Here is a 57,671-nt window from a genome sequence, read left to right as displayed (position 1 = left end):
TTCTTCCTTAGCCTTTGCGCGACCTTCGACAGCTATAAGTCCCTTTCCACGGTACGTGGCCCCATGATCGCCGTCGGAATCTCCGGCGCCGTGCTGGCAAACACCCGTGCGCTGGCCTTAATCTGGCTCGCCGCAGCCTTCATAGCCGCCCTCATCATCTTCGGCTGGCGTCCATTCGTCGCCGTTGTACGGGATAAGTTTGGTCTCGCCATGACAGTACTGACCGGCCTCGGCTGCGCAGCCGGACTCGCCTGGCTTGTGCTCGGCGACAGCTTCAAGAGCCTCGGTGGGACGCCCAGCACAATTGCGCCAGACCAGGCTTTTGCGAGTATGCTCGACCGCACTTTCGACTACGTCAATGGCTACATTGGCATCGTAGGCTGGCTCGACACGCCGGCCCCCCAGGGCGTGCAGATATTCTGGCACCTCACCCTTGCAGCCGTCCTCCTAGGCGGTCTAAGCTGCCGCCCCGTCCACGGACGCTGGGCCATCCTGATGGTTCTCGCGGCAATCGTTTTCCTCCCCCCGATTCTGCAGTCCCAAGTCGTCGAGGAACTGGGCTACATCTGGCAGGGGCGGTACCTGCTGGCGCTGGTCGTCCTCCTCATCAGCATCTGCGGTGTGACCTTACGCTCACAATCGTTCGGCCGCTCGGCAACAGCCAAGTCCCTGGGACGTTGGATCATCGGAGCGGCCGTCGTGGCCCATATTTATATGTTTATTTACGCCTTGAGACGATTCACTGTCGGCCTAGTGCAACTGCACACGAATTGGACTGAAATGGTGGAACCGTTGTGGCAGCCGCCGCTCACGTGGCAGTGGCTATCAGCAATGTATCTTGTGGCCCTGTGCGCCGGCGCGGCGCTCACCTACAGACACCTTTTTCCGACGAACAACCGGATCGAACCAGACACTAGCGCCGCCTCAGGAAATTCGGCGGAAGTGGCGCCGGTGCTGGAGCAGATCGACACCCCCCTAGAGATAGCGGGCGCGGCTCTCACTGAAACCGTTCGGGTGTAGTCCCCGGAGCGGCTGACCAAAGCGGGCCGACGAAAGAGGGCGCACCGATCGGTGCGCCCTCTTTCGTCGGCGTATGCAATCTCCAGCGTCCGGCGCGTTGCCTGGCTAGCGCCCGAACTCCAGCAGCCTCAGGAGGTAAGCGCCGTAACCGCTCTTGACCAGGCCTTCTGCACGGACGCGCAGTTCGTCGTCGCTCAGGAACCCAAGGCGCCAGGCGATTTCTTCCGGCGCACCTATTTTGAGTCCCTGACGGTTCTCAGTGGTGCGAACAAAATTGGAGGCATCGTTCAGGTCATTGAACGTGCCGGTATCCAGCCACGCAGTCCCGCGGGGCAGGATCTCCACCTGAAGCTTGCCACGTTCCAAGTAGACGCGGTTGACGTCAGTGATTTCCAGCTCACCCCTGGGGGAAGGCTTGAGGTTCTTGGCGACATCCACGACCTCGTTGTCGTAGAAGTACAGTCCGGGAACAGCGTAGTGGCTCTTGGGATTTTCCGGCTTCTCTTCCAGCGAGATCGCCTTGCCGGATCCGTCAAACTCGACAACTCCATACGCTTTGGGGTCCGCAACCCAGTACCCGAAGACGGCGCCGCCGTCGATATTCTCGAAGCGCCGCAGCTGGGTACCCATCCCGGGGCCGTAGAAGATATTGTCGCCCAGGACCAGTGCCACCGGCTCATCCCCGATGTGCTCGGCACCCAGGATGAACGCCTGCGCAAGCCCGTCCGGCGATGGCTGCTGCACATAGCTGAGACTGACGCCAAACTGGGATCCGTCGCCCAGTAGCCTTTGAAATTGTTCGGCGTCCTGCGGAGTGGTAATTATTAGGATGTCTCGGATGCCAGCAAGAATCAGAGTAGACAGCGGGTAGTAGATCATCGGCTTGTCGTATACCGGGACGAGCTGCTTACTCACTCCCATGGTAATGGGGTGGAGTCGGGAGCCGGTACCGCCGGCAAGAATTATTCCGCGCATACCCCTATCATCCCGTTCGCTAAAGGCAGCGGCAAATCCGGTAACGTAGAGGACTATGCAGCGACTTCTCGTAACCGGCGGCGCCGGCTTCATCGGTTCCAACTTCGTCCACTACGTACTTGAGAACACAGACGAACACGTGACAGTGTTGGACAAACTCACCTATGCCGGGAACATGGAGTCACTCACGGGCCTGCCGGCGGATCGCTTCCGGTTCGTCCAGGGCGATATCTGCGACGCGGCACTCGTCGACGGGCTGGTGGCCGACGCCGATGTGGTGGTCCATTATGCTGCGGAATCCCATAACGACAACTCGCTGCAGGATCCCCGCCCGTTCCTGGACACGAACATCATCGGCACCTACACGCTGATCGAGGCGGCCCGCAAGCACAACAAGCGTTTCCATCACATTTCCACGGACGAGGTTTACGGCGACCTGGAACTGGACGATCCGGAGCGGTTCACCGAGGACACCCCGTACAACCCGTCCAGCCCGTACTCGTCCACGAAGGCGGGCTCGGATCTGCTGGTCCGTGCCTGGGTGCGGTCCTTCGGGCTGCAGGCGACCATCAGTAACTGCTCGAATAACTATGGTCCGTTCCAGCACGTGGAGAAGTTCATTCCACGCCAGATCACCAACGTCATCGACGGGATCCGGCCCAAGCTGTACGGCGCGGGCGAGAACGTCCGCGACTGGATCCACGCCAATGACCACTCCTCCGCTGTGCTGGCCATCATCGCCAGGGGCCGGATCGGGGAGACGTACCTGATCGGCGCCGACGGCGAGAAAAACAACAAAGACGTTGTGGAGCTGATCCTCAAGCACCTGGGCGAAGCGCCGGACGCCTACGACCATGTGGTGGACCGGCCCGGCCATGACCTGCGCTACGCGATTGACTCGTCCAAGCTGCGCACCGAGCTCGGCTGGGAGCCGCGCTTCTCCGACTTCGACGCCGGCATCGAGGACACCATTCGCTGGTACCGGGAGAACGAGGACTGGTGGCGGCCGCAGAAAGCCGCAACCGAGGCCAAGTACCAGGAACAGGGCCAGTAGACGATGACGATCGAGTTCTCGAAAAGGCTCACCGCCCACGACACCCCGATTCCCGGTGTTGTCCTGTACGACCTGCCGGTCCATGGCGATAACCGGGGCTGGTTCAAGGAGAACTGGCAGCGCGAAAAGATGGTGGCCCTCGGCCTGCCGGACTTCCGGCCGGTGCAGAACAATATCTCCTTCAACGAAAAGGCCGGGACTACCCGGGGGATCCACGCCGAGCCGTGGGACAAGTTCATCTCCGTGGCCAGCGGACGGATCTTCGGCGCGTGGGTGGACCTGCGCGAAGGCCCCACGTTCGGGACCGTGTTCACCGCCGAACTCGATGCCAGCCAGGCGATCTTCATTCCCCGGGGCGTGGGGAACGGCTTCCAGACCCTGGCGGACAACACCGCCTACACCTACCTCGTCAACGACCACTGGTCCGCCGACGCGCAGGACCAGTACACCTTCCTGAACCTCGCCGACGAGACCGCCGCGATCGCGTGGCCCGTTCCGCTGGATCAGGCCGAACTCTCGGAGAAGGACAGGGCCCACCCGCGGCTCGCGGACGTCACACCGATGCCGCCGAAGAAGATCCTGGTCCTCGGCGCGGACGGCCAGCTCGGGATAGCGCTACGGGAACTGTACGACGGCGACCCTTCGGTCGAGTTCGCCGGGCGGGCTGCATTTGACCTGGACAGCGAGGAATCGTTCACCGCACTGAACTGGAAAAACTACTCCACGATCATCAACGCGGCCGCCTACACCGCCGTCGACGCCGCGGAAACACCCGAGGGGCGGGTGGCCGCCTGGCGGATCAACGTCACTGCCGTCGCCCGCCTGGCCCGGACCGCCGTCGAACACGACCTGACGCTGGTGCAGATCTCCTCGGACTACGTTTTCGACGGCACCCGGGACGTCCATACCGAGGACGAGCCGCTCTCCCCGCTGGGCGTGTACGGCCAGACCAAGGCAGCCGGCGACGCCGTCGTCAGCGTGGTGCCGCGCCACTACATCGTGCGGACCAGCTGGGTGATCGGCGAGGGCAGCAACTTCGTCCGCACCATGGCCTCGCTGGCTGCCCGCGGTGTGGAGCCCAAGGTGGTCAACGACCAGATCGGCCGTCTGTCCTTCACCGAGGACATCGCCGCAGGGATCCGCCATCTGCTGGAAACCGGCGCCCGGTACGGCACCTACAACCTCAGCAGCGACGGCGACCCCCAGTCCTGGGCCGACATCGCGGCCGACGTCTACGAACTCAGCGCCGGATCCCGGGACGGTGTTACAGGCGTTAGCACCAGCGAATACTTCAAGGGGAAGGACGCCGCCCCGCGTCCCACGAACAGCACGCTGGCCCTTGATAAACTGAGTGCGGCCGGTTTTCTGTCTGCTCCCACACCGGAGAGACTCCGGGATTACCTCAACCATCGGACTAGGTCATGACTCAGCCATCTGATATCAGCTCGGCAAGAAAGCACGAGACCCTCGTTATCATGCCCGCCTGGAACGAGGCCGAGGTCATCGGCACCACTGTGCGGGAGGTTTTCGAGTATGGGCCGGAATGCGATGTGCTCGTCATCGACGACGGATCGCGCGACAATACCGCCGCGCTGGCAGGAGAAGCCGGCGCCCGCGTGCTGCGACTCCCCTTCAATATGGGCGTCGGCGGCGCCATGCGGACCGGGTTCAAGTACGCCAAATTGCACGGTTATACCCAGGTAATCCAAGTCGACGCTGACGGCCAGCACGACCCCCGCGACATCAAATCCGTGCTAGACGGTCTGCGCGAAGCCGACATCGCCATCGGCGCCCGCTTTGCGGACAAGGGCACGTATGCGGTCCGCGGCCCAAGGAAGTGGGCGATGAATGTCTTGGCCTGGAGCCTGTCCCGCATCGCTGGCACGCGTCTGACGGACGTCACATCCGGCTTCCGCGCCGCGAATGAAAAGGCCATCCGGCAGTATGTGGACCACTACCCCGCCGAATATCTCGGCGACACCATCGACTCCCTCGTGGTGGCGGTCAGATCCGGGTGCAAGGTCCGGCAGGTACCCGTCTCCATGCGCGAACGTCAGGGCGGACAGCCCAGCCACGACCCCATCAAGGCAGCGATGTATCTAGGCCGCTCGGGTCTTGCCCTGCTCTTCGCGTTGACTCGTAAGCGGTCAACCCCTTCTACCAACTAGGATTTCAAATGGCACTCATAATGGGCCTCATCGTCGTCGTGGCGATCCTCATCTACGTGTTTGAGATGCTGCGCAGGCAGAAGCTGCGGGAAAAATATGCGGTCCTGTGGATTATCGTGGGCATCGGCACGCTCATACTGTCGATCTTTCCCCAGCTTCTTGACAAAGCCAGCAGCCTTATTGGAATCCAGATCCCGGCGAACCTCTTGTTCATCATGACCCTGATTCTCCTGGTGGGCGTCTGCCTCCACTTGTCCCACGAGCAGTCCCAGGCAGAGGATGAGGTGCGCATCCTTGCCGAAGAAGTCGCCATCCTGCGCTCCGATCTCCAGGACCTCCGGTCTCTCCGGCCTCCGGAATCCCGGCGTCCCGCGCAGGACCCTGTTGCGAACGGCAGCCCCCTCTCGGACAAGTAGGGCCAAACAAAAAACGGTGGGTGGCACGCTACGGCGTGCCACCCACCGTCGTTTCAGGCGGCCTCGCAGCTGTCGCTAGCTCACGATGTGCTTCATGAGACGCGGCAGTGACTCCATGCGGCCCTTGGATACAGATCTCAAAACCATCGACGCTGCGTTGAGCCTCGATGTGGTATGGAACCGGGCGGCGCGGGCCGCCCGGTTCCAGCCAAGGCCGGCGAAACGCTCAGCCTGCAGCGCAAAGAAGCGACGCTCCTCGTCAAAGCGGCGGCCGTCGAGTGCCCGGACGGACGAATCGGAGGCGGAGTGCCGGCGGTACAGGAAAGCCAGAACCGGGTCGACAACCATGGACCCATGCTCCGCAGCGATGTCCAGCAACAGAGCGAGGTCCTGAACGACGTCCAGGCCTTCGGTGAAGCCGATGCGGGTGATAGTTGCGGAGCGCCATGTCAGCGAGGGGAAGTAGGCCCAGTCCGCGCGCACGAGGCTGGTGGCCATCTTCTCGCCCTTAAGCTCGATTCGTTCGCTCGTTTTGGGTGCGTAGACCTTCTTGACTGCATCCGCTAGAGGAGTGCAAGCAATGCCTTTCTCGTCAATGACTTGCACTCCCGGCTGCACGACGTCGGCATTGGGGTACGCCGCGAAGGCGCTGACAACAACCTCCAGATAGTTGGGCAGCATGACGTCGTCGGCACCCATGATCACGACGTACGGCGCCTCGACAAGGCCGAGTGCTTTGCGGTAGTTGCCGTTGGCTCCAAGGTTCTCCTCGTTCCGCTGGTACACGACCCGGGGATCCGCAATGGAAGCGAACCAACGCGCAGGTTCCGGGTCGGGATAGCCATCGTCGATGACCATGAGCCGCCAGTCCTGATACTGCTGGCTCATGACGCTTTGGGCCGCAAGTTTCATCTGGTCTACGTCGCCATAGTAGGGCAACATCACATCAACGGTCATGGACCTTTGGTTCCTTCCGGTGGGTTCAGCCACTGGTATCGAATGGGCTGCTTCACAGATATGCGCGTGGATTCATATGTACGTCCGACGGCGGTCATCCGATTATATGGGCAGACGTTGCCAATCCGGGCCGCAGCGGCACCTTGCTAGACTGGTGGTGTTTGGTCAGAGCCCGCCAAACACCCCCCAGGCAAGAAGAAAGAGACTTCCCACCGCATGGATGACCCCTCAACCGTTGTGCCCCGTATCTCTGTGTGCATGGCTGCGTACAACGGCTCCCTTCATATCGAAGAGCAGATTGACTCCATCCTTGCAGAGTTGGGCCGTCACGATGAGCTTGTGGTTGTCAACGATGCGTCCACCGATACCACTGCGAAAATCGTTAGGGCCATCGAAGACCCCCGTATTCGTCTGATCGAGGCGGCGACCAACGCCGGTTACGTCCGCACCTTCGAACGCGCACTGGGCGAGGCCCGCGGAGAATACGTCTTCCTCTCGGATCAGGACGATATTTGGATCCCTGGCCGCGTTGAACTCATGGTCGGTGCGCTCGAGGGACACCAGATGGTCGTCAGTAACTGCGAGCATATTGAAGGTCCGGCCGGGCGGTTCCACGAGATCCGTCTCCGCGCCAAGGATTCCCGGCACAGGGTGCGGAACATCATCGGAATACTCGTGGGCTACCGGCTGCACTGGGGTTGTGCCATGGCCTTCCGCCGGGAGCTCCTGGGGCAAATCCTGCCGTTTCCGACGCACATGACCGAGTCCCACGATCAATGGATCGCACTTGTTGGAAACATGAACCGGTCCATCGCCTACGTCGAGACCAACACGATCCTGCACCGTCTGCACGGGAAGAATCTCACGCCCGAGGGCATGCGTGGTCTGGCCAAGATCCTGAGAGCCCGGATAGCCTTCGCGAAGAACATCGCCGTCGCCGGGCATCGTGCCAGGAACGCGGCCGCACTGTGAGCGTCGAACCAGGCAGCAAGCCGGACGAACTATCCTCGGAGGCCACTGAATTGCACCCGACCCCTATGACCGAAGCCCCGATGTCCCCCAGCAAATTCGGAAACGTGGCAGCCATAGTCTCAGTCTTCAACCCGGCGGCGGCCGCCGTCGAGAACGTTCGTTGGCTTCTGCGTTACGTACAGAATGTCGTCGTAGTCAACGATGGGTCGTCCGCGGACGTCACGGCCGTACTGGGCGAGATGGAGGCCCTGGGTGCTGTGGCTATTTCCCTTGGTGTGAACTCCGGAATCGCTGCAGCCCTCAACACCGGTATTAAGACAGCGCGCACACGCTGGTCGCCCGAGTGGGTGGTCACCATGGACCAGGATTCACGATTCAGCGGGGATTACATCCGCCACGCGTTGGGTGCCGAAAAGAGTTCCAGCAATCCTGAAACCGTCGCTATGGTCTGCGCGCAGTTGCACAACGGCGTACCCCTGCCTGTGTTAACCGCAGGGCCGGAAGCCGAAGTCTTTGACCCCATGCAGTCGGGGACCCTGATCCGCGCCACGGTATTCGATCAGCTTGGATACCTCGACGAGTCGCTCTTCATCGACTGCGTTGATTCGGAGTTTAATGCGCGGGTCCGCAACGCCGGCCTCCGGGCTATTGCTGGCCCTGGCTGCAATCTGGAACACTCCCTCGGCGACGCCCGCCCGCTACGGATACTTGGCTGGCACGCCCGCCTCGGTCAGAAAAGACTCTTTGTCCACTATCATGCGCCATTCCGGGTCTATTACATCACCAGAAATTCCCTGGTCATGGCCCGCAAATACTTCAGGCGACAGCCGCGATGGGTGATCAGGCGCATGGGGATGGAGCTCCAGAGCCACGTCGTGCGCCTCGTTTACGGCCCCAACCGCCGCAAACACGTTCTTGCCACCGTCAGTGGCATCCACGATGCCTTGCGCGGCCGCCTGGGCAAGATTGACGAACAATTGGCCGCCCGGCTGCGCTGAGTATCCGTACCGCCGGCCCGCTCCCGCCCCTACCCGAAAGTTCTGTTGATGTCTGAGAATTCACGCAAGATCTATGTCGTCTACCCCCGTGGGCTGCGCACGGGAGGGCCCGAAGCCCTTCACCAGCTTGTGGACATGCTCCGTGAACTCGGCCAGGACGCCTACCTCGTCCCTCACCCCGCTACGGCAGCAACCCCCCGCGCGGAGCAGTTCGAGATCTACAACGCACCCGAGGCGCCGGCGCCCGTGGACGCCGAAGGCAACTTTGTGGTCGTTCCTGAGGTATATGTGGCCGATCTGCATGCCTACAAGCGCGCCACCCCGATCTGCTGGTGGCTCAGTATCGATTATTCACCCACCTTCATTGCAGGACGCACCGCACTGAGGTCGACCTCCGGTCCATGGTCTTCGCTCAAGGAGACATTGGTTCCGCGGTTGAGCGCAGTGAAGAACCGCGTTGATCCGCGCAGCATCAAGCGGAGCCGCATTGTTCACGCGGTACAGTCCTCATACGCTTGGGCGTTCCTCTTCTCCCACCTCAACGTCGTGCCCTCCCTTCTTTCCGACTACACGCCAAGCGCCGAGTTCCTCTCCGGAGGCGAGGACGGTTCCAGGAACCACCGCCTGGTGACTTTCAACCCGGTCAAGGGCGGGGACATCATCCGTGAGGTCATGAAAGTCTGCGACCCGTCCATTGAATGGCGCCCCATTCAAGGCATGACCCGGACCGAAGTCACGTCAACTCTGGGAGAGTGCGGAATCTACCTTGATCTGGGCTTCCACCCAGGAAAGGACCGGATGCCCCGTGAGGCCGCCCTCTCGGGGGCGCTCACCGTCGTCGGCCGGAGAGGCTCGGGAGCCTTCTATGCGGATGTGCCGGTTCCGTGGGAACACAAGATCACGCCCGGCCCCGCAGAAGTGTCCTACTCCGCGGCCCTCCTGCCGCAACTGATGGCGGACCTTCCCCGAGAAATCGCCAAGCAGGATTCATACCGGGCGGCTATCCTGGGCGAAAAGGACCGATTCAAACGCGAGGTGTCGGACATCTTTGTCGAACAGCGCTTCGGCAAGGATGCCTACGATTACCTGGATGCGTAGCGTGCGTGACCCCGCCTTCCCGGGACGGAGCGTCGTCTGTTGAGTCACTCCCGTGCCATGGCCAGGAGGATCGGCGCCTTCGCGGGTCTTCCCCTCCTTGCCTCGCTAGCGCCTTTCCTGCTGCTGCCCTACATCGCCCGGGTCGGTGGCGAGGGCACATGGAACGCCCTTGCAATCGGACAGGCCGTCGGTTCTCTAGCCGCGATTCTCGTGGCCCTGGGCTGGACGTTGTCAGGGCCGGCCCGCGTCGCCGGGACCAACAACCCCGAGCTCCGCCGGCGTCTCTATGCCATCAGCTTGCTAACACGACTCGTGGCGTTCGCGGCCTGCCTACCGGTCCTGGCAGGCATCGCTGCCCTCTACGGCGGCACCGGGCACTTCTGGGAGACGTTCCTGATGGCCGGGGCCCAAGCGGCCGCGGGTTTGTCGCCGGCATGGTATTGCATTGCCACCGGGGACGCAGGCCAGATCGCCCGCTACGATGTGGTGCCCAGGATCATTTCCACCATCGTCTGCATCCCCGTGCTTTTGGCCACCGGCCTGATCATCCTGTATCCGGCCGCAATCCTGGCCGGTGGACTGCTCGGGACGTTCTTTTTCACCCGCCGGCACAGCAAGCGACAGGACTATGCCCATCTTCATGCCCTCCCCGTCATCAAGGAAATCTGGGCTCTACGGGCCGCGTCCGGAACCACAATGGCCGCAGCAGCATACTCAGCCACTCCGGTCCTTGTCGTAGCGGCCGCGGCTTTCCCCTCTGGCCTTGCGGTGTTCGTCTCCGCCGAAAAGCTCTTCCGCATCGGTCTCATGGCCGTGGGCGCCTTGGGCAGCAGCCTTCAGGGCTGGGTGGCGGAGATCGACGGCGATCAGCTCAAGAGGCGGAAGTTTTCCCTGCTCAGCCACACAATCCTGGGGATCGCGGGTCTCGCGGGCTTCGCCCTGCTGGGGCCATTCGTCACGCAGTTGCTCTTCGGCCCGCCGCTGGCCGCCGACCTTGCAACTTGTCTCTGGTTTGGTGTGGCATTCCTCTTCGTCTCCATCAACACCTCCACTGGATCGCACTGGTTGGTGCCGGCGGGCCGTATCAGGGCTGTGTTCTGGAGTACGGTGGCCGGAGCGGCGATAGGCCTGCCAGCGATGCTCTTCCTCAGCACCTTAATGCAGGGGGCAGGCGGCGCGCTTGGCTTGGCCATTGGGGAGTTTGTTGTTTGCGCTGTTCAGGGGGTCGCACTGTTGTATTCGGCCGGCAGGAACCGGCGGAACCCAGCCGCTCCGGCCAGTGGCAGCATCTCTGAAGTCGACGTTTAGCCGCAGGCCGTGATCCGGAACAGCCGGGCGGTTCCCTGGGAATCGATCAGCTCGGCTGCGCCGCTGCCGGCCAGATCGTCCAGACCGGTAAAGACATCCCGCCGTTCGTCCCCAAAGTTGACCTCATGGTGGCCGAAATCCAAGACATAGCCGACGTTCAGCTCCCTGACGGCGTCGCACACGGCGGGATCGGTGGCCGCATCCCGCAGCCGGTCGTAGAGCAGCTGGGCGCTCAGCGGGATTGCCCCGAGGATGTGGAACTGCAGGGCCCTCCGGTCCGCAAGGGCGTAGGCCAGCGAACTGCCGTTCCACGGGTTCCCCACGATGACCGCTCCGGGCGGCACGTGCCTGTCCAGTCGTCCCAGCAGTGCAAGCTCATCGGAGCTGACGAGGGGCGACGAGGCTTCCACACGGTACATTCTGGCGGCGGCGGTTTGCGCGGCGTCGACGTTACCCTGCTGGGTGGTGACCAGAAGCAAAGCGAGGAGGCCGGCTCCCCCCCCATGAAGGACAAGACGCCGGCGGCCGAACGGCCAGTCCCCAGTGGCCCACAAGGCTCGCTTCTTGAACCACTTCCAAAGTTCAGCGCCACCTACAACGGCCACCGGCAGGATAGCAATAGGCAGCAGCGCAGCGAGTCGTGGCGGATCGTTGTACCAGATGCCAGTGAGGAAGTCCCTGATCCGTCCGGACCGGAACGACGCCGCAGCAACGAAAAGCAGCCCCGCCACAACGTAGACTCCCAGCAGCCACCACATGCCCGGTTTGCGCACGAGGTACACCAGCCCCGCCAGTGCCAGGATCATGACGGCCCACGAGACCGGACGGCCAATGGCCGAACTCGTGATCACCTCGAAAACGGCACGGAAAGGACCCTCGACCGCGGGCCAGAAAGCGGCTTCCTTGGGCGGCCGGACCGTCATCCAAAGCGCGACGGCGGCGAGCACTGAACCCAAGAGCACCACACCGTGGATGCCCACCGAGCCGAAGGAGACCCCGCGCCGGCGTACGCCCTCACGCAAGGATAACCACCACCGGAACAACGCTGCCGGGGCGAGGAACGCGAGGAGCGCCATGATGGAACTGGGGTGGGCCAGCGCGAGTCCGGGAAGCGTCAGGGCCAGCGAGATCACGGGCAGCGCCCGTCCCTCCCCCGGCGCCGCGCCGAGGCCCAACGACTGCAGGCCCATCGCCAACGCGGCCGGCAGGATGCTGATCCCGAGGAAATTCGGATACAGCACGCCAAAATCCACCATCAGGAGCGGGAATGCGCCGAACGCCGCCGAAAGCACAGCCGCAATCCAAGTGGCGACAAAAGTCGGCCCAAGGATGACGCGTGCGAGGAAGATGCACGCCAGCGGCCAAACGAGTGCAGCGATGCAGACGTTCACCAGGTTGACGGCAACGGGGATTGGCAGGTCCGTCAACTGGACCGTCAGAGACGCCAGATCGTGCCAGGCCGTCGGGTAGAACCCTCCGCCTGTCATGGCGCCAACGGTGAGCGCAGAGCCGGAGCCGGTGTCCAGAATGTAGCGGATAGCGTTGAGATGGAAAACGTTGTCGAAGGTTTGCGAGAACGCCTCCGGCTCGCCAAAGGCCCCGATAAGCCGTGCACCGACAGTCACAGCTGCCAAAACGACGGCGGCGGTCACCGAGAGGGTGCCACTCCAGTTGGCCGGCCAAAGCCTCACGTCTGCGGGATGTCGCCGGAAACCCAGGGGCCGAATCTTGAGCCATCCGCGGCAGATCAACAGGACGCCGGCCACACACAGAAACGTGCCCAGCACGACCGGCCCGATTGACCATGGAATTCCGGCGAAATCAGCCAGAACGGCCGACATTGCTATGACAGTGACGGAAAAACCCGGGGCCAGCGCCGCCAGTGCGAATCGGTCGAGACCTGCCGAAACTCCGATCAACAGGCCGGGGCCAAACAGGATTAAGACTGCCATGATGAATTCCGGAACCACAGACCACCAGGACATTCAAACCTTCCGGGAGCGGCCGGCAGCTCCACCTTCATCAGATCAAGGCATCGGTATGCCAATCGCCTCGCGCGTTCCGGCCTTGCATATTCTACGGGACAGCCGGAGTTTGTGGTGCGGCCGGTAGTACCGGGTGGCGGTTCTGATTGCGCAAACACGAGGCGAAGCGCGCGCAGAGTCAGACGAGCGGCACTCAGCCAAGTAGGCTATAACCGTGCCAAATTCCTGTAGCTCCCGTTCCCGGCCTTCACGAGCTTCGCGTCTCCGGGCTCTATCCGCGGCAAGTATAGTGGCCACTGTTCTGTCCGCGTGCGCAGGGCAAATACCAGCTGGAACTGTTCAAGGCGCCTTGATCGGCGTTGGTACAGCGTCCCAGCAGGGCGCGGTTGCCGCTTGGGCGAAGAACTGGAAGAACGATCACTCTGGTGTGTCAATCGCCTATTCCCCCGACGGCGCGGAGGTCGGCAAGACTGCCCTTATGAACGGGCTCTCCTACTTCGCCGCCGGAGATGCGGCGTTGGACGCCGGTACGGCGTCCAACGGGCAGTCGGTCTGCGGCCGCGATGGCCTCATCTCCGTACCGGTCGCCGTCGTGCCCGTCGGAGTTGCCTTCAACCTGGACGAGATCCAGACCCTGCAGCTTAGTGCGTCCCTCCTCTCAGGCATCCTGCAGGGACAGATCACGAAGTGGAACGATCCGCAGCTTGTCGCGGCCAATCCGGGAGTGTCCCTTCCCTCCATTGATGTGGTCCCCATCCTTGAGAAGTCTCCCTCGGACGTGACACACGCTGTGAACGAATATCTGGCCGCCGAGGCGCCGGATTCGTGGCCTGACGCCAGCGGAAGTGAATGGCCCAGCGGTACGGTCAAGGCCAGCGAGGACAAAGTCACCGATGCAGCCCAGAAGGTCGAGGAGACCGCCGGAGCAATCACGGTCCTTGATACAGCCATCATCGGTTCACGGTTTTCCGTGGCCCGCCTCCAATTCGGCGGCGTCTACCAGGATTTCGGAAATGAGTCCACGATGGCGGCGATTTCCGCCGGCGAGACCGTGGAGTCCGTCCCTCGCGTCGTGGAGCAACGGCTCGACGGCAGCAAGGGATATGCCCTCGCCGTACTGGAGAACCAGTACTTCTGCACCCGGTACCGCAACGATGCCACGGCTGGCCTCGTTCGTTCCTGGGGCGAGTCTGTCCTGAGCAGGCAGGGCCAGAGGGATGCCGTTGTCTACTCCAGCTCATTGCCCCCCAGCGAACAGACGACCGCCGCGGCCCTGAAGCACGTCCGGGCCATCACTTCGGACAAAGGGTAGAGGCAATGGCAGCGGTTCAAGTGCACAACCAGGACAAAACTCCTGCTCTGGACGGAGAAGACTCTGTGCCCGCAAGAACGCCTTCCGGTTCTTCGCCATGGACGTTGTTCGGCAAGTTGTTCCTGCTGATATTTGCAGCAGTATCGCTGTGGTCGCTCGCAACTCCGCTTATGGCGTTTCCCGACGAGCCTGCCCACACCATCAAGGCCGCCGCTGTTGTCCGCGGCCAGATCACCATTGAAGAAGGGACGTCCTTCGGACACGGCGTTCACGTACGGGTGCCCGCCTACATCGCCAATCTTCACGCACAGGACTGCTACAAATTCCGTCAGGACACCGCGGCCAACTGCGCCCCCGCAATCCCCTCAGACGCCAACGCGGAAGCCATAGGCGTCACTTCAGCTGGATCCTATAATCCGATGTACTACTGGATCGTTGGGCTGCCGAGTTTGTTGCTCACCGGACAGCCGGCGTTGTTCGCTATGCGCATCCTCAGCGCAGTGCTATCAGCAGCGTTTTACGCGGCTGGCTTCACTGCCCTTGCACAACTGCGGCAAGCCCGGATCCCTGTTCTCATGGCTAGCCTCGCGGTGACTCCCATGGTTCTCTTCCTCGCCGCGGGCATCAACCCAAATTCCCTCGAGGTCGCGGCCACCATGGCGGCATTCTGCGGCTTCGTGGTCACGCTCGACAATGCCCATCGGGTGAGACACGTCTTGCCCGCAGTAGTCACTGTCATTGCGTCGACAATAGTGCTCGCCAACACCCGTCAAGTGTCACTGATCTGGCTGCTCTGCGCCCTGGTCGCGGGTGTGCTTCTGTTCCGGGGCGCCGATATCAAGGCTGCCTTCCGCAACCGGCTAGTACTCACCGGGGTGGCCCTCACTGTGCCCGGCGTCCTCCTGGGGATCTACTGGATCTACTTGATGCTGCACGCACCGGCCAACTCCGGCGTGGCCCCGGAGGGTATCGCCAACCCCCAACCCGGCGTTTCGATCTATCGCGCTTTCCTGACCATGGTCGAGAAAGCCCCCGAGTTCGTCCAGCAGTACATCGGAGTCATGGGTTGGCTTGACACGCCCGTGCCGATGGCCGTCGTCATGTTCTGGAGCATGGTTTTCGTCGTTGCATTCCTTCTGCCAATGCTGATTCGACCCTTCCAGACCACGCTTGGCGCCTGGGCAGCGCTTACGATGCTCATTTTCGTGCCAGCCATCCTTCAGGCGTCCATCTGGAAGTCCATGGGATTCGTCTGGCAGGGCAGGTACAACCTGCCACTGGTGGTCGTTCTCCTAATCGCGGTTGGCATGACGGCCCGCAGACTGCGTTTCCCCCAATCGTCCGGCGCTCAAAGTGTTGCCCGAGTTGTCCTGTGGGCCGCAGTATTCTGCCATCTTCTGGCCTTCGCCTTTGTCCTCCGACGCTACGTGGTGGGGACGTTTGGCGGCGGAAACTGGCACGCCCTGATCAACGGCGCGCAGTGGCAACCACCCCTCGGATGGTTCCTGCTGACCCTTATGTACCTTGCCGTTATGGTGACAGCGGCCTCCGGGCTTTTTCGGTTCCTGTTTCCGGGGGCCGTACTGATCCAACTGCCTCGGTCACGGGGCCGCCACGACTCATAATTCTGAGCAACCGGACACTGACCCCTGCTGTTCTCCAGCAACGAAACGCATTGGCGTCGCCTGACTGTGACTTGTCAGTTCAGAACCAAACCCCAGGTTGATACGTTACGTTGCATTTTCACTTCGGGGAGAGTGCATCCAGGCGCCCAGGATGCGTAGTCGTTGGAAGATCACCGGTCCGGTTGGGGCGCCGGCATGTGGGCTGCACACGTAGCCGTTTGAGTGGCAGCGGGGCCCAGACCTCCTGTATCGTCCCAGCCGTCGCTATGGATCAAACACCAGTTCACAGATTGCCTGGCGCGGCCACTAAGGCGCTCAGCGCCGGCGGAAGGGGGCGTGGGCTTTGAATCGAGTGGTTCCGGAGTCGAGGACTCAATCAGGAAGGGCAGTGCCTGGCTCGTCGCACCTTCGGTGAAACTGAACAGCCACGAACCGTCCCGCCGGTCGCAGGAAACCCGTCACAGCCGGCGCTCCCCCGGGCCAGCCAGCGGCGCCGGGCGCCGGCCGATTCATCCGGTCCACGGCGCGAAAAGTCCGGGTCAGTCGATCCGGCAAGGCGCGACAGGCGGGGCGCCGATAAAATGACTAGGGTGCCGGCTCAGCATCCGGCGCTCGCTCAGCGTCCCGGGCAGGTTCATGGCGGAAGATCCAGTGCCGATAGAGGAGGAAGTTCCATCCGGTCGTCAATACGGTGGCCACAACCTTGCCGATTCCGTAGGCCCAGTCCAACCTGTCGAAACCGGTGACGATGAGATCCGTAACCACTACGTTCACGATGACCAAAGCTATGTACTTTGCGGCACTTACGCTCCGGCTGTTCATGGCCTGGAAGGTAAACGACCGCTGGAGGGCAAAGTTGAAGATGAGGCTGGTGAGAAAAGCGATTGGGGTAGCAATCACCAGGTCGACGTTCAGCCCTTCATGCAGGCCCACAAGAAGTCCCAAATCCAACGCAAATGACAACACCCCGACGATCAAAAATTTCAGAAACGGGCTGCGGTGCAGGAACTCCATGATCTGTTGGCGCGCCGGCGTTCGGGAGGTCGTTTTTTCGGGGCGGAATGCCATAGCGTCTGCGGGTCTCTCTTCGCTTCTAGTCATGGAATGCATGGACAAGCGGGGAAACTGAGTCCGTCCCGTCACAGTCAGTTTACCGTTACGGGAGTCGCCGCGGGCCAGCCTGAGGCGCATTCGGCGGCCGTCACCTAGTAACCTGAAGCTACCATGATACCTGTGCCTTCCCTTATGACTCCCCCCCGCCGCGACCGAAACTCCCGTCTGGGCCAACTGCCGGTCTTAGTCGCCGCGTTCGTGATATTGGGCCTCCTGACAACAATCTGGTGCCTGGCTACCCCGATCATGTCCCTTCCCGACGAACCGGCGCACACTATCAAAGCAGCCGCCGTTGCGCGCGGGCAGTTCAGCGGGGAATCCACGGGAGTCCAGGGTGCACAGCTCCAGGTTCAGGTGCCCCGCTATATCGCCGACATTCGAACGCAGCAATGCAGCGCTTTTAAGCCTGCCGAGACCCCCGCCTGCGCCCCTAAGGTGAGCCTGGACCGCAGCTTGGGTACAGGCGAAACAAGCGCCGGTAACTACAACCCGGTCTACTACGTCCTCGTAGGATTGCCTTCCCGTGTTATGGGCGGCGAAGCGGCCATCTACACGATGCGCATCCTCAGTGGTCTGCTCAACGCCGCGATCCTGGCTTCGGTCTTTGCGGCAGCCTCGGCGCTGCGCCGTCCACGCATGCCCCTCATAGCCGTCGCAGTGACCGTCACGCCCGGCGTCTTGTTCCTTAGCGGCGGGATCAATCCCAACGCCCTAGAAATCACCACCGCGGCCGCCGTGTTCATGCACCTCTGCGTCATACTTGAGAATGCCGAACGGCTGAGGGCCGTCCGCTGGAATATCGTGGCGCTGGCGGTCGCAGCGTCGCTACTTGCCAACACCCGCCCGCTTTCCTTGCTTTGGCTTCTTCTTGCAGTCGGAGCGGCCACGGCAGCTTTCGGGGGCCGTCGGTTCCTTCTGATCCTTAAAGACAGGTTTGTGTGGCTGGCCGCTGGCGTCACCGCGCTTTCGTGCGGCTTTGCCCTTTTTTGGCTCGTGACCGCCAAGAGTTTCGACAGCCTGCTGGCCAGCCCGACTGAAATCGCGCCAGACCAGGCGTTCGCCACCATGCTGGACCGGACATTCAACTATGTCATTGAATATGTGGGCGTCTTGGGCTGGCTCGACACCCCCGCCCCCGCCGCGGTGCAGATGACGTGGGTGATGGCGTTCGGACTGTTGCTCCTGGTCGGACTTACTTCCCGCCCTGTCAGGGGCCGTTGGGGTCTTGCCATCCTGGTGCCTCTGGTAATCGTGCTCCCTGCATGGCTGCAGGCGTCCACGATTCAAAGCCTCGGGTGGATCTGGCAGGGTCGCTACCTTATGGCCCTTGTTGTCGTTCTGCTACTGGCCGCAGGAGTGGCAGCCCGCTTCATGCCGTTCAGAGTCACCCCCTGGAAAAAATCCGCAGTGCGCTGGTCGCTGGTCCTGATGGGACTGGCCCACGTGTACATGATGCTCTTCGGATTCCGGCGCTACACGGTCGGCATCGTCGAACGCACCAACTGGACTGAAATGTTTGATCCGAAGTGGCAGCCCCCATTGACGTGGCAGGGCCTTACCCTTGCCTACATGGCAGTCCTGGCGGCCGGCGGATATCTGCTGTACCGCTCGCTCGTCGGTAGCCCGGCGGGACCTCTTGGCGGCCCCTCACTGGGAGGCGCCGTTCGGCCTGCAACCGCCGCCCGACCCCATGTCCCGGTATTCGTTGAATCCCAGGGTCCCACAGATTCCCGCTGATCGCGCCGGCTGCCAGGTCGTCACCTCCTAGCAGATGGAGACGTGAGGGCTGGCCCGCCAAGATCGCGTGCGCGGTCAGTCTTCGCTAACGGAGGGACAGAAAAGAATTTCACCGCGGGTCGCCGTGCATCACTGGGCGCTGCGGAGAACTACACCGGCGCTGATCGGCGACGCAGTTCTCCAACGACGTCGTGAACGTTGCCGTCCATGACAACCTCACCATGCTCCAGCAGCACCCCGCGCTCACAGACGGTCGCCACCAGATCCAGGTCGTGGCTCACGACGAACAGCGTCTTGCCGTGCTCGGCCAGCTCCTTGATCTTAGCGATGCACTTGCGCTGGAACGGTTCGTCACCAACGGCAAGAATTTCATCAATCAAAAAGACTTCGGGGTCTGTGTGTACCGCGATGGAAAATGCCAGGCGCAGATACATTCCGGAGGAATAGAACTTCACCTCGGTATCAATAAACTCACCGATTTCAGAAAACTCGACAATCGAATCAAACATCTCATCGATCTGCTTTTCCGACATGCCAAGGATAGCGCCGTTGAGGTAGACGTTGTCCCGCCCGCTGAGATCGTGGTGGAAGCCAGCGCCAACCTCGATGAGCCCGGCGACGCGCCCTCTGGTCCGCACCGTGCCGCCGTCGGGCTGCAATACGCCCGAAATCAGCTTCAGGAGTGTGGACTTGCCGGAACCATTGAGACCCAGCAGGGCAACGGTTTCACCTTGCTTGACTTCAAGCGACACATGATTCAACGCAAGGAACTTCTTCGACAGATCACCCTTGCGGCCCCGCACCAACCAGACCAAGGCCTCCTTCAGGGAGCGGGTATGCCGCAGGACGAACTGCTTGCGGACGCCAATACAGCTGATGGCAACGTGGCCGTGCGACGTCATCTCAGAGCTCCTGTGCAAAGTGGACGGACAGCCGGCGGAACATCAACTGGCCAAGGAACAGGATGGCGACGGAGATGAGCAAGGAGACAGGGAGCCAGAAGTTCAGCAGGTCCGGCGGCATGGTGTCGCTCACAAGCTGGTCCGCCTTCAGCGTCGGCTCCCAAAAGGTCCAGTGAAACACTTCGACGGCGGTGGTCATCGGGTTCAGCTGGTAGACCCAGAACCACGGGCCCAGGACGCGCTCGACCATGGTCCACACGTAAAGAACCGGTGAAGCCCACGTGACGACCATAACGATCATGTCCACGATGTTCTCGGAATCCCGGAAGTAGACGTTGACGGCGCCGAACATCAGGCCAAGGCCAGTAGCCAGCACTGCGACCATGACGAAGATCAGGATCGCGGCGGCTATCTGCAGGATCGACGGAGTCCAGCCCACAAAAACGCAGGCAGCGATCAGCACCAGCAATTGCGGCAGGAAGTGGGCGGCCGAGACCCACACCGTTGCTACCGGGAAGAGCTCCCGCGGCAAGTAGATCTTTCGGATGAGGTCACGGTTGTCAACGATGGACCGGGTGGCGTTTGACAGCGCCTCGGTAAAGAAGTTGATCAGCACGATCCCGGAGAAGAGGTAGATCGCGTAGTTGGGCGTGCCTCGCTCCAGGTTCAGGAAGATGCCGAGTGCGATGAAGTAGATGAGGAACTGCATCAGCGGCTTGACATAGGACCACAGCAGCCCGAGCACGGACCCGCGGTAGCGGATCTTGATTTCCTTGCGCACCAGAAGCTTCAGCAGGAAGCGATCGCCGTAGACGTCGAGCAGCCCGCGGCCACTTCCGGGCTTGACAAGCTGGTCGATCTGACCCGCCATCTACTCGCCATCCTTGGAGTGGGAAGCGAAGGTCTTCTTCCAAGCTTCCATTGAGGTGATCTCAGGCAGCGCGGTCCGATACTGGTCCGCCAGCCGGTCCCACTCTCGGTAAAGCCGAAGATGCAGGCGGCTCGCTTCGGCAAGCATCGACTTCAGTTTCTTGGGGTCGCGCCGGTACCAGGATGCACCCGTCCCCTCGGCATTGGACACTACGACGCTGTCGTAGTGCGCAAGCCTGAACCAGCGGTTGTCGCGGTGGGCCAGGAAGCCCTGTGGGCGTTCAGCGCTCTCCGGCGCCGGCGTCTTGACCAGCTGGCGCGACACTGTCTTGATGCCCCAGGGAATCAGGTCCTTCTTGCGCGGCATGCCGATCGGGGCGCCCCCCATTGGGCCGCGGCCCAACTTCGGCGCCGGGAAGTCATCAACGTCGTCCTTGAGCTGGGCATCCGGGTACTGGGACTTGAGGGCGTTGATCTCGGGAAGCCGGGAGGCCAGTACCTGGTGAAGGTCATGCGGTCCTTTGAAGATGTCCTTCAGGGCTTCGATGCGTCCATGCTCGGTGAAGTACTGCATGGAGACGAGGTGCTTGACATCGGCCTGGACCGATTCCCGCAACACCCGGCCACCTTTGGGGTAGGGGCTGTGAATGAGCGTGGCTATCAGCCGGTTTCGCTCGTGGAAGTAAGACTGCCAGCCGACCATGTCATCTTTGTCGGCCCACGACACATGCCACACCGCTGCACCCGGCAGCGATACCGTCGCAAAGCCCGCTTCCCGGGCCCGGAGGCCGTATTCGGCGTCGTCCCATTTAATGAAAAGCGGGAGGGATAGTCCGATTTCCTTGATCACCTTGGTGGGGATGAGGCACATCCACCAGCCGTTGTAGTCGACGTCCACCCGGCGGTGCAGCCAGGCCGTCTGCCGGAGGTTGGCGACGCTGAAATCGTGGCGGAGCTCCATATCGGCATGTGGCTGTGCCGGCACAATCCGGTAGGGGTCGACGACCTCGCCAAAGGTGTGCAGGACGCTGCGGTTGTACAGGTCAAACATGTGCCCGCCGATGATGGTGGGTTTGCGGCAGTAGTCGGCAAAGGTCAGGAGACGAACGATGCTTTCGGGCTCGACGACAATGTCGTCGTCGAGCAGCATCACGTAGTCGCTGCCGTTCTCGACCGCTTCGTACATGCCGCGGGCAAAGCCGCCGGACCCACCCAGATTGGCCTGGTTGATCACCCGGAGCTTACCGCCGAGTGCTTCACTGACCTCGGCGAAACCGGCCTGGGCCTCGACCTTCTGCGTGCCCTGGTCCACGATGAGGATCTCTTTGACATCGTTGAGGACGTCAAGGTTTTCCGAGAGGATCCGGGCGTTGTTGAGGCAGAAATCGGGCTTGTTCATCGTAGTGATTTCCAGAGTCACCTGGCCACGGCGGTCCACGCGGTCCGGGGTTTCCCAGTGGCCGGTTTCCAGCACGAGGTCCGTGGAGCTGGCAGCCAGGTCAAACCAGTACCAGCCGCCGTCGCCGAACGGCTTGAGGGAGAGCTCGAACACCGAGGTGGACTCGCCGTCCACGTGGCGGCCATCGACCCGCTGAACGGAGCCCCGGGCGTTGGACTTGTAGACGGTGACCGCTCCACTACCGCTTGTCCTAACGACCAGTCGGAGGTCCCGGACGGAAGTCCACCGGCGCCAGTAGCTCGCCGGAAAGGCGTTGAAGTAAGTACCGAAGGAGATCTCCTCGCCCGAACGTACTCGCATGGAACGCCTCGTGAGCAGATCCTCGAAGTGAGCCTGCGGTCCGCCGGAACTGAACATCTGAAGCTTGTCTTCGGGCAGCTTCGGCCAGCGCGCCAGTTCGTCGTTCTCGCGCAGCCGGATGCCGCTGGCAGGACCCGCGTCCACGTAAAGCGGGATGGTGTCCGTCTGGTCGGCCGACGGGAGGATCACCCTCTGAAGAGCGCTCCAAGAGGATGACCCTTCAGTGGTCATCATGCGTCCACTCCTCCGCTTTCGATCTTGGCGCCGGCCTCAAAATGCGGGCGGATCTTGTTGTCGAACATGGTCAGGGCGGACCCGATGGCCATGTGCATGTCCAGGTACTTGTACGTACCGAGGCGTCCGCCGAACAGGACGTCCTTCTCGGCGGCCGCCAGGTCGCGGTACTTCAGCAGCCGTTCACGGTCCGCGGCCGTGTTGATCGGGTAGTAGGGCTCGTCGCCCTCCTCCGCCGCACGGGAGAACTCGCGCATAATGACGGTCTTTTCCGTCTGGTAATTGCGCTCCGGGTGGAAGTGGCGCGGCTCGATGATGCGCGTGTAGGCAACATCCTCGTCGTTGTAGTTGACCACGGACGTTCCCTGGAAATCGCCGACGTCGATCACTTCTTTCTCGAAGTCGATGGTGCGCCAGGAGAGGTCGCCCTCGGAGGAATCGAAGTAGCGGTCGACGGGCCCGGTGTAGATGACCGGGATGTTGCCGACGACCTTGTTCTTGCTGTACTCGTGCGACTCGTCGAAGAAGTCGGTGTCGAGCCGTACCTCGATGTTCGGGTGCTCCGCCATCTTCTCGATCCACGCGGTGTAGCCGTTCGTCGGCAGACCCTCGTACTTGTCGTTGAAGTAGCGGTTGTCGTAGTTGTAGCGCACCGGGAGGCGGGAGATGATCCCGGCGGGCAGGTGCTTCGGATCCGTCTGCCACTGCTTGCCGGTGTAGTGCTTGATGAAGGCTTCGTACAGTGGACGGCCGATGAGCTGGATGCCCTTATCGTTCAGGTTCTGCGGATCGGTACCGGCCAGTTCCCCGGCCTGTTCCTTGATCAGTTCCTGCGCCTGGCCCGGGGTCAGGTTGGCGCGGAAGAACTGGTTGATGGTGGCCAGGTTGATCGGCAGGGAGTAGACCTCGCCCTTGTGAACGCCGTACACCTTGTGGACGTAGTTTGTGAACGTAGTGAAACGGTTGACGTACTCCCAGACACGCTCGTTCGAGGTGTGGAAAAGGTGGGCACCGTAACGGTGCACCTCGATGCCGGTCTGCTCTTCCTTTTCGCTGTAGGCGTTGCCGCCAATGTGGTGGCGGCGGTCGATGACAACGACCTTCAAGCCCAGCTCGGTGGCGGCCTGTTCTGCGATTGTCAGGCCGAAAAAGCCCGACCCTACGATAACGAGGTCAGCGGTCACAAAATCTCCTGATTCGAATGTGGGCAGCGCAACGTTGTGCATTGTCTGCTGCTCCAGCCTACCCGAGGCAGGGTAGGAACCGGCGAATCGGGGACGACGGCGGTGCCGGCCTTCGGCCCGGTCCCCCGGCTGTTTTCCAAGGTCAGAGCCGTTATCCACATAGCCGGATTCCTATCCTCACGGGGCTTCAATCATGCCTAGCGTGGGGATGAACCATGCCGAGGGAAAGGACTCCGGCCGATGATCCTGCACTGCACTTTGGTCCCGGCGCCGGGCTCCGCGCTCGCCCCGGAGCCCGTGGAACTGGCCCTCGAGCTGCCTGCCGCTTGCTCCGGTGCGGAGCTACAGTCAGCGGTGTCGCGGCGCTATGGCACGGGCGCCCTGACCGTGGCCGGCGCACCTCTCGCGCCCATGACTGTTGGCATGCCGCCCCTCGTCCACGGCGCCGTCCTGGTGGACGGGCCCGCACCCCGCCGAAATGAGGCAGTGCATGGGACGGCGCCACTGCTGCTCGCCGTGCACAGCGGGCCAGGCGCCGGCATAATCATCCCGCTGCGGCGCGGACGCTTCCGGATCGGGCGGAGCGGAACGGAGATCGTGATCCCGGATGCCGAGCTGTCCCGCGAGCATGCCCGGCTGGAGGTCTCGGATTCCGCTGTGACCCTCGTCGATCTCAACAGCGCCAACGGCACCACCGTCGACGGCCGCAGGGTGCGGGCGACACCGGTGACCACCGCATCCTCGATCCGTTGCGGTAACTCCTCACTCTCCCTGATCTTCGCCGGATCCTCGGATGCGGGAGTGCCTGCCTCGGCAGGGTGCAGCGTCGCGGAGCCGCTCCTAGTGGCCAACCACTCTGCGGCGGCCAACCGCGGAGTCCTCATGGCGACCGCCGTCCTGCCGCTGGCCATCGGAATCGGGCTGGCCGTGATCACCGGCATGTGGATGTTCCTGGCCTTCACCGCCGTTTCCGCTGTCTCGCTCCTGGTTCCGGTGGTGGCGGGGCGAAAGCAGCTCCGAGAGCTGAAGGGCGCCGTCGCCGCCGCGGCGCGGGAGGATCAGGACCGACGACGGCGGTCCGCGCCTTCCGCCGCGGAACTTTCGCTCCGCGGCTCAGCGGTGAAATCCGATGCGAGGCAGTCTTCGCCGCCTCCGACGCCCGTCTGGCTGCGGCTCGGGCTGGCGGAGCAGACAGCGAACCTCCGGCTGGAACCGCCCGGTTCCGCCGTCCGGTCGCCGCCACCCGGTCTGATGCCCGTCACACTGGACCCTGCTGTCTCGGTAACAACTCTCCGCGGCCCGGAACCCGCGGTGGCCGGGCTGGTCCGGGCCTTCCTTATGCAGCTGGCCTCCTATCCCCTCGCCCGGCGCACCCGCGTCCTGGTCCATGGTGCGCCGCGCTCCCTTCCCCTCTGTGCGCGCTTCCTGGCCGCCGTCACCCTGTCAGGCCATGAAGCATTCACGCTGGCAGCGCTGAACGCCGGGCACGGCCGGGGCTATGACCTTGGACTGCTGATCATCGTGGACGGCAGCGGAGCCTCTGCGCTGCGTGCTGCGGCGGTCAGTCACGGGTGGCAGGTGATTGAATGCGGCGGGCTGGACGCTTCAGCCGAAACGGACCCGGCCGCCAGCCAGTCCGTCATACTCGGCGAGCGCGCCGGTGTGCTCGCCTCGGACCGCTCGACGCTCGAATTCATACCTGATCGTGTGCCGGGTCCGGTCTTCGACCGATTCTGCCGCCGGCTCGGCGGGCCGGTCGGCCCTGGAGATGCGCCCCCAGCGGCCATTCCGGATGTCTGTTCCCTGGCCGAGATCCTCCCGCTCTCGACGGCGGACACCTCCCGGCGCTGGGCACAGTCCGCGGGGTCCCCCGGTCTTCCCGTCCTGGTCGGCGTCGGCGGCTCGGGCCCTCTGCGGCTGGACCTCCAGGCGGACGGCCCGCACGTCCTGGTGGCCGGCACCACCGGCTCCGGCAAGTCGGAGTTCCTGCGGACCCTTGCGGCCGCCCTCGCGGCCTGCCATCCGCCGGACCGCCTCAATCTGTTGTTCATCGATTTCAAGGGCGGATCCGGGCTCGGATCGCTGACCGGACTGCCACACTGCGTCGGGCTGCTCACCGATCTGGGCACGAATGAGGTGTCCCGCACCCTGGTTTCCCTGCGCGCCGAGGTTCGCCGACGGGAGGAGCTGCTCGCCGCCTGCGGGGCTCCCGATCTCAAAGCGTACGACGCCCTGAAACCGCTGGGGCTCCCGCTCCCCCATCTGGTGGTGGTCATTGACGAGTTCAGGATGCTGGTGGAGGAAGCGCCCCAGGCACTGTCCGAGCTCTTGCGCATCGCGGCGATCGGCCGCTCGCTTGGGATTCATCTCGTTATGGCCACGCAGCGCCCCCAGGGTGCCATCACCGCCGATATCCGGGCGAATGTGACCAGCTGTATCGCCTTGCGAGTCCAGTCCGAGATGGAGTCCCTTGACATCATGAATTCCCGGCTCGCGGCAACCATCCCCATTGGCGGCCCGGGCCGTGCCTACCTGGTCCGTGGAAACGACGGGCCGGAAGAGTTCCAGACGGCAACGGTCACACCGCTGCCGGAGGCGGCCACCGGCGTCGTGAGCGTGATGACGGCCGGTGATTTCGTGTGCCGGCCGCCCGCCGGCTCCTCCCCACAGGTTGAGGCCGCTGCAGGTCCTACGCCGTCCCGGGCATTGGCACCCTTCATCGAAGCGACAACTGCGCTGTGGGAAGCCCTGGGCGGCCGCCCGCCGCACCGGCCCGTTGCCGATCCGATCACGGCCAAGGTGCCGTTCCCGACAGACCTGCTTCCCGCCGGCGTGGGTCGGGAACCGGTCCGGCTGGGATGGCTGGACCTGCCCGAAGAGCAACGCACCGACGAGCTGCGCTGGTCTCCTGCCCAGCACGGCCACCTTGGACTCATCGGGGGTGGTGCCGGCGGCACCGATGTGGCACTGGCCCTCGCCGTAGACCAGCTGCTGTCGGTGGAACAGGAAACGCACCTCTATCTCCTCGACGCCGCCGGTGCCTTCAGTGGTTCCGTCAGTGGTCCCACAGCAGCTCCCAGGATCGGAGCGGCCGTGGGAGTTCATGACTTGCGGAGGGCCGTCCGCGTCCTGGAGCGCCTGGCCGGAGAATTGACCGGGAGGCTGAGCACCGGCGCCGACGGCGGCTCCCCGCCGCTGATTCTGGTCCTGGCCGGATGGGGGTCCTGGCTTTCAGCCTTCCGCGCCGGCCCGCTGGCCTGGGCCGAAGACCTCGTCCACGACATCGTTCGGGACGGTCCGGCGGCGGGCATCACCGTCATCGCTTCCGGCGAACGCGAGCTGGTCACGGCCCGGTTCTTTGCGGCAATCCCCAACCGGCTCTACTTTCCTGCCGGAACCACCGAGGAGGGACGGCTGGCCTGGCCGCGGCTGCCGTCACTCGACATGGTTCCCGGCCGGATGGTGGCTTTCGGCCCGTTCGTCGAGGGCCGTTCAACGGCCGGCCATATCGGGCAGCTCTTCGACGCGCCCGCCATCGGGCATCGTCCCAAGCCGGACGTACGGAGCCGGCCGTTCCGGGTCGAGCCGCTCCCCCGGCTTGTGACTGTCCCCGAGGTTCTCGCCCGCGCAGGGGAAGCCGTCCCGAGGGAAGGGCCGCAGGTCCGCGGGCGCCTGTGCCTTGGGATCGGCGGGGACGAACTCCGGCCGACAGATGTCCAGCTGACGCCCGGCAGCGTCCTTGCCGTCCTCGGCGCTCCGGGATCCGGGAAGAGTTCCTTGTTGTCAGCCCTGCCTGGCCTCAACCCGTCCGCGAGCTGGCAACGGCCCGCGGCCGGGGCGGATCCCGGTCAGTACTGGTCCGGAACCTATGCCAGCGCCCTCGCCGGGACCCTCGACCGGACATCAATCCTGCTGGCCGACGACCTGGACCTGCAGTCCACCGAAACCAACAGGCACCTGCTGGCACTGAACAGCCTGGGCTGGACAGTGATCCTGACAGCGGGTTTCAGTCATTCTCTTCAGCAACGGGCGCCGCTGGCGCTCCACGCGCGCAGCCAGGGAACGGGAATCCTCATTGCGCCGCGGAGCCCGTTGGATGGAGACCTGTTCGGGGTCCGGGTGGAACCCGAACACAGCCCTCCCCCGGGGCGCGCCGTCGTGATCTCCGACGGGCAGGCCACAGCGGTGCAACTGGCCGTCGACCCGACTGCCTGCGGCAGGGAGGGTTCGGCCTGACTAGAGGGACCTGCACGACCAGGCAACACAGTGCACTGCGGACTGTTGCCCGACAGGCCAGGGCCAGCGCAGGGGCGGCACCTCAGAACAGGAGCCGCTAAAGGGCAGGGGGTGCGCCGCCGGCCCGGGACGCGAAGGCAATGACCCGCTTGTCGAACAGCAGCACGATCGCAATGACCGCCGGCAGCAGCATGGCCACGCCGGCCAGGGGGTATCCGCCGGTCAGGGTCGGAAACCCGATGGTGAGGACAAAGAGCTGGGCCACCAGGGCACCTGCCCTGGGCCAGCGGTACCCGCGGGACAGGAACCTCGCCACGGCAAAGAGCCATGCGGAGAAGGCCAGCAACAGACCCAGCGTGAACACCGCGCCCCAGAAGGAGAGCACCGGGGCTCCGGTCAGGAGTTGACTGCCGTACCAGACCGCGGCAACCAGCAGTGCAGAGGCCTCGAGCGCCACAATGATGGCGACCACCAGGATGCCGGCGGGCCGCACCGGATGCCCGGACGCTGCGTCGTCGGATCCGGTCGGCGAGGTTCCGCCGGCAGGCTGGCCGCCAGGTGCCGCGCCAGTTGGCAGCACCGGGGGCGTTGCTGCGGGACCGTCCTCGCGACCTTCCGCGGCACTTTCCGCGGGATTCTCGTCGGGGCCGGAGTGGTTCTCAAAGGGTCTTGACACACTGGCACAGTACCGGACATAGTCGACTAGATGTGAGGGCGCCGCCAGCCAATGTGATGCATCGCTCACGATCCCACGGCATTTTGCAGCCAAGTACCCCTTGTTTACGCAGCGTTAACATGACACGCTTAATCCAGATGACCAAGGGGGCCCCAGAGGGCCCCTTTCTTATGAAGCCTCTAGTGAATAATTTCACAAAGGCATTTAACGAGTTCCCAGGAATGGAGTGACTGATCAGCATGGATTGGCGTAACCGCGCAGCGTGCCTTGACAAGGACCCGGAGCTTTTCTTCCCCGTAGGAAACACCGGTCCTGCCCTGCTGCAGATCGAGGAAGCCAAGAGTGTCTGCCGGCGGTGCCCCGTTGTCGACACCTGCCTGCAGTGGGCACTCGAATCCGGTCAGGACGCCGGAGTCTGGGGCGGCATGAGCGAGGACGAGCGCCGTGCCCTGAAGCGCCGCGCAGCACGCGCCCGCCGCGCTTCCTAGCAGGCAGACTACAAACAACCGGCCTCCGGGCTGCACACTTTCCCGCCTCCGGGCGACACGGCAACAATGGCCGCGGACGATCCAGTCCGCGGCCATTGGCCGTTTAACGGCCAGGTTCGGCTGCCAGGTAAACCGGTCTGCGGCCAGACAAACCGGCCGGCGGCCGGCCAAACCGGTCACCCCTTGTGGGCAGCCCCAAGCAACACGCCCCGGCCGGAGCCTAGCGCGGGGCCAGGCTCAGGACGATCTGGACCGCGGTTCCGCCGCCGTCCCTGGCCTTCCACTGGATGGTCCCGCCAAGCTCGCTCGTGACCAGGGTGCGGACAATCTGCAGGCCGAGGCCCTCGACATACGGGGTTGCCGGGATGCCAACGCCGTCGTCCGCGACGGTCACGGTTAGCAGCTCCTCCCCGTCCTCGCTCTCGGAGCGGTCGGCGATCAGCCAGACCGTGCCGGTCCGGCCCTCAAGCCCGTGCTCGACGGCGTTCGCCACAAGCTCGTTGATCACCAGGGCCAGCGGGGTGGCGAAGTCGCTGGGCAGCTCGCCGAACAGCCCCGAGCGCTGCGTCTTCACCTGCTGCGACGGCGACGCCACCTCGGCGGAGAGCCGGAACTGGCGGCCGATGAGCTCATCGAAGTCCACGCTCTGGGTCAGCCCCTGGGACAGGGTCTCGTGCACCAGGGCAATGGTTGCCACCCGCCGCATCGCCTGCTCAAGCCCCTGCTTGGCCTCATCGCTGACCATCCGGCGGGACTGCATCCGCAGCAGCGCCGCGACAGTCTGCAGGTTGTTCTTCACCCGGTGGTGGATCTCGCGGATCGTGGCGTCCTTCGTGACGAGTTCCATCTCCCGCCGGCGCAGCTCGGAGACGTCGCGGCAGAGCACCAGGGCGCCGAAGCGCTGCTGTTCATCGCGCAGGGGAATCGCGCGCAGGGAAAGACTGACCCCGCGCGACTCGATCTCGCTCCGCCACGGCATCCGCCCCGTAACCACCAGCGGCAGCGTCTCGTCCACCAGGCGCCGGTCTTTGAGCAGCCCGGCGGTCACCTCGGCCAGGCTGCGGCCCTCGAGCGACTCGCCGTCGCCGAGCCGGCGGAAGGCGGACACGCCGTTGGGGCTCGCATACTGGACGATTCCTTCCGCGTCGAGCCTGATCAGGCCGTCGCCAACGCGCGGTGCGCCGCGGCGCGAACCGGTGGGCGAGGCGAAGTCCGGCCAGAGCCCCAGGGTGCCCATCCGCAGCAGATCGTAGGCGCACTGCCGGTACGTCAGCTCCAGCCGGGAGGGCATCCGCGAGCTGGAGAGGTCCATGTGGGTGGTGACAATGGCCAGGGTCCGGCCGTTGCGGACCATCGGCACGGCCTCGACCCGCAGGGCCATGTCGCTGCTCCAGTTGGTCTCGTTGGAGCGCTCGATCGTGCGGCTCCCCCACGCCTTGTCGACCAGCGGCTTCAGATCCGATCTGATCCCCTCCCCCACGAAGTCGGCGTGGAACACCGTATGTGTGGTGGAGGGGCGGACGTGGGCAAGCGCCACGTAGCCGAGCTCAGGATGCGGAAACCAGAGCGCCAGGTCGGCAAACGCCAGGTCGGCGACCATCTGCCAGTCGCCCACGAGGAGGTGAAGCCACTCGGCATCCCCCGGCCCGAAATCAGCGTGCTCCCTGATAGGGTCCGTAAAGATTGCCACAGCACCTCCATTTGCGCCGCCGGGAGCGGCTGCCCCCTAGCGTCGAACGATTGACCTCAAGAGCCTCAATGCTACCGACAGCGAGGCCATGTCATCGGCTTCGAGCGCGTTGACCTCGTCAAACATGCTCTTCGCACGGCCCAGCTGCTCGACGTTCTGGCCCTCCCACGCAATCAGCCGTTCATCCGCCGGCATTCCGGCAGGTGTCGACTCGAGCACCGCCGTCGTCATGTCCGAGACGGTCGAGTACAGATCATCGCGCAGCGCCGCACGGGCCAGCGCCTGCCAGCGGTCCTTCCTGGGCAGCTTGGTGATGCGCTCCAGCAGGGAATCGGCGTGGAATCGGTTGAACACCGTGTAGTAGACGTGCGCGATGTTTTCCACGGGTTCGGGGCTGACATGGACGATTTTTGCGATGTCCAGCAGCACGAAGCTCTCGAACAGCTCCGCCCAGCGGTGGGCCAGGTCTTCCGGCAACTCCCAGCCGCGGGCCTTCTCGAGCCACTCGGCCACCCGTGCACGGTCCTCGCCGCGCAGGTAGTCCAGCAGCCGGGCGCGCATCGGGTCCATCAGCGGCTTGAACTCCGCCACGATGTCGGCGATCGGCCGGGCCGCGTTGCTTTGGCTCAGGACCCAGCGGACAGCCCGGTCCAGGAGCCGGCGGATGTCCAGGTGGACGGTGCTCCAGTGCTCGGTCGGGAAGGACGCGGGCAGCTCGTTGAGTTCGCCCACCATGATGTCCAGCTCGTAGACCTCACGGAGCGCGACGAAGGCCTTGGCGACGGCGGCCTCGGTGGCCGAAGTCTCCTCCATGGCCCGGAACGCGAAGGTGATGCCGCCCATGTTGATCATGTCGTTGGCCACCACTGTCGCGATGATTTCCCGGCGCAGCGGGTGGGTGTCCAGTTCGGCGTCGAACCGTTCCCGCAGTTGCTTCGGGAAGTAGGCCCGCAGCGTCTCCCTGAACCACGGGTCCTCGGCCAGGTCGCTGTCCCGCAGTGACGAGGCGAGTTCGATCTTGGCGTAGGCCGCCAGCACGGAAAGCTCCGGCGAGGTCAGCCCCTGTCCCTGCTCCAGGCGCTCGCGCAGCGTCTCCGTTGTGGGCAGCGCCTCCAGGTCACGCTTCAGCTCGGCCGACTTTTCCAGCCAGTCCATCAGCCGCTCGTAGCTGGGGCTCCACTCGGACACCCGCATGCGGTCGTTGAGCAGCAGGATGTTCTGGTCGATGTTGTCTTCCAGCACCAGGCGGCCGACTTCGTCCGTCATCGAGGCCAGGAACTCCGCGCGCTCGGCGGGGTCCAGCTTGCCTGCGGCGACCATGCGGTCCACGAAGATCTTGATGTTGACCTCGTGGTCGGAGCAGTCCACGCCGGCCGAGTTGTCGATCGCATCGGTGTTGAGGATGACGCCCTGCAGCGCCGCCTCAATGCGTCCGCGCTGCGTCATGCCCAGGTTGCCGCCTTCACCGACCACCTTGACGCGCAGGTCGCGGCCGTCGACGCGGATGGCGTCGTTGGCCTTGTCCCCCACCTCGGCGTTGGTTTCGGTGCCCGCCTTGACGTAGGTGCCGATACCGCCGTTGTAGAGCAGGTCGGCCGGGGCCAGCAGGATCGCACGCAGCAGCTCCGGGGGGCTCAGCTGGGTGGTGCCCTCGGGCAGCCCGAGCGCGGCCCTGATCTGTGCGGTGACCGGAATGACCTTGGCCTGGCGGGCAAACACGCCGCCGCCTTCGCTGATCAGCGACTTGTTGTAGTCGTCCCAGGAGGAGCGGGGCAGCTTGAAGAGCCGCTCCCGCTCGGCGAACGAGACCGCCGCGTCGGGGGCGGGATCGAGGAAGATGTGCCGGTGGTCAAAGGCCGCGAGCAGGCGGATGTGCTTCGAGAGCAGCATGCCGTTGCCGAAGACATCGCCGGACATGTCACCGACGCCGACGACGGTGAACGGTTCGGACTCCGTGTCTAGATCCAGTTCGCTGAAGTGGCGCTTGACCGATTCCCAGGCGCCGCGGGCCGTGATGCCCATGGCCTTGTGGTCGTAACCGACAGAACCGCCCGAGGCAAAGGCGTCGCCGAGCCAGAAGCCGTATTCGGCGGCGAGGCCGTTGGCGATGTCGGAGAACGAGGCCGTTCCCTTGTCGGCCGCGACGACCAGGTAGGAATCATCGTCGTCGTGACGGACGACGTCGGCCGGCGGCACGAGCGTTTCGCCCGCCGGCGTCGTGATGAGGTTGTCCGTGATGTCCAGGAGTCCTCGGATGAACGTCTTGTAGCTCTCGACGCCCTCGGCCATCCACGCGGTGCGGTCGGCGGCCGGATCCGGGAGCTGCTTCGCGTAGAAGCCGCCCTTGGCTCCGGTGGGGACGATCACGGCATTCTTGACGGTCTGGGCCTTGACGAGGCCGAGGATTTCGGTGCGGAAATCCTCGCGGCGGTCCGACCAGCGCAGGCCGCCGCGGGCCACCTTGCCGAAGCGAAGGTGCACGCCCTCGACCCGGGGCGAGTACACCCAGATCTCGTACATGGGTGTGGGGAACGGCAATCCCTCAATCTGGGCGGGATTCAGTTTGAAGCTCAGGTGCGGCTTGTCCTGGTAGTAGTTGGTCCGCAGCGTCGCCTGGATCAGGTTCTTGAAGGTGCGCAGCACACGGTCGGCGTCGAGGGTGGCGACCTGTTCGATGGCGGCGTCCAGCGCGGCGCGGACCTCGTCCTGCCGGGCGAGTCGTTCCGCCTCGGCCAGCGCCGGGTCGAAGCGGACCTGGAACAGGGCGTTCAGGCAGCGGGTCACGTCCGGGTTCGCCAGCAGGGTGTCCGCCAGGAATCCGAAGGAGTTGGTGTTTCCCATCTGCCGCATGTACTTGGCGTAGGCCCGGAGCACAACGACCTGGCGCCAGTGCATCCCCTGGCGCAGCACCAGCCGGTCGAAGCTGTCCGATTCCACGGCGCCGGTCACAGCGGCCCCGAAGGAGTTCGCGAGCAGCTGGCCGGTGGCCTGCGGGTCCACCCCCGCCGGATACTTCAGGCCAAGGTCGTAGAGGAAAAAGTCACGGTGGTCCGCCGTCTCGATTTCAAACGGGCGTTCGTCCAGGACCTCGAGTCCGAGGTTGTGGAAGTAGGGCAGGATCTGGCTCAGGCTCTTGGGCTCCAGCATGTAGAGCTTGACGCGTGCGTCCTCTTCAAGCGAGGCGCCGGCGCCTTCAGGCAGGTACACGTGGACGCCGGGCTGTTCCCGGGCGGCCTCCCCTGCCAGCTCTGCGGCAGCGCCGTACTTTTCGAAGCGGGCAATGTCTTCCAGGGCATCTTCCACTTCGTAGTCGATGCGGTAGCTGGCCGGGAAGGCCTCGGCCCACACGGATGCGAGTTCCTTGGCTGTGTCCTCCCCCGCGGTGGCCGCCCCTGCGGTGGCCGCCTGGGCACCGGCCAGACCGCCGCCCGCGGCCCGGGTGCGCAGGACCTCGGAGATGCCTTCGCTCCACGAGCGGGCCGCGCGGACCAGCCGTTTCTCCAGCTCTTCGGTGTTGATGTTGCTGACGTCGGCGTTCTTGGGAAGCCGGATCCGGAAGAACAGGCGTGCCAGCGCGGATTCGGTCATCCGGGCCTCGTAGTCGATGGACACGGCGTCGAAAGTCTGGCGCAGCTCCTGCTCGATGCGCAGCCGCACGTTCGTGGTGTACCTGTCGCGGGGAAGATAGACGACGGCGGACATAAACCGGCCGTAGATATCGGGCCGGAGGAACAGCCGGGTGCGGCGGCGTTCCTGCAGACGCTGGATCCCGGTCGCGATGGCCGCGAGGTCGGGGATCTCGATCTGGAACAGCTCGTCGCGGGGGTACGTTTCGAGGATACCCAGCAGGTCCTTCCCGGAGTGGGAGTCCGGCGGGAAGCCCGCGTCGTTCAGCACTGCGGCGACCTTCTCGCGGACCACGGGGATGTCGCGGACGGAGCCGGCGTAGGCGGTGGTCGCGAAAAGCCCGATGAAGCGGCGCTCGCCGTTGACATTTCCGGCCGCATCAAAGCTCTTGACCCCGATGTAGTCCAGGTACGCCGAGCGGTGCACCGTGGAGCGGGAGTTGGCTTTGGTGATCACGAGGGCCCGCTTCTCGCGCGCCTTCTTGCGCCCGGTCTCGGTCAGGTGCTGGATCTGGTGGCGGGTGTCGGCGCTGCCGCGCAGCAACCCAAGGCCGCTGTCGTCCCTGGGCTCCAGCACATCCTCGTCGGATTCGGTCAACAGGTCATACTCGCGGTAGCCGAGGAAGGTGAAGTTTCCGTCGTCGAGCCAGCGAAGCAGCTCCTGGGCCTGGCGGAGTTCGGCGATCTGCGCCGGGTTGGCCACCTTGTCGAGGTCCTCGGCGATCTGGTGTGCCTTGTTCCGCATTTTCGGCCAGTCCTCGACGGCGGCGCGCACGTCCCGGAGTACCCGCCCGATGCCGTCGACGAGCTGCTGGCGCTTTTCATCGTCCACGCGGCCGATTTCGACGGCGATCCAGGACTCCATGTGGGAGGCGTTGTCACCCTCGGCGATCAGGTGGGACAGGTTGGGCATCGCAGCCGTGTCGCCGCTGGAGATGCCCAGATGGGAGGGGACGCGGGCCACCTTGACAAGCTCGCCGGTCCCGCGGTTTCGCGTCACCACAAAGAGCGGGTGCATTGCGAGGTGGATCGGGGACTTCTGGCGGACCAGTTCGGCGTTGACCGAGTCCACCAGGAACGGCATATCGTCGGTAACGATGTAGACCACGCTGCAGTCCGGCTCGTCGTGGATGGAGATGTTGGCGATGCCGGGGAGCCGCTTCGCCGCCGCCTGCCGGTGCGACTCGGCCCTGGCGGTCAGCACTTCGTGTGCGTACCCCCGCGCGTCATCGTCCGCAAGGTGCTCGTAGTAGTCCCCGAGGTAGCCTTCTCCGGCACCAATCGAAACGGGTTGATCCTGCACACTGGACCCAGACGACATCGACAAACGCCTCCATCAAAAAAATTCATGGCCGCATCTTTGCGGCTCTCATGGCGAGCCTAACTCTTTAGCCGGCGCTTTGCTGTGGAAGAAAAGACAGAGGATCGGCGGTTTCGCTGGGCAGGTGCACAAACCAGTCCGGCGATCGCCTTCCGAAGGGCCGAGTCGGGGGCCGTTTCGAGCAGCAGCGACCCGGCCAGCAGCGCCGCGTCGCACGCCGCCGCGTCCGCCGGCAGGAAGGCCGAGACGGGCGCCGCCGGGCCGTACCGTTCCCAGGCATCGCGGAGCTGCCGCTCGGGCGATCGCCCGACGGCGGCCGAGCGGACCTTGTTCATCACTACCCGCGGTGACACCTGGGGGACGGCGGCCTCCAGCTCGGCCAGGCCCCGGACCAGCCGCGGCACCCCGATGGAGTCCGCGGCTCCCACCGCGAAGACGGTGTCCGCCAGTTCAAGGCTTCGCAGCGTCGCGGCGTTCCGGCGCGGAGCCATCGTGTCGAAGCTCAGCTCCTCGTCCGCTTCCAGGCAGAACCCGGTGTCGATCACGGTCACATCGGCGACCTGCCTCGCCCTCGCCAGCACCCGGGACAGTGCTGCGGCGCGGAGTTCGGTCCAGCGGTCCGCGCGTGTGATCCCGGTGAGTACCCGGAACGTCCCCGAGCGGGTGGCGACCGGGGTGGCAATCCTGAGCAGCGCCTCGCCGTCGAGCAGGCCCTGGTCCGCCAGCCGGCAGGCCTGTGCGAGGCCCGCGGCTTCGTCCAACAGGCCGAGCAGGGCCGCCACGCTGGCACCGTAGCTGTCGGCGTCGACTAGCAGCACGGATTTCCCCTCGGCCGCCAGTTCGCCGGCGATGTTGGCCGCAACCAGGGTCCTGCCCGGCGAGCCGGCCGGACCCCAGACCGCGATGAGCTGCCCGGTCCCGGCGCGTTCCGGCGCACCGGCCGTTCCGCCGTCGGACAGCTCTCCGCCGGCGGAGGGGGCGTCGGCGAAAGCGCCATCCGCGAAGGCGAGATCAGCGCCGTATCGTGGCCGGACGCCCGCCCCGCCCAGCTGCGCCACCGCTGCCGTGATGCGGCTGGCCAGGGCGGCGGCACCGACGCCGGGAGGTTCGGCGGCAACACCGATCCCCCGCAGCCGGGCCACCTCCTCCCGGTTGTCCGTCAATGCCAGCACCGCGACTCCGACGGCGGCGAGCCGGTCAACCAGCGACGCCGTCAGCTCCTCGCTGCCTTCAGCCACGACGGCGGCGCGGGCCAGACCGCTCTGGCAGGCCGCCAGCAGTTCGGCGAGTTCGCCACACCGCCTGACCACGGACACCGGGCCGTGGAGCCGCTCCAGGCCGCCCACCAGGTCCTCGCTGGAGCGTCCGACGGTCACCACCGGGATGCTCATCGGCCGGTACCGCCCGGATTCCAGACCACGGAGATCTTCGCCTTGTTCGCCTGGGCGCCCAGCAGCTGGGGCATCTGCTCGTCCGGAACCAGCACCATGACCACGGTGGACCGCGCCGAGCCGAGCGCGGTGCTGCCCGTCGTGATTTGGGCAATCGCCGCCCCCGGCAGCAGCAGCGTGGGCGGGCTGAAGCCGTTGCGGGTGTCGGGATTGGCCACCCAGACGTCCACCCGCGACCCGGCCACGGCCTGGCCGGGCAGGGCTTCATCGATAGTGACCGCCACCGGTTTACGGTCCAGCGCATCAAGACGTCCGAGGCTCTCGCGGGGCAGAAGCTGGTCCTTGCCGATCCTTTGGACGGCGACCAGCCCCTCGGCCAGTCCAGATTCAGGAGTCAGGTAGTGCTGCTCCACATCGCCCAGGCGGACCTTGACCCGGTTGAGTTTGTCCGCGGTGAGCCTCTCCCCCACCGCGATCGGTTCCCGCGCCGAGAAGGCTTCCGTGGTCTGGTCTGCGGCTCCCAGCAGGGAGATGACCCCGACGACGGAGGCCAGGACGAGCAGGATTCCGACCAGGAGCCGGGGGTCTTTCCACGAAGGCTTCTTCAGCCGCGCCCCGCCGGCCCCGGTGCTCACACTCATGCGCCCTGCTCCCCCTGTAGCCGCCACCCGGGCGTTAGTGCCGGGCACCATCATTGTGTCGTCTTGGTGGCCCGGACGGGAAGATGCGGAAGCAAACAAATGCAAACTGTGGATAACAGCACCAGTCGGGCCCATCGGTGGCAAAATGGTGTTATGCCCCGATTCCTGACCCTCGCAGATGTGGCCGAGCAGCTCCAGATCAACGCTCCGGCGGCCTATGCCCTCGTCCGCAGCGGTGAGCTCAAGGCGATCCAGGTGGGTGGACGTGGCCAGTGGCGTGTGGAGGAGAAGATGCTTGAGCAGTACATCGAGGAGCGTTACGCCGAGGCAAGCCGCATGATCGCGGAAGCCAGGTCCAAGTCGGTCTAAGGTCCCGCCCGCACGGCAGCGACAGCGCTGCTAATCCTCCGGCGAACGGACGGATCTGAGGCCCGCCAGGGCGGCAAAGGGAATGGTCGCCACCTGCCGGACATTCGCGGCGCGCCGGTCCTCGCCCTCCGCTGTTACAGCCAGATCCAGATGATCGCGCCCCACCCTGTCGATCACGCCGTGGAGCGTGGATTCCGCCGCTGACCCGCGTGATACCAGGACGGCCAGTCCCGCCCGGTCCCTCGCCAGGGCACGAAGGGCGCTGGCCAGTCCGAGCCTTTGCCGGACCGTGGACGGCTCGGCCACCGCCAGCCGGGAGAGCCCGAGATACCGCACGGCCGACGCATACGGGATCAGCAGCTGGTGCCGCGGCTCGTTGAGCACCAGCGCCTGGCTGCCGGCGTGGCTCAAGATCCCTTCGACCATGGACCCGGACGCGAGATGGACGCCGATCCGGAGCCCCAGGGAACCGCGGAGCCGGTCCGCGAGTTCGACCGCGGCCGCATCCGCCCGCGTCCGCTCCGCGGTTTCCGCGTCAAGCTCCAGCCGCACGTTGGCGGCCAGTTGTGCCTCCATGTCGTCGAACAGGGCATCCCAGCGCATGGCGTCAGCGTAGGCGGCCGTTTCGCCGCGGTCAATCCCCGCACCTACGCAGGCACCTCTAGACAAAACACAGGAGACGGGTCCAAACTGTCTTTAAATACTTCAAACGGCATCAAATAACATCTAAAGATACTAAAATGAACGAAGGTGAATGCCATGGTTACAGCAGCGGCAGCGAACTCCGGGACCCGGCACCTGCTCCGGGCCGACGCAGTGGTCGCCGCCGTTATCCTGTTGCTGGGCCTCTTCCTGGCCGGAACCGGCCACACCCTCGTGCAGCGCTGGCGTGCCTCCGCCGCCCGGCAGCAGTCTCTCGGATTCGAGGACCAGCTCGGCATCGTGGCGAACACCGCCGGCCTGATCGTCATCACATGGTGGGTGATGTCCCTCGCGGCCGCCGTCGCCGCGGCCCTGCTGGAACGCGGCGGAAGGACACGGGCGGCGTCGGCCGCCGGCGGGTTCGCTCCCGCGTTCATGCGCCGCCTCGCCCTCGCCGCCGTCGGCCTCCAACTGCTCGGCGCACCGCTGGCCGCTGCGGCCGCGCCCGCTGTCCCCGGCGCGGCCCCGGCTCCGCCGGCCGTGTCCGCAGCCTGGACCCCGACGCCGGTTCCCGCACCGACAGCCGCGCCTTCCCCGGTCCCGACCGCCGGTGTCGATCCGCAGTGGAGGCCGCTCCCACCCGTCGTGGAACCCGGGCCGCTGGCGGGGCAACAGCTCCGCGGCGAAGAGCCCGCGGAGCGGCACACCGAAGTCACCGTCGTCGCCGGGGACTCGCTGTGGAGCCTGTCCGCGGCCAGGCTGGGACCATTCGCCTCCGACGTCGACATCGCCCTGGACTGGCCCCTGCTGCACCGGGCCAACCGCGACGTCATCGGCGCGAACCCCCATGTGTTGCGGCCCGGCCAGGTACTCAGGCTTCCGCCCGGTGGCTGACTCCCGGGGCGCGCCCCGGCAGGGCAACCACAGTATTTCCTGCAGCAAGCGAGATCACCAACCACCAGCAAAGGAACCATCATGAGCGCAATGACCAGGATCCGCGCAACCGCCGAGACCCCCGTTTCACCCGTCGCACCCCTCCGCCTGGTTTCCGCTGCGGCAACCCCGGCCACCGGCCACGGCCCGGCGGCACCGAACCTGCGGGTGGTAGACGAAGGCCGCGAGATCTGCGCGATTGCCCGCAGCACAGTCCAGGCCGCGATTGAAGTGTTGGGCGGCACACGGCCGGTCCAGCAGCTTGCCCGGCGGCTGGACCAGCGGTGCCTCACGGCCCTGCAGCACCGGGCGGCCCTGACCCGGAGGGTTCCGTCCGGTAGCTCACCGACCGCGGGCCGTTTGCACCGGAACCCCTCCGTCCGCTCGGTCCGGGCCTGCCGGGTCTCAGAGGACGTCTATGAAGCCAGCGCCGTGGTGGTCGAGGAGTCGCGGGTCCGCGCGGTCGCCCTGCGGCTGGAGCGCAACAAGCTGGTCTGGCGCGTCACCGCCCTGGAGATCGGCTGACCGCCCGTGCCTGGGCCCTTCGGCAGACGTGCCGGCGGCCCGTTGTGGAACAAAGCTGGGGCTTAAGAAAGGAGGAGACGGAAGAGCCAAAGAGGACCGGAACATCTGTTCCGGTCCTCTTTCAGGTGGCCGCCGGTTCGGCGGCCTCTAAGGAGTCAACTGCCCCCAGTCGTCGGCCGTCTGCCCGCTGCCCGCGGCCCTCGGTCAGCGGCTGGCTAGCGCCGCTTCTTCTTGCCGGCCCGGCGCGGGGTGTCCTGCGCGGCGGCCTTGGCCGGGTTGCCGGAGCGGCCGGATGCCTTGGCCTCGACGCGGGTCTGGGCCGCGCCGTCCTCGCCGGGAGCGGTGTACTGCAGCTGGGCGGGCTTCTCCGGGGCCTCGAGCCCGGCAGCGCGGATCCGCGGCTCGTGGTGCTCCGTATGCTCGCCCGCGGCGTCGGCGACGACCACATCCTCGGCGGGGGTCACCTCGACCTCCAGGTTGAACAGGAAGCCGACGCTCTCCTCGCGGATGGCCTCCATCATGGCCTGGAACATGATGAAGCCCTCGCGCTGGTACTCCACCAGCGGATCACGCTGGGCCATCGCGCGCAGGCCGATACCTTCCTTCAGGTAGTCCATCTCATAGAGGTGTTCCTGCCACTTGCGTCCGATGACGGACAGGACCACGCGGCGCTCGAGTTCGCGCATGCTCTCGGAGCCGATTGCGTCCTCGCGGGCCCCGTAGACCAGGCGCGCGTCGGAGAGGATCTCTTCCTTGAGGAAATCCACGGTGATGCGAGACTTTCCGCCGGCCTCGTCGATCAGGTCGCGCGGGGTGACAGTCACCGGGTAGAGGGTCTTGAGGTTGGTCCACAGCAGGTTGAAGTCCCAGTCGTCGCCGGTTCCTTCGCTGGTCGCTTCGTCGATGAAGGCGCTGATGGTGTCTTCGAGGAAGAACTGGACCTTCTCGTGCAGGTCATCGCCCTCCAGGATGCGACGGCGGTCGCCGTAGATGGCTTCGCGCTGGCGGTTCAGGACGTCGTCGTACTTCAGGACGTTCTTGCGCTGTTCGGCGTTACGGCCCTCCACCTGGCCCTGGGCCGAGGCGATGGCGCGGGAGACAAGCTTGGATTCGAGCGCGACGTCGTCCGGCACCGAGCTGTTCATGAGCCGCTCGGCCGCGCCGGAGTTGAACAGGCGCATCAGGTCATCGGTCAGGGACAGGTAGAACCGGGACTCACCGGGGTCGCCCTGGCGGCCGGAGCGGCCGCGCAGCTGGTTGTCGATCCGGCGTGATTCGTGCCGTTCGGTTCCCAGCACGTACAGGCCTCCGAGGTCGAGGACTTCCTCGTGCTCGTCCTTGACCGACTGCTTGGCTGCCTCGAAGGCTTCCGGCCAGACGGCTTCGTATTCTTCGGAGTTTTCTTCCGGGTCCAGTCCGCGCTTGGCGAGTTCGGCGACGGCGGTGAACTCGGCGTTTCCGCCGAGCATGATGTCGGTGCCGCGGCCTGCCATGTTGGTCGCGACGGTCACGGCAGCCTTGCGGCCGGCCTGGGCCACGATCGCGGCTTCACGGGCATGGTTCTTGGCGTTCAGGACCTCGTGCCGGACACCTTCCTTGGCCAGCAGCCGGGAAAGGTATTCGCTCTTCTCGACGCTGGTGGTGCCCACCAGAATCGGCTGGCCCTTGGCATGCCGTTCGGCAATGTCCTTGACGACGGCGTCGAACTTGACGGCTTCGTTCTTGTAGACGAGGTCAGCCTGGTCGAGCCGCGTCATGTCCCGGTTGGTGGGGATGGCGACGACGCCGAGCTTGTAGGTGCTCATGAACTCGGCGGCCTCGGTCTCGGCGGTACCTGTCATGCCCGCGAGCTTGCCGTACATGCGGAAGTAGTTCTGCAGCGTGACGGTGGCGAGCGTCTGGTTCTCGGCCTTGATCTCGACGCCTTCCTTGGCTTCGATGGCCTGGTGCATGCCCTCGTTGTAGCGGCGGCCGGCGAGGATGCGGCCGGTGTGCTCGTCCACGATCAGCACTTCGCCGTCCAGGATGACGTAGTCCTTGTCCCGCTTGAAGAGTTCCTTGGCCTTGATGGCGTTGTTCAGGAAGCCGATGAGCGGGGTGTTGGCGGACTCGTACAGGTTGTGGATGCCGAGGTAGTCCTCGACCATTTCGATCCCGGATTCGAGGACGCCGACGGTGCGCTTCTTCTCGTCGACCTCGTAGTCGGTCTCGGCCTTGAGCCGCATGACCACCTTGGCGAACTCGCCGTACCAGCGGTTGGTGTCACCCTGCGCGGGTCCGGAGATGATGAGCGGCGTACGGGCCTCATCGATGAGGATCGAGTCCACTTCATCGACGATCGCGAAGTGGTGGCCACGCTGGACCAGTTCCGACTTGTCCCAGGCCATGTTGTCGCGCAGGTAGTCGAAGCCGAATTCGTTGTTGGTTCCGTAGGTGATGTCTGAGGCGTACTGTTCGCGGCGCACAGCGGGGTCCTGGTTGGACAGGATGCAGCCGCTGCTCAGGCCGAGGAAGCGGTACACGCGGCCCATAAGATCGGACTGGTATTCGGCCAGGTAGTCATTCACGGTGATGACGTGGACGCCGTTGCCGGCGAGAGCGTTGAGGTAGGCCGGAGCGGTGGCCACCAGCGTCTTGCCTTCACCGGTCTTCATTTCCGCGATGTTGCCCAGGTGCAGGGCGGCGCCGCCCATAAGCTGGACGTCAAAGTGGCGCATGCCGAGGGTGCGGGAGGCTGCCTCACGAACGGCGGCGAACGCCTCGGGCAGGAGATCGTCCAGCTTCTCGCCGTCGATGTGCCGTGCGCGGAGACGGTCCGTCTCTTCTCGCAGTTCGGCGTCGGTGAAGGTCTGGAACGAGCTTTCAAGGGCATTGATGGCATCGGCGTAGTTCCGCAGTTGCCTCAGGGTTTTTTTGTCACCCGTACGGAGAAGTTTTTCGATAAGTGATGCCACGTGAAGTTGCTCCCAGTCTCAAGCTGCCGAATTCTGGCGTGTTTAGTCTACGGGAGAGACAAAGCGCCGGTTACGCCTGTTCCCTCAGAGCGGATAGACCCCCTGATGTCCCGGACACGGCGTCCGCGAGCGCCGGGGCCAGGTCCCCCGCGGGGGAGACAACGACCCGGTCCAGTTCCAACCACTCTGCCATGAGCCGCAGTTCCGCGGCGAGTTCGACGGCGGTGTCGGCCGGAGCGCCGGGCTCGGCATGGGCGGCCCTGGCCAGCAGCAGCCCGGCGGTGCGGTCCGCTTTGAGGTCGACGCGGGCCACAATGCCGTCGCGGAGCAGGAACGGCAGCACATAGTATCCGAAGCGGCGCTTCGGCTCGGGGGTGTAGATCTCGATCCGGTAGTGGAAGCCGAACAGCTCTTCAAGCCGGCGGCGCTCGAAGACCAGGGAGTCGAAGGGGCTCAGCAGTGCCCGGCCGCTGGCCGTGCGCGGAAGTTTGGCCTCGACGTGCCGGTACAGGGGCCTGTTCCAGCCGGCCACCGTGACCGGCCTCAGCCTGCCCGCCCCGACCAGATTGTTGACGGCGACGGCGGCGGGCCGCAGCGGGGACCGGAAATAGTCCGCAAAGCACCGCACCGTGCCGATCCCGTGCGCCTGGGCGGCGGCGTCGATCAGCCGGTCCATCGCGGCTGCCGGGTCCGGCTCCGCGCCGGCCGGGGCATCCGGGGCCCGCGGGAGGACCCTGGCGGTGAGGGTGTAACGGCGTTCGAAGGAGTCCGTGCGGGAGGCCGCGGAGATGAGGCCTTCCTCGAAGAGGTGCTCCAGGACCCTCTTGACGGCGTTCCAGTTCCAGCCCCAGTTCTCCTGCTGCCGGTCCTCCACGTGACCCAGCCGGGCCGTGAGTTCGGCGGCGGTCATCGGTTTGCCGGCGGCGAGAGCCTCGAGCACCCGGGCCGCGACGCCGCTCCGCAGTTCCTGGTCCATGGCGTGCGCGTCGACCCACTTCCGGCTCTGCCACAGCACAAGGTCCTGGAAATGGTCCGGCCGAATGAAGCTGGCCTCGTGGGCCCAGTACTCCATCATCCGGCGCGGGTGTGTGCCGGCCATCCGCTGCAGGATGGCGCGGTCGTAGTTCCCCAGCCGGGCGAAGAACGGCAGGTAATGGCTGCGGGAAAGAACGTTTACGGAGTCGATCTGGACCAGGTTCAGGCGGGCAAAGGTACGGCCCACCGCCCGTGCAGTCACGGGTCCGGCGGGCCGTACTTTGTCCAATCCCTGGGCTGCCAGTGCGATCCGCCGGGCCTGCTTGAGGCTCAGCGATTCGTGCACGTCAGTCCTTTCATCGGATGGTCTGCACCACCTTATGCGCTGGCCGGCTCATCCTCGGAACGGTACGCGATGATCTGCTCTTCCAGCTGGGCCTTGCCCGGTTCGCAGGTCTGGTCCAGGGAGATTACTCCGTAGGTCCACCCGTCGCGGCGGTAAACCACGGACGGCGCCTTGGATTCCTTGTCCACGAAGAGGTAGAAGTCGTGGCCCACGAGCTCCATGTTGTCGACAGCGTCGTCGAGGGTCAGGGATGCTGCGGGGAAGACCTTCCGGCGGATCAGCACGGGTGAGTCTCCGGCCGGGATGTCGTTCTCGACCTCATAGGGTGACTTCTCGGCGGGAGCTGCCTTGGGCTCCTGCCAGTGGCTCGCTTCCTCGTAGATGGGCTCACGGGTACTGGCCGGCTCGAGGGTTGCCGTCGCCTCGGTGACGGACTTGGGAGTGTGCCTGCCGTGGTGGACCTTCTTGCGGTCCTTGGCCCGGCGCAGGCGTTCAAGAAGCTTGTTGTAGGCGAGATCGAACGCGGCGAATTTGTCTGCGGCGCTGGCTTCGGCACGGATCACGGGGCCGCGGCCCAGGACTGTCAGCTCAACCGTGAGCATCTCATCGGTCTGGCGGGCCTTAGTCTCCTTGGAGACCTTTGCGTCCACCCTCTGGACCTTGTCCCCCAGCGAGGCGATCTTCGAGATCTTCTCGTCGGCGTACTCGCGGAACCGGTCTGAGACCGTCAAATTGCGTCCGCTGATCATGAACTCCATGGTGCCCTCCAAATGACTTCGGTGACACGACAGCTGCACTTCCTGGGGCTGATTTGACTGACAGTCGAGCCCCTTTCCGAGCCGCTATCGACAGGTACATCTGTTCTTGGTACCCATCTTCGACGTTAGTTCATAGCCTTCTCTTATTCATCCTTTTTTGGTTTATTTTTTTCTTTGCCGTCCGTCGCTCCCGCAACAATGCGGCCAGCGGCAACGAACCCGGTGGTGACCGGCGGGCGTGTCGCGGCGAGGACGACGGCGCCCCGGACCAGGCCACCCGCGGCCCGCACCACCCGGGCGGCTTCGGCCAGCGTTGCCCCGGTGGTGAGCACGTCGTCAACGATGATGCAGTGCCGGCCCCGGAGATCCGGCGGGTGCAGCCCTCCCCTGGCCCGCATGGATCCGCGTACCCGCTGCGCCCGGGCGCCGCGCCCGAGTCCTTTCTGCCCGCCCGACGGACCGGCCGCGGCTCCCATGGTCCCGGCCCGGGCAATCGGCCGGGCCCGGGCCGCCGGACCGGCCTTGCGCAGGGCGTCGACGACGGTGAATCCGCGGAGTCCCCCCGCCGGGCTGCCGGCGCCGAGCCGGCCAAGCAGGAGATGGACGGGGCTGAACCCCCTCTTCCGGTAGGCGCCGCCGCTCGTGGGTACCGGGACCAGCAGCAGTCCCCCAGCATCCCCTGCGGCAGCCCTGAGAGCACGCGCGAGGCCCCTGGCCAGCACATCCCCGAGCTGCCCCTGGCCATGGCTCTTGAAGGACAGCAGGGCCTGCGCCAGCTCCCCGCGGTACGCGCCGGCGGCCACGACGGCCAGGAGCACCGAGCCATCCACATCCATCAGGGCGGGGGCCTGCGCCTCGGCCCTGAAGGGTGTCCGGGTCAGGAGGCGGACCTGCCGCTCGCAGCCGCCACACAGGGCGAGGTCCTCCGCACCGCAGCAGACACAGTCCACCGGTACGGCAAGAGCCAACAGCTCCGCAGCGGCCGCACCGGCCAGGTCCGCCATCCGCAGGAGCGGGCGGCGGTAGTCACCGCGGTGTTTGGCCGCCGTCGGTGCCGCCGGGGCGAGGTCCGGGTCCGCGGCGCCACGGTGGTCCGTGCGCCCGCATCTGCCGTACGGCTGTCTGGGTGATTCCACCCGCCAAGGCTCCCGCGGCGCCGGGAGCCCCGGAAGCGTCTGCAGCCCCTATGTGGAAAACGGGGTGTGGAAACCAGCTGTTGGACGGGCGGCGGAACCGGCCTATCCCGGGAAGGACGGATCGATCGGGCCCTTGAGTTGCGGCGACCAGCCGTTCCCGAGCCGCTGGAAGATGCCTTCCGCGGACTGGGCGAAGATTTCCTCCGGGCCGTTTCCTGCGCTCAGTGCGGTCAGCCCGGGCCACGGCGACAGCTGCTGCGGCTGGGCGGACGCGAGCGACAGCAGTTCGGGAGTGACGCTTTCGCCCGCGGAGCCGTTCATCACGGCGACTGTAGTGTCGTCCACCCACACGCCCTGGTCCGGCTCCCGGGAGGTCTGCAGTGTCATCGGCGCCGTGAGGTCCTTGGGCGTGCCGTCTGCCGCCCGGACGATGCCCGTCACCTGGACTTTGGTCTTGCCGTTCTGTTCGGAAATGACGAGGGCCCGGGCGCCTTCGCGGGACACCCTGAACTCCTTGACAATCCGCCCGGCAAGCCAGGTCGGCGCGAGGGTCACGGCCGGCACGGCGGACGCTTCGGCCACGCCGACGGGCCGGAAGGCTATCACTTCGGTGGCACCGCTGGCCCCGGGGCCGGCCGTCCAGACCCAGTCGTACCGGCCGAAGGAGGGCCGGGTCAGGCTGGCACGGGTGGTAAGCGCCCTGGCGGGCTGGCCGGGCACGATGGAGTACAGCGTGGTCCGGGCCGCGTTCAGGAACGCCGCCGACTGCGAGCTGGGAGACTCCGCGGGCGCCCGCGGCGCCAGTGCGGCGACGGACTGGATGTCCTGGAGCGGGGAGATCCTGTTGTTCTCGTACCGGACCAGGTCCTTGTTGTTGACGGCAATCTGGTGCGACGGGACGTTCTTGTCCCGGATCGGCGGCAGGACCGATCCGTTGTCCTCGACGCGGACCAGATCCTGGTTGGCGCGGAGCTCGACGTTGATGACGTCGGGCTGGCTGCGGAAAGTCAGGGCCAGCTGGGTCTGCATCCGCAGCCGGTCCTCGTTCGAGGCCTCCACGAGGTCCTTGGCGGTGAGGTCCACCTGGGCGGCGCCGGAGACCACCGGGACCGACTCGCGGGCAAGTTTGATGCCGGAGGGGAAAGCGCTCACGACTGCGCCCTTGAGATAGGGGGCTGGCCCGCCGAGGAGAGCGCTGGTCATGGCCTTGACGGTCTTCTTCTTGATGAACCACCGGACATCCGGGACCGCGTAGGTGAATGTGGGGTCGTAGAAGTAGATCGGGTAGGCCCCGTAAATGACCTTGAAGGTCTCCTCCGGGATTGCCGTCCCGTCCGGGATCTGGGCGATCCTCCATTCGCCGTCCACCTGGGTCAGTGCGGCGGGAATGTTCTCCTTGGTCCCCTCGGGCAGCTGGGTGGCAACCCCGTCCGCATCGACCGTGTAGGCAAGGTCGAGCTCATAGTTGAAGACATTTTCGACGCCGGTGGGCACCACCCGGGCGGACCGGAAGACGAGCGCCCGCTGGTCCGGTTTCCAGGTGACCGACGATGCCTGGGTGAGGTACTGGCGGGCCACAGCATAGTCGTCCTCGTAGCCGCTGCCGGCGAGGTAGAAGTCCTCGATCACCGTCTCGGGGCCCGCGCCCGGACGCGGCGCGGACGGAAAGAACACCGGGGCGTTCTTCGGGTTTCCGGCGCTCTCGTCCGTACTCTTGCCGACGGGCCCCGAGCGCGGGATCTGGGCACACGACGTCAGCAGGAACAGCAGGACCGCCAGCAGCACTGCGCCGGTGCGGGTGAACTTCCCCGGGCCTCCAATCATGACCACTCCTTCGTTCCGGCGCCGGTCGTCCCGGTCGGGCCGGTGGTGTCTGTGGTGCCTGTGTCCGCCGTGCCGGTGGCAGCGCCGCCGTCGGGATTGTCCTCACCGGCGGGGCGCCGCTCCGGGACCGGCACAGGGTCCAGCAGGACCATGGTCCGTTCCCGTCCGTTGCCGGGGATCCCGACGTCGGTGGGTTCCAGCTGCAGCGGGGACCTGGTAATGGTCCCGCCCTGGCGCAGCGGGAGGGTCAGCCGGAAGTTGGAGCCGCTCCCCTTCTTCCCCCAGCCCTGGAGCCAGCCGTTGTGGAGTTTGGTGTCCTCTGCGGCGATGGACAGGCCCAGGCCGCTGCCGCCCGTGGTCCGGGCGCGGGCCGGATCGGCGCGCCAGAACCGGTCAAAGACGCGGGCTGCCTCGGCCTGGCTCATGCCAATTCCGTGGTCCCGGACGGCCACGGCCACGGCCGCATCGTTGGCGGCCACGGATATGCTCACGGGCCGGCCCTCGCCGTGTTCCAGGGCGTTCAGGACGAGGTTGCGCAGGATCCGGTCGAACCGCCGGTCGTCCATCTCCACGATGATGCTCTCGGCGGGGGCATTAAGCGTGACCCTGGAGCCGTACCCGGCGGCGACCGGGGCCACGCCTTCCATCACGTGCGAAATGACCTGCACGATGTCGGTGGGTTCGGCGTCGAGCATGGCGACGCCGGCGTCGAAGCGGGAGATCTCCAGCAGGTCCGCCAGCAGGGACTGGAAGCGTTCCACCTGGTGGTAGAGCAGCTCGGCGGAGCGCTTGTTGATCGGGTCGAAGTCCTCGCGGGCGTCGTAAAGCACCTCAGCGGCCATCCGTACTGTGGTCAGCGGGGTCCGCAGTTCGTGGGAGACGTCGGAAACGAAGCGCTGCTGCATCTGGGACAGGGTGGCAAGCTGGGTTATCTGTTCCTGGAGGCTCGCGGCCATGTGGTTGAACGAGGCGCCGAGGCGTGCCACCTCATCCTCGCCCTTTACCACCATGCGCTCCTGCAGCTGGCCGGCGGCCAACTTTTCAGAGACCAGGGCGGCGTGGCTGACCGGGCTGACGACGTTCCGGGTCACGTACCAGGCGACGGCTCCGATCATGAGCGCGAGCGCCGCGGCGCCCGCGAGCAGGACGTTCTGGATCTCGTCGAGGGTCTTCTGCGCCGTGTTGAGGTCGTAGATGAGGTAGAGCTCGTAGACGGTGCCGTTGAAGGTGACCTTGTTGCCCACGGCGATGCCGGGCCGGTCCTCGGTGCCCACCGGGAATTCCGTGGAGGCCCAGAACTGTTCCTTGCCCGAATCCTGCACGGCCTTGCGCAGCTCCGCTGGAATGACACTGATGGTGAGCTGGTCCGAGGCCCTCGATTCGACCCAGCGGTTGCGGGGTTTGGTCTGTTCGGGCATCGCTTCGAAGACGTAACGGCGCTGGATCACCGATCCGCGGCCTTCGACGGCGTTCAGGGTGTCGTAGACCAGGGTGATCACGCTGGACTGGTCGGTGACCTGCGCGCCGTCGAACGTGTCCTGGATCTGCTTGACGTTGTAGCGGGTCTCCGACTCGGCCTGGGCGAGACGCTCCTGGAAGAGGTTGTTGGCGATCTGGTTGGACAGGTACGCGCCCACGACGGCGAAGGAAGCGATGGCCAGCATCAGCGTGGTCAGCACCGTCCGGAACTGCAGGGACCGACGCCACTTCCGGTGCACCGAGCGCACCAGGTTCCGGATGCCGGGTACCAGCCCGAATACACCGGTGCGCACCAGCTGTGCCACCCGCACGCCCACAATGCGGGCTCGGCGGACCCAGATCCGGGTTCGGAAAGCCAGGGACTGCGCGCCGGGGATGTGTCCGGCGGCGGGGTGCGGCCCGGCGGTGGCGCCCGGTTCCGTTGCGGCATCAGGCCCGACGGCGGCCGGTGCGGCGTCAGATTCCGGAGTGTCGGCCGGGGTGCGGGCGGTGTTCTCCGGCAGGACCCGCTCGCTCAGGGCCCTGGGCGTGCCGTCCGAGGGCTCAGGAACCTGCTTTGTAACCGACACCACGGACCGTCAATACAACTTCGGGGGCTTCCGGGTCACGCTCGATCTTGGACCTCAGCCGCTGGACGTGCACGTTGACCAGCCGCGTATCGGCGGCATGGCGGTAGCCCCAGACCTGCTCCAGAAGGAGCTCCCGGGTGAAGACCTGCCAGGGCTTGCGGGCCAGGGCAACCAGCAGATCAAATTCCAGCGGCGTCAGCGAGATCCGCTCGCTGCCGCGGCTGACGAGGTGGCCGGCGACGTCGATGGTGACATCCGCGATGCGCAGGGTTTCCGGTGCCTTCTGGTCGCCCGGACGCAGGCGAGCACGGACGCGGGCCACGAGTTCGGCGGGCTTGAAAGGCTTCGGAACGTAGTCATCGGCGCCCGATTCCAGGCCCCGGACGACGTCGGAGGTGTCCGACTTGGCCGTCAGCATAACGATCGGCACATCCGACTCGGCGCGGATCTGGCGGCACACTTCGATGCCGTCTATGCCGGGAAGCATCAGGTCGAGCAGCACAAGGTCCGGCTTCGAGGAACGGAAAACTTCCAGGGCCTGCCCGCCGTCAGCGCAGAAGACGGGTTCGAACCCGTCGTTGCGCAGCACAATACCGATCATCTCGGCGAGCGCCTCGTCATCGTCCACTACCAGAATGCGTGCCTTCATAGTTATATATTCCCCTATTGAAATGGCTTTGTCGTATTCGGCGCTTCACCGGCATGGCGTGCGCTCCGGCGGCAGGACGGGCCAGCCTGCCGCCGCCGCCACCATTTCGACCACGGGAATCCGCCCGGACGCGTGTGACCCGACGCTCAAACTTCAGGCCAGGGATGTGCCTGTGCCGTCCGGACCCGGTGAGCGCCGGCGGTGATGAGCGGGCCCGACACAACACGGCCCGCTGTGACATTCCGCGGATTGTCCCGCATGCTGTGGACAGGCACACGTCCGGCCAGGACGGGCAGAATGACCAGGAGGAACCCGTGAGCACCCCCATCTACGAGCTCGCCCTCGGCCGCGACTTTGGCCGTCTGCAGCCGGAACTGCAGGACTATTTCTCGCTCGCCCCGGGCTCCGGCCGCTACGGCGTGGGCGAGGGTGTGTTCGACGTCGTCGGCTGCCGGCAGCGCTAGCTGCGTCCGCTGCTGCGCCTGGCCGGCGGGGAGCAGGCGTTCTTCCCGGAGTACGGCGAAGGCATCCCGTTCCGGATCGAGAACCACGCCCACCTGGACCCGTTCGGCCGGTCAAGCCTGACGGCCCGGCGGGAAATCTTCTTCCCCGGCACCACCCGACTGTTCCACGACACCACCAGCTTCGATGATCCCGGCAGCAGGCACGGGCTGGTGGACTACGTCGGCCGGTACCGCAGGCTCGTCACGGACCTCAACCTCAGCGTCACCGCCGGCGGCAGGCTGCGCGGGGTCTCGGAGTCGTCGCGGCTGTTCCTGGGGCCACTGCGGATTCCGCTGCCCGCTGCCTTGGATGCCAAGGCCTACGCCGAACAGTGGTGGGAGCCGGGCGAGGGCGGCACGGGCAAGCACCGGATCCAGGTCAAGGTGATCCAGCCGCAGATCGGCCTGGTGCTGGTCTATGCCGGCCACTTCGACTACCGGCTGGAACCCTACCCCGGCGGCGCCACTGCCCCGGGATACCTTCCCGAGCGCGCCCGTCCGGACCGCTGGGAGCGCCGCGTCTGACAGCGGGGCTACCTGCGGGACTACCGGCGGGGCTTCCGGCGGGGCTACCGGCGGGGCTTCCGGCGGGCTTCCGGCTCGCGACGAGGATCAGCCGAGGGCGAGCTGATTGAGCCCGTCGGCCACCTGGGTCAGCCGCACGAGCGCAGCGGTCGCAGCGGAAGGCGAATGCCCCTCGAGCCCGTCCGACGGCGTGACCCGCACCGCGCTCAGCGTGGACGCCGGCAGGCCGAGCTGCCGCCACGGCCGCCAGACGGTTTCGACGACGTCGGCGACGCGGGGCAGTGCCGCGCCGGGCCGGGCCAGGTCCAGAGCTCCGGCCCAGAGCCGTTTTCCGTCTTCTACCGCACCGGCCAGCTGCTCCCACTGACGGGAGGTGAGGGCACGGAGCGGCACGGCGATCCCGTCCGAACCCGCAGCCAGAATCCGGTCAAACGGCGCCTCGATTTCAGGGACCGCGACGACGATTTCGATGGCCCCGGCTTCCCGCAGCGCGTCGATGACCACCTGCCAGGAGTCGGTGGCTTCCTGGCCTGGAACCGAGCGCAGGGTCCGGTAGCCGCTGGAGGTGGGGATGGTGCCCGCCAGCACGGACGCAATCTCCGGCTCGTCGATCTGGACCACGATGCGGGCCCCGGGGGCCGCCGAGGCAACCCGGCTGAGGTAGCTGCCGGCACCTGCTGCCAGGGAGTCCGCGAGGTCGCGGCGGGCGCCGTAGTCAAGCAAGGCGCGCTCGCCGTTGTGCAGATGCAGGCCGGCGGCAAGGCTGAGCGGGCCGCGCAGCTGGATCTTGATGTCCGTGGCCGGGGTGTCCTCGGCTCCGATGACGTCGGCCAGGATGTTGATGTCGGTGGAGAGGGCCGAGCGCGCCCGTTTCAGATCCTTGCCTGGCCGGTCCACGATCCGCCAGCCATACGGTTGCACATCGACGGACACGTCCACCAGCAGGGAGGCGGTCCGGCCGAGGGCGTCCGATCCGACGCCGCGGTCCGGCAGCTCGGCGAGGAAAGGCAGGTGGGGGCTGCCGAGTTCGCCGCGGATGATGCGTGCGGCCTCAACCGGGTCTTCTCCGGGCCAGGGGCCCAGGGCTGTGGCGGTGACCTGGTCCGGCTCAGGGCGGATGGGGGCGGGCACGGCTAGGCGTCCGCGGAGACGGCAGGGTCCGCGGAGACGCGTGTCTGGGAGTTGGCCGCCTGTGAACTGGCGGCCTGGGCTGCGGCCTCGTGATCCTCAGCGATGGCCTCGTGGTGGCGGATGACCTCGCCGATGATGAAGTTCAGGAATTTCTCGGCGAAGGCCGGGTCCAGGTGCGCCTCTGCGGCGAGCCGGCGCAGGCGGGCGATCTGGGCGGTTTCCCGGCCAGGGTCGCCGGCGGGCAACTTGTGGGTGGCCTTGAGGAATCCGACCTTCTGTGTCGCCTTGAAGCGTTCGGCGAGGAGGTACACAAGGGTGGCATCGATGTTGTCGATGCTGGAGCGGATCGACAACAGTTCCGCCATCACCGCCGGATCCACCTGACCGGCCAGCGAGCTGGCCCCGGGATCATAGGAATCGGCATCGGGATGAGTCTGGTTCTGCTCGGTCATTGACCCAGTCTAGGGGCAGTGCCGCCAATCAATCCGCCTGTTAAGCGCCGCCCCGGCTGGCCTGGGTGGATGCCTTCCCGGCGCCTTGTACAGCGCCTTCCCCGGTGTATTGCCGGGCTCGCTCTCCGGCGCCTGCCCCGGGATCTGATGCAAAGTCGTGGGTCGTGGCTTGATCCTGGCGGGTTTGGGGGCGCGGTTGGCGTTTCCGGCCAACGGCCTACTGCCACCATCACCGTCGGGTGGCTTTGGCGATGTTGGTGATTTTGGCTATCCGGTGCTGATGGCGAGGTTCCGCTGCGAGACCATGAGCCGCGGCGCGTTGCCGCGGCGCACCATCGATTGATTTCCAGGTATGTCAGGTCCGGGGACAACTGGCGGGCGCACGTGGCGGGCGCCCATTCGACAAAGATGGCCGGTATAAGACCGTCATCCCGGCCATCTTTGGCGAATCGCTGCCATGGCGGCCGCCCCGCACCCCACTATGCCCCGAATAACCTGTCCGCAACCACGAAACCCCGCCGCTGAGCATGCTCAGCGGCGGGGTTGCTGCGTACGTCCTTGCTCCCCGGGTGGCGACGTTCCAGCCCAGTTGCCCGGCTCCGGAACGCGCATCAGCCCCACGAAACCGCCGGATTCCGCGGATGCTGCGTGGTGCGTGTGGAAGCAACTGGGCGGGAGCGTCGTGCCGGAGCCCGGGGACCCCCATAGCGGCCATCTTTGGCGAACCGCCGGAGTCCTAACCGGAAGATGCGTCAGGTAAGGCAGGACGATCCATGGTTGTGGAGGTATTCCAAGTGGCAACGGTTAGTGTGCATCGTTCGCAGCGAACGGTGGGCATGTCCGGTCAGCGGGTACCCGCCGGAGGCTTAGCTGTGGAGCACCTCGCGGAATGCCTCCCGGCGCCGGGCCTGCTCATCCGGGTCTGGAACCGGCAGCGAGGCGATCAGCTTCTTCGTGTAGGCGTGCTGCGGGTTGCCCATCACCTGGTTGCCGAGTCCCTGCTCCACCATCTTGCCTTTGTAGAGCACACCGACCCAGTGGGACAGGATATCCACGACGGCAAGGTCGTGGCTGATAAATAGGGCGGCGAAGCCGAATTCGGCCTGGATCTCTTTGAACAGTTCCAGCACCTTTGCCTGCACCGAAACGTCAAGCGCAGAGGTCGGCTCATCGGCGATCAGCAGCTTCGGGTTCAGGATCAGCGCGCGCGCCAGGGACGCGCGCTGCCGCTGTCCGCCGGAGAGTTCGTGCGGGAACCGTTCCGCGTACGACGCCGGCAACTGCACCGATTCAAGCAGCTCACGGGTCCGCTGGCGTGCTTGCGCCGGAGTCGGGTTGCTGTGGATGATGAGCGGCTCGGCGACGCAGTCTCCGATGGTCAGCTGCGGGTTGAAGGACGCCGCCGGGTCCTGGAACACGAAGCCGATCTGCTTGCGCAGCGGCTTGAAGGTGCGTTCCTTGAGATTGAGCATCTCGTAGCCCAGCACCTTCAGGCTTCCGCCCGTGGTCCGGTTCAGCCCCGCGATGGCCCGGCCGATGGTGGTCTTGCCCGATCCCGACTCACCGACGAGCCCGAAGACCTCGCCCTCGGACAGTGTGAAGTTAACACCATCGACGGCCTTGAAGGCGGGGCTGCCCAGCCGGCCGGGGTACTCGATGGTCAGGTTCCTGGCCTCGACCAGCACTTTGCCGCCCTGGTGGGCGCGCTCGGTCATGCCTTCGGAGGCCGAGTTCCTGCCCAGGTGCGGGACAGCGGCCAGGAGCTTTTTGGTGTAGTCCTGCTTCGGTTCGGCGAAGAGCACCCGCGAGGAGGCCTCTTCAACGACATCGCCCTGGTACATCACGACGACGCGGTCGGCGAGGTCCGCCACCACCCCCATGTTGTGGGTGATGAGCACGATCGAAGTGCCGTACTGGTCGCGGAGGTCCCGCAGTAGCTCCAGGATTTCGGCTTGCACGGTGACGTCCAGGGCGGTGGTTGGTTCGTCGGCGACGATCAGCCCCGGGTTCAGCGCCAGCGCCGCGGCAATGACCACGCGCTGCTTCTGCCCGCCGGAGAACTGGTGCGGGTAGTAGTTGACCCGGGTTTCCGGATCCGGGATACCCACCTTGCGGAGCGCCTCGATCGCGCGCCCCTTGGCTTCCTTGGCGCTCACCCGACCGGCTCCGCCGTGACCGGCGTGGGCGCGGATGCCCTCGGCGATCTGCCAGCCCACGGTAAAGACGGGGTTGAGCGCGGTGGACGGTTCCTGGAAGACCATGGCCACGTCCCGGCCCCGGATCTGCCGGAGCTTCGCCGCGCTGACGCTGATCACGTTGTTGCCGTTGATCAGCACCGCTCCGGAGCTGATCGCGGTTTCGGGCAGCAGTCCGAGGATGGTCTTCGCCGTGACGGTCTTGCCCGAGCCGGATTCGCCCACAATCGCCACGACTTCGCCGGGGTTGACTGTGAGGCTCACGTCTTTGACGGCGTAGACGTCGCCGGCGTCGGTGGCGAAAGTGACCTTGAGGTGGTCGATGTCGAGGACCGGTCCAGCGCTTGTGCCGCGCTTGTCAATGTTGGTGGTCATGAACTTCTCACTTCTGCTGCGATTGCGGCCTGGGCGGCGGTGCTGGAATCGGGGCCGCCTTTTCCGGAGGAGGCTGCCTTACGGCCCCGCAGGCGGGGATCGTTAAGGTCGTTGATGCTCTCGCCGACCAGCGTCAGTCCGAGAACGGTGAGGACCATCGCCAGGCCCGGGAAAACGCCCGTCCACCAGATGCCCGAGGTGGTATCCGCCAGCGCCTTGTTGAGGTCGAAGCCCCACTCGGCGGCCGAGGTCGGCTCAATGCCGAAGCCGAGGAAGCCCAGGCCGGCGAGGGTAAGGATGGCCTCTGAGGCGTTGAGCGTGAAGATCAGCGGCAGGGTGCGGGTGGCGTTCTTGAAGACGTGGCGGCGCATTATGCGGATGTTGGAGGCGCCCACGACCTTTGCCGATTCCACGAACGGTTCCGCCTTGAGCCGGATGGTCTCAGCCCGGATGACGCGGAAGTACTGCGGGATAAAGACCACGGTGATGGAAATCGCCGCCGCCAGGATGCCGCCCCAGAGGCTCGACCGGCCACCGCTGATCACGATCGCCATAACAATGGCAACGAGCAGCGACGGGAAGGCGTAGACGGCGTCGGCAATCACGACGAGGATCCGGTCCAGCCAGCCGCCGAGGTAGCCGCTGACCAGGCCCAGTGCCACGCCGATGAAAATCGACATGACCACGGCCACGATGATCACCAGGACTGCGGTCTGGGCGCCCCAGACAACACGGGAAAACACATCGTAGCCGCCGACTGTGGTACCCATCAGGTGCTTACCGCCGGGGGGCTCCTGCGACGGAAAGCTTCCGTCGGCGTCGGAGATCTGGGAGAAGCCAAAGGGGGCAATCAGCGGCGCGAAGATTGCGGTCAGCAGGAAGATGATGGTCAGGACGAGCCCGGCGACGAGCATTCCCCGCTGCAGGCCGACGCTTTTGTTGAAGTGCGAGATGACCGGCAGACGCCGGAACCAGGGTGCGCGGCGGTCCGTGCCGGTTTCGATAATGGGAGCGGTGCTCATGTCAGTACCTCACACGGGGGTCGATCAGCGCGGCAACAATGTCCACGATGAAGTTGGTCACGGCCACGATCACTGCGAGGAGGACCACGATGCCTTGGACGGCGACAAAGTCGCGGGCCGTCAGGTAGGTGGCCAGTTGGAAGCCGAGGCCCTTCCATTCGAACGTCGTCTCCGTCAGCACGGCACCGCCCAGGAGCACGGCAATCTGCAGGCCCATCACAGTAATGATGGGAATGAGGGCCGGTTTGTAGGCGTGCTTGGTGACGAGGCGGAATTCGCTGACGCCACGCGAACGGCCGGCTTCCACATAGTCTTTGCCGAGGGTGCCGATCACGTTGGTCCGGACCAGGCGCAGGAAGATGCCTGCGGTCAGCAGGCCAAGGGCGAGGGCGGGCAGCACGGCATGTGCCATCACATCGGCAAGGGCGGCCATATTGCCGCTTCGGACGGCGTCCAGCCAGTAGATGCCGGTCGGGGCCTGCAGAGCCGTGAGCGCCAGTTCGCTCGAGGTCTTGGCCCGTCCGGCCACCGGGAGCCAGCCAAGCCAGACCGC

Annotated in this window: 43 protein-coding genes and 1 pseudogene (2 of these 44 cut by a window edge); 18 read left to right on the top strand and 26 right to left on the bottom strand. The window is 65.4% G+C overall.

Annotated features, from left to right (window positions below; translation table 11 throughout):
* Positions 1 to 1,020 carry the 3' portion of a DUF2142 domain-containing protein gene (locus tag ACZYZE_RS05970; protein ID WP_463906789.1) on the top strand. Its footprint begins 615 nt before the window's first position, so the window shows 1,020 of its 1,635 coding nt (coding positions 616-1,635); its start codon lies beyond the left edge, outside the window; it ends in the stop codon at positions 1,018 to 1,020.
* A gap of 105 nt (positions 1,021 to 1,125) precedes the next feature.
* Here ACZYZE_RS05970 and rfbA read toward each other — a convergent pair whose 3' ends face one another.
* On the bottom strand, positions 1,126 to 1,995 hold the full coding sequence (gene rfbA / locus ACZYZE_RS05965; RefSeq protein ID WP_459316825.1) for a glucose-1-phosphate thymidylyltransferase RfbA: 870 nt from the start codon (positions 1,993 to 1,995) through the stop codon (positions 1,126 to 1,128).
* 55 nt (positions 1,996 to 2,050) lie between these two features.
* On the opposite strand from rfbA, the gene rfbB reads away from it, so the two are divergent.
* Genes rfbB through ACZYZE_RS05945 form a run of 4 tightly spaced genes read left to right on the top strand, consistent with a single transcriptional unit; the run spans position 2,051 to position 5,633 of the window.
* The gene (gene rfbB, locus ACZYZE_RS05960) at positions 2,051 to 3,049 is read left to right on the top strand and encodes a dTDP-glucose 4,6-dehydratase (RefSeq protein WP_459316826.1); all 999 of its coding nucleotides are present in this window, start codon (positions 2,051 to 2,053) and stop codon (positions 3,047 to 3,049) included.
* Between the two features lie 3 nt (positions 3,050 to 3,052).
* A complete protein-coding gene (locus ACZYZE_RS05955; RefSeq protein WP_459316827.1) occupies positions 3,053 to 4,474 on the top strand; it encodes a sugar nucleotide-binding protein in 1,422 nt (473 codons plus the stop codon).
* Positions 4,471 to 5,217 (top strand): glycosyltransferase family 2 protein, encoded by a 747-nt coding sequence (locus ACZYZE_RS05950; RefSeq protein WP_459316828.1) that lies wholly within the window; start codon positions 4,471 to 4,473, stop codon positions 5,215 to 5,217. Before ACZYZE_RS05955 ends, ACZYZE_RS05950 begins: the two co-directional genes overlap by 4 nt.
* An 8-nt stretch (positions 5,218 to 5,225) precedes the next feature.
* The gene (locus ACZYZE_RS05945) at positions 5,226 to 5,633 is read left to right on the top strand and encodes a DUF2304 domain-containing protein (protein ID WP_463906787.1); all 408 of its coding nucleotides are present in this window, start codon (positions 5,226 to 5,228) and stop codon (positions 5,631 to 5,633) included.
* 75 nt (positions 5,634 to 5,708) lie between these two features.
* On the opposite strand, the gene ACZYZE_RS05940 is transcribed toward ACZYZE_RS05945, so the two are convergent.
* The gene (locus tag ACZYZE_RS05940; protein ID WP_459316830.1) at positions 5,709 to 6,590 is read right to left on the bottom strand and encodes a glycosyltransferase family 2 protein; all 882 of its coding nucleotides are present in this window, start codon (positions 6,588 to 6,590) and stop codon (positions 5,709 to 5,711) included.
* Between the two features lie 216 nt (positions 6,591 to 6,806).
* Between ACZYZE_RS05940 and ACZYZE_RS05935 the strand changes: the two genes are divergently transcribed.
* Genes ACZYZE_RS05935 through ACZYZE_RS05920 form a run of 4 tightly spaced genes read left to right on the top strand, consistent with a single transcriptional unit; the run spans position 6,807 to position 10,966 of the window.
* Positions 6,807 to 7,562, top strand: a complete 756-nt coding sequence (locus ACZYZE_RS05935) for a glycosyltransferase (protein WP_459316831.1) — start codon at positions 6,807 to 6,809, stop codon at positions 7,560 to 7,562.
* A complete protein-coding gene (locus tag ACZYZE_RS05930) occupies positions 7,559 to 8,560 on the top strand; it encodes a glycosyltransferase (RefSeq protein ID WP_459316832.1) in 1,002 nt (333 codons plus the stop codon). The genes ACZYZE_RS05935 and ACZYZE_RS05930 overlap by 4 nt, the downstream gene beginning before the upstream one ends.
* 48 nt (positions 8,561 to 8,608) lie before the next feature.
* The gene (locus ACZYZE_RS05925) at positions 8,609 to 9,658 is read left to right on the top strand and encodes a hypothetical protein (RefSeq protein ID WP_463906785.1); all 1,050 of its coding nucleotides are present in this window, start codon (positions 8,609 to 8,611) and stop codon (positions 9,656 to 9,658) included.
* 39 nt (positions 9,659 to 9,697) lie between these two features.
* Positions 9,698 to 10,966 carry a lipopolysaccharide biosynthesis protein gene (locus tag ACZYZE_RS05920; protein ID WP_459316834.1) on the top strand — a complete coding sequence of 423 codons (1,269 nt, stop codon included), beginning with the start codon at positions 9,698 to 9,700 and terminating at the stop codon, positions 10,964 to 10,966.
* On the opposite strand, the gene ACZYZE_RS05915 is transcribed toward ACZYZE_RS05920, so the two are convergent.
* Positions 10,963 to 12,918, bottom strand: coding sequence for a DUF6541 family protein (locus ACZYZE_RS05915; protein WP_463906783.1), 1,956 nt, complete (start codon positions 12,916 to 12,918; stop codon positions 10,963 to 10,965). The two genes, ACZYZE_RS05920 and ACZYZE_RS05915, sit on opposite strands and share 4 nt — an antisense overlap.
* Before the next feature lie 247 nt (positions 12,919 to 13,165).
* Here ACZYZE_RS05915 and ACZYZE_RS05910 point away from each other — a divergent pair, with 247 nt between their 5' ends.
* Positions 13,166 to 14,263 carry a substrate-binding domain-containing protein gene (locus tag ACZYZE_RS05910; RefSeq protein WP_463906780.1) on the top strand — a complete coding sequence of 366 codons (1,098 nt, stop codon included), beginning with the start codon at positions 13,166 to 13,168 and terminating at the stop codon, positions 14,261 to 14,263.
* Between the two features lie 5 nt (positions 14,264 to 14,268).
* Positions 14,269 to 15,888, top strand: a complete 1,620-nt coding sequence (locus tag ACZYZE_RS05905) for a DUF2142 domain-containing protein (protein WP_459316837.1) — start codon at positions 14,269 to 14,271, stop codon at positions 15,886 to 15,888.
* A gap of 585 nt (positions 15,889 to 16,473) precedes the next feature.
* On the opposite strand, the gene ACZYZE_RS05900 is transcribed toward ACZYZE_RS05905, so the two are convergent.
* Positions 16,474 to 16,956, bottom strand: a complete 483-nt coding sequence (locus tag ACZYZE_RS05900) for a GtrA family protein (protein WP_463906778.1) — start codon at positions 16,954 to 16,956, stop codon at positions 16,474 to 16,476.
* Between the two features lie 156 nt (positions 16,957 to 17,112).
* Between ACZYZE_RS05900 and ACZYZE_RS05895 the strand changes: the two genes are divergently transcribed.
* Entirely contained in the window at positions 17,113 to 18,738 is a 1,626-nt protein-coding gene (locus tag ACZYZE_RS05895) for a DUF2142 domain-containing protein (RefSeq protein WP_463906776.1), read from the top strand.
* A 149-nt stretch (positions 18,739 to 18,887) separates the two neighbouring features.
* On the opposite strand, the gene ACZYZE_RS05890 is transcribed toward ACZYZE_RS05895, so the two are convergent.
* The 4 genes from ACZYZE_RS05890 to glf are packed head-to-tail and all read right to left on the bottom strand — an operon-like array spanning position 18,888 to position 23,687.
* Positions 18,888 to 19,640, bottom strand: coding sequence for an ABC transporter ATP-binding protein (locus ACZYZE_RS05890; protein WP_459316840.1), 753 nt, complete (start codon positions 19,638 to 19,640; stop codon positions 18,888 to 18,890).
* A 1-nt stretch (position 19,641) separates the two neighbouring features.
* Positions 19,642 to 20,511, bottom strand: a complete 870-nt coding sequence (locus tag ACZYZE_RS05885) for an ABC transporter permease (RefSeq protein WP_459316841.1) — start codon at positions 20,509 to 20,511, stop codon at positions 19,642 to 19,644.
* A complete protein-coding gene (locus ACZYZE_RS05880; RefSeq protein WP_463907149.1) occupies positions 20,512 to 22,500 on the bottom strand; it encodes a glycosyltransferase in 1,989 nt (662 codons plus the stop codon).
* Positions 22,500 to 23,687 (bottom strand): UDP-galactopyranose mutase, encoded by a 1,188-nt coding sequence (gene glf, locus ACZYZE_RS05875; protein ID WP_463906774.1) that lies wholly within the window; start codon positions 23,685 to 23,687, stop codon positions 22,500 to 22,502. The genes ACZYZE_RS05880 and glf overlap by 1 nt, the downstream gene beginning before the upstream one ends.
* Positions 23,688 to 23,927: 240 nt before the next feature.
* Between glf and ACZYZE_RS05870 the strand changes: the two genes are divergently transcribed.
* Complete coding sequence (locus ACZYZE_RS05870) at positions 23,928 to 27,923, top strand: FtsK/SpoIIIE domain-containing protein (RefSeq protein WP_463906772.1); 3,996 nt, start codon at positions 23,928 to 23,930, stop codon at positions 27,921 to 27,923.
* 97 nt (positions 27,924 to 28,020) lie between these two features.
* Here ACZYZE_RS05870 and ACZYZE_RS05865 read toward each other — a convergent pair whose 3' ends face one another.
* On the bottom strand, positions 28,021 to 28,416 hold the full coding sequence (locus tag ACZYZE_RS05865) for a hypothetical protein (protein ID WP_463907147.1): 396 nt from the start codon (positions 28,414 to 28,416) through the stop codon (positions 28,021 to 28,023).
* A 422-nt stretch (positions 28,417 to 28,838) separates the two neighbouring features.
* Between ACZYZE_RS05865 and ACZYZE_RS05860 the strand changes: the two genes are divergently transcribed.
* A complete protein-coding gene (locus ACZYZE_RS05860; protein WP_003804966.1) occupies positions 28,839 to 29,087 on the top strand; it encodes a WhiB family transcriptional regulator in 249 nt (82 codons plus the stop codon).
* A 220-nt stretch (positions 29,088 to 29,307) separates the two neighbouring features.
* Here the strand turns inward: ACZYZE_RS05860 and ACZYZE_RS05855 are convergent, their stop codons facing one another.
* From ACZYZE_RS05855 to ACZYZE_RS05840, 4 genes are read right to left on the bottom strand one after another with little or no spacing between them, the layout of a single operon-like run.
* On the bottom strand, positions 29,308 to 30,777 hold the full coding sequence (locus tag ACZYZE_RS05855; RefSeq protein ID WP_463906770.1) for a sensor histidine kinase: 1,470 nt from the start codon (positions 30,775 to 30,777) through the stop codon (positions 29,308 to 29,310).
* Between the two features lie 36 nt (positions 30,778 to 30,813).
* Positions 30,814 to 35,724, bottom strand: a complete 4,911-nt coding sequence (locus ACZYZE_RS05850; protein ID WP_463906768.1) for an NAD-glutamate dehydrogenase — start codon at positions 35,722 to 35,724, stop codon at positions 30,814 to 30,816.
* Positions 35,725 to 35,783: 59 nt separating this feature from the next.
* Positions 35,784 to 37,115 (bottom strand): CpaE/TadZ family protein, encoded by a 1,332-nt coding sequence (locus ACZYZE_RS05845; RefSeq protein ID WP_459316846.1) that lies wholly within the window; start codon positions 37,113 to 37,115, stop codon positions 35,784 to 35,786.
* A complete protein-coding gene (locus ACZYZE_RS05840) occupies positions 37,112 to 37,756 on the bottom strand; it encodes a CpaB family protein (protein ID WP_463906766.1) in 645 nt (214 codons plus the stop codon). The genes ACZYZE_RS05845 and ACZYZE_RS05840 overlap by 4 nt, the downstream gene beginning before the upstream one ends.
* Before the next feature lie 153 nt (positions 37,757 to 37,909).
* Here ACZYZE_RS05840 and ACZYZE_RS05835 point away from each other — a divergent pair, with 153 nt between their 5' ends.
* Positions 37,910 to 38,125: a helix-turn-helix domain-containing protein gene (locus ACZYZE_RS05835; protein ID WP_459316848.1), complete on the top strand. Its 216-nt coding sequence runs from the start codon at positions 37,910 to 37,912 to the stop codon at positions 38,123 to 38,125.
* A gap of 30 nt (positions 38,126 to 38,155) precedes the next feature.
* Here the strand turns inward: ACZYZE_RS05835 and ACZYZE_RS05830 are convergent, their stop codons facing one another.
* A complete protein-coding gene (locus tag ACZYZE_RS05830) occupies positions 38,156 to 38,728 on the bottom strand; it encodes a hypothetical protein (protein ID WP_463906763.1) in 573 nt (190 codons plus the stop codon).
* Positions 38,729 to 38,884: 156 nt separating this feature from the next.
* Between ACZYZE_RS05830 and ACZYZE_RS05825 the strand changes: the two genes are divergently transcribed.
* Positions 38,885 to 39,661 carry a LysM peptidoglycan-binding domain-containing protein gene (locus ACZYZE_RS05825; RefSeq protein ID WP_463906762.1) on the top strand — a complete coding sequence of 259 codons (777 nt, stop codon included), beginning with the start codon at positions 38,885 to 38,887 and terminating at the stop codon, positions 39,659 to 39,661.
* Between the two features lie 81 nt (positions 39,662 to 39,742).
* The gene (locus tag ACZYZE_RS05820; RefSeq protein ID WP_459316851.1) at positions 39,743 to 40,225 is read left to right on the top strand and encodes an Rv3235 family protein; all 483 of its coding nucleotides are present in this window, start codon (positions 39,743 to 39,745) and stop codon (positions 40,223 to 40,225) included.
* A 215-nt stretch (positions 40,226 to 40,440) separates the two neighbouring features.
* Here the strand turns inward: ACZYZE_RS05820 and secA are convergent, their stop codons facing one another.
* From secA to mtrA, 7 genes are all read right to left on the bottom strand, one after another.
* The gene (gene secA / locus ACZYZE_RS05815) at positions 40,441 to 43,179 is read right to left on the bottom strand and encodes a preprotein translocase subunit SecA (RefSeq protein WP_459316852.1); all 2,739 of its coding nucleotides are present in this window, start codon (positions 43,177 to 43,179) and stop codon (positions 40,441 to 40,443) included.
* 70 nt (positions 43,180 to 43,249) lie between these two features.
* Entirely contained in the window at positions 43,250 to 44,500 is a 1,251-nt protein-coding gene (locus ACZYZE_RS05810) for a winged helix-turn-helix domain-containing protein (protein WP_463906760.1), read from the bottom strand.
* Positions 44,501 to 44,532: 32 nt separating this feature from the next.
* Entirely contained in the window at positions 44,533 to 45,258 is a 726-nt protein-coding gene (gene hpf, locus ACZYZE_RS05805; protein WP_459316854.1) for a ribosome hibernation-promoting factor, HPF/YfiA family, read from the bottom strand.
* Between the two features lie 143 nt (positions 45,259 to 45,401).
* Positions 45,402 to 46,394 carry a ComF family protein gene (locus ACZYZE_RS05800; protein ID WP_459316855.1) on the bottom strand — a complete coding sequence of 331 codons (993 nt, stop codon included), beginning with the start codon at positions 46,392 to 46,394 and terminating at the stop codon, positions 45,402 to 45,404.
* 102 nt (positions 46,395 to 46,496) lie between these two features.
* Positions 46,497 to 48,218, bottom strand: coding sequence for an LpqB family beta-propeller domain-containing protein (locus ACZYZE_RS05795; RefSeq protein ID WP_459316856.1), 1,722 nt, complete (start codon positions 48,216 to 48,218; stop codon positions 46,497 to 46,499).
* Positions 48,215 to 50,014, bottom strand: coding sequence for an MtrAB system histidine kinase MtrB (gene mtrB, locus ACZYZE_RS05790; RefSeq protein WP_459317074.1), 1,800 nt, complete (start codon positions 50,012 to 50,014; stop codon positions 48,215 to 48,217). Before mtrB ends, ACZYZE_RS05795 begins: the two co-directional genes overlap by 4 nt.
* A 226-nt stretch (positions 50,015 to 50,240) precedes the next feature.
* On the bottom strand, positions 50,241 to 50,915 hold the full coding sequence (gene mtrA, locus ACZYZE_RS05785; RefSeq protein ID WP_459316857.1) for an MtrAB system response regulator MtrA: 675 nt from the start codon (positions 50,913 to 50,915) through the stop codon (positions 50,241 to 50,243).
* Positions 50,916 to 51,229: 314 nt separating this feature from the next.
* Between mtrA and ACZYZE_RS05780 the strand changes: the two are divergent.
* Positions 51,230 to 51,943 (top strand): annotated as a pseudogene (locus ACZYZE_RS05780) (DUF4166 domain-containing protein).
* Between the two features lie 87 nt (positions 51,944 to 52,030).
* Here ACZYZE_RS05780 and ACZYZE_RS05775 read toward each other — a convergent pair.
* The 5 genes from ACZYZE_RS05775 to ACZYZE_RS05755 all read right to left on the bottom strand — a co-directional run.
* On the bottom strand, positions 52,031 to 53,074 hold the full coding sequence (locus tag ACZYZE_RS05775) for a uroporphyrinogen decarboxylase/cobalamine-independent methonine synthase family protein (RefSeq protein ID WP_459316859.1): 1,044 nt from the start codon (positions 53,072 to 53,074) through the stop codon (positions 52,031 to 52,033).
* A 2-nt stretch (positions 53,075 to 53,076) separates the two neighbouring features.
* Positions 53,077 to 53,526, bottom strand: coding sequence for a chorismate mutase (locus ACZYZE_RS05770; RefSeq protein WP_459316860.1), 450 nt, complete (start codon positions 53,524 to 53,526; stop codon positions 53,077 to 53,079).
* 866 nt (positions 53,527 to 54,392) lie between these two features.
* A complete protein-coding gene (locus ACZYZE_RS05765; RefSeq protein ID WP_463906759.1) occupies positions 54,393 to 56,096 on the bottom strand; it encodes an ABC transporter ATP-binding protein in 1,704 nt (567 codons plus the stop codon).
* Positions 56,093 to 57,118 (bottom strand): ABC transporter permease, encoded by a 1,026-nt coding sequence (locus ACZYZE_RS05760; protein ID WP_459316862.1) that lies wholly within the window; start codon positions 57,116 to 57,118, stop codon positions 56,093 to 56,095. Before ACZYZE_RS05760 ends, ACZYZE_RS05765 begins: the two co-directional genes overlap by 4 nt.
* Position 57,119: 1 nt before the next feature.
* Positions 57,120 to 57,671: the 3' portion of an ABC transporter permease gene (locus ACZYZE_RS05755; protein WP_459316863.1), read on the bottom strand. 540 nt of this gene lie beyond the right edge of the window; 552 of the gene's 1,092 nt are visible here — the last part of the coding sequence; its start codon lies beyond the right edge, outside the window; it ends in the stop codon at positions 57,120 to 57,122.

The organism is Pseudarthrobacter woesei, assembly GCF_055412745.1.
Note: the sequence above shows the minus strand (reverse complement) of the source record. Positions and strands in the feature narration are given on the sequence as shown.

Bases quoted from the DNA above. Each gene is read 5' to 3' on its own strand.
- ACZYZE_RS05945 (WP_463906787.1), top strand. From the start codon at position 5,226: ATGGCACTCATAATGGGCCTCATCGTCGTCGTGGCGATCCTCATCTAC.
- ACZYZE_RS05860 (WP_003804966.1), top strand. From the start codon at position 28,839: ATGGATTGGCGTAACCGCGCAGCGTGCCTTGACAAGGACCCGGAGCTT.
- ACZYZE_RS05880 (WP_463907149.1), bottom strand. From the start codon at position 22,500: ATGACCACTGAAGGGTCATCCTCTTGGAGCGCTCTTCAGAGGGTGATC.
- ACZYZE_RS05955 (WP_459316827.1), top strand. From the start codon at position 3,053: ATGACGATCGAGTTCTCGAAAAGGCTCACCGCCCACGACACCCCGATT.
- ACZYZE_RS05870 (WP_463906772.1), top strand. From the start codon at position 23,928: ATGATCCTGCACTGCACTTTGGTCCCGGCGCCGGGCTCCGCGCTCGCC.
- ACZYZE_RS05890 (WP_459316840.1), bottom strand. From the start codon at position 19,640: ATGACGTCGCACGGCCACGTTGCCATCAGCTGTATTGGCGTCCGCAAG.
- ACZYZE_RS05820 (WP_459316851.1), top strand. From the start codon at position 39,743: ATGAGCGCAATGACCAGGATCCGCGCAACCGCCGAGACCCCCGTTTCA.
- ACZYZE_RS05830 (WP_463906763.1), bottom strand. From the start codon at position 38,728: ATGCGCTGGGATGCCCTGTTCGACGACATGGAGGCACAACTGGCCGCC.
- rfbA (WP_459316825.1), bottom strand. From the start codon at position 1,995: ATGCGCGGAATAATTCTTGCCGGCGGTACCGGCTCCCGACTCCACCCC.
- ACZYZE_RS05795 (WP_459316856.1), bottom strand. From the start codon at position 48,218: ATGATTGGAGGCCCGGGGAAGTTCACCCGCACCGGCGCAGTGCTGCTG.
- ACZYZE_RS05895 (WP_463906776.1), top strand. From the start codon at position 17,113: ATGATACCTGTGCCTTCCCTTATGACTCCCCCCCGCCGCGACCGAAAC.
- ACZYZE_RS05835 (WP_459316848.1), top strand. From the start codon at position 37,910: ATGCCCCGATTCCTGACCCTCGCAGATGTGGCCGAGCAGCTCCAGATC.
- hpf (WP_459316854.1), bottom strand. From the start codon at position 45,258: ATGGAGTTCATGATCAGCGGACGCAATTTGACGGTCTCAGACCGGTTC.
- ACZYZE_RS05850 (WP_463906768.1), bottom strand. From the start codon at position 35,724: ATGTCGTCTGGGTCCAGTGTGCAGGATCAACCCGTTTCGATTGGTGCC.
- rfbB (WP_459316826.1), top strand. From the start codon at position 2,051: ATGCAGCGACTTCTCGTAACCGGCGGCGCCGGCTTCATCGGTTCCAAC.
- ACZYZE_RS05840 (WP_463906766.1), bottom strand. From the start codon at position 37,756: ATGAGTGTGAGCACCGGGGCCGGCGGGGCGCGGCTGAAGAAGCCTTCG.
- ACZYZE_RS05760 (WP_459316862.1), bottom strand. From the start codon at position 57,118: ATGAGCACCGCTCCCATTATCGAAACCGGCACGGACCGCCGCGCACCC.
- ACZYZE_RS05845 (WP_459316846.1), bottom strand. From the start codon at position 37,115: ATGAGCATCCCGGTGGTGACCGTCGGACGCTCCAGCGAGGACCTGGTG.
- ACZYZE_RS05915 (WP_463906783.1), bottom strand. From the start codon at position 12,918: ATGGCAGTCTTAATCCTGTTTGGCCCCGGCCTGTTGATCGGAGTTTCG.
- ACZYZE_RS05885 (WP_459316841.1), bottom strand. From the start codon at position 20,511: ATGGCGGGTCAGATCGACCAGCTTGTCAAGCCCGGAAGTGGCCGCGGG.
- ACZYZE_RS05905 (WP_459316837.1), top strand. From the start codon at position 14,269: ATGGCAGCGGTTCAAGTGCACAACCAGGACAAAACTCCTGCTCTGGAC.
- ACZYZE_RS05825 (WP_463906762.1), top strand. From the start codon at position 38,885: ATGGTTACAGCAGCGGCAGCGAACTCCGGGACCCGGCACCTGCTCCGG.
- ACZYZE_RS05765 (WP_463906759.1), bottom strand. From the start codon at position 56,096: ATGACCACCAACATTGACAAGCGCGGCACAAGCGCTGGACCGGTCCTC.
- ACZYZE_RS05770 (WP_459316860.1), bottom strand. From the start codon at position 53,526: ATGACCGAGCAGAACCAGACTCATCCCGATGCCGATTCCTATGATCCC.
- ACZYZE_RS05900 (WP_463906778.1), bottom strand. From the start codon at position 16,956: ATGGCATTCCGCCCCGAAAAAACGACCTCCCGAACGCCGGCGCGCCAA.
- ACZYZE_RS05935 (WP_459316831.1), top strand. From the start codon at position 6,807: ATGGATGACCCCTCAACCGTTGTGCCCCGTATCTCTGTGTGCATGGCT.
- ACZYZE_RS05950 (WP_459316828.1), top strand. From the start codon at position 4,471: ATGACTCAGCCATCTGATATCAGCTCGGCAAGAAAGCACGAGACCCTC.
- mtrA (WP_459316857.1), bottom strand. From the start codon at position 50,915: ATGAAGGCACGCATTCTGGTAGTGGACGATGACGAGGCGCTCGCCGAG.
- ACZYZE_RS05940 (WP_459316830.1), bottom strand. From the start codon at position 6,590: ATGACCGTTGATGTGATGTTGCCCTACTATGGCGACGTAGACCAGATG.
- ACZYZE_RS05925 (WP_463906785.1), top strand. From the start codon at position 8,609: ATGTCTGAGAATTCACGCAAGATCTATGTCGTCTACCCCCGTGGGCTG.